The 57,671-nt window shown below is 55.3% G+C and carries 49 protein-coding genes and 1 riboswitch (2 of these 50 cut by a window edge); of the genes, 19 read left to right on the top strand and 30 right to left on the bottom strand.

All coding sequences use genetic code 11. The features are described 5' to 3' along the window. The 8 genes from C7H08_RS06005 to C7H08_RS05970 all read right to left on the bottom strand — a co-directional run. On the bottom strand, nucleotides 1-1,023 hold the 5' portion of the coding sequence (locus C7H08_RS06005; RefSeq protein ID WP_106670838.1) for an AAA family ATPase. The gene continues 405 nt to the left of window position 1, outside the view; only the first 1,023 of its 1,428 coding nucleotides appear in the window; its start codon is at nucleotides 1,021-1,023; its stop codon lies off the left edge, out of view. A 40-nt stretch (nucleotides 1,024-1,063) separates the two neighbouring features. Continuing rightward, a complete protein-coding gene (gene aroB / locus C7H08_RS06000) occupies nucleotides 1,064-2,155 on the bottom strand; it encodes a 3-dehydroquinate synthase (protein WP_106670837.1) in 1,092 nt (363 codons plus the stop codon). Continuing rightward, on the bottom strand, nucleotides 2,124-2,714 hold the full coding sequence (aroK, locus tag C7H08_RS05995) for a shikimate kinase AroK (protein ID WP_106670836.1): 591 nt from the start codon (nucleotides 2,712-2,714) through the stop codon (nucleotides 2,124-2,126). Before aroK ends, aroB begins: the two co-directional genes overlap by 32 nt. 126 nt (nucleotides 2,715-2,840) lie before the next feature. Continuing rightward, a complete protein-coding gene (locus C7H08_RS05990) occupies nucleotides 2,841-4,955 on the bottom strand; it encodes a type IV pilus secretin PilQ (protein ID WP_106670835.1) in 2,115 nt (704 codons plus the stop codon). A gap of 17 nt (nucleotides 4,956-4,972) precedes the next feature. Beyond that, complete coding sequence (locus C7H08_RS05985; RefSeq protein WP_106670834.1) at nucleotides 4,973-5,515, bottom strand: pilus assembly protein PilP; 543 nt, start codon at nucleotides 5,513-5,515, stop codon at nucleotides 4,973-4,975. A 2-nt stretch (nucleotides 5,516-5,517) separates the two neighbouring features. After that, a complete protein-coding gene (locus tag C7H08_RS05980) occupies nucleotides 5,518-6,129 on the bottom strand; it encodes a type IV pilus inner membrane component PilO (protein ID WP_106670833.1) in 612 nt (203 codons plus the stop codon). After that, the gene (locus tag C7H08_RS05975; protein ID WP_106670832.1) at nucleotides 6,129-6,692 is read right to left on the bottom strand and encodes a PilN domain-containing protein; all 564 of its coding nucleotides are present in this window, start codon (nucleotides 6,690-6,692) and stop codon (nucleotides 6,129-6,131) included. Before C7H08_RS05975 ends, C7H08_RS05980 begins: the two co-directional genes overlap by 1 nt. Beyond that, complete coding sequence (locus tag C7H08_RS05970) at nucleotides 6,692-7,756, bottom strand: pilus assembly protein PilM (RefSeq protein ID WP_106670831.1); 1,065 nt, start codon at nucleotides 7,754-7,756, stop codon at nucleotides 6,692-6,694. Before C7H08_RS05970 ends, C7H08_RS05975 begins: the two co-directional genes overlap by 1 nt. 236 nt (nucleotides 7,757-7,992) lie before the next feature. On the opposite strand from C7H08_RS05970, the gene C7H08_RS05965 reads away from it, so the two are divergent. Beyond that, nucleotides 7,993-10,530 (top strand): penicillin-binding protein 1A, encoded by a 2,538-nt coding sequence (locus tag C7H08_RS05965; protein WP_106670830.1) that lies wholly within the window; start codon nucleotides 7,993-7,995, stop codon nucleotides 10,528-10,530. 88 nt (nucleotides 10,531-10,618) lie between these two features. Here C7H08_RS05965 and C7H08_RS05960 read toward each other — a convergent pair whose 3' ends face one another. Next, complete coding sequence (locus tag C7H08_RS05960; protein ID WP_106670829.1) at nucleotides 10,619-11,884, bottom strand: malic enzyme-like NAD(P)-binding protein; 1,266 nt, start codon at nucleotides 11,882-11,884, stop codon at nucleotides 10,619-10,621. A gap of 214 nt (nucleotides 11,885-12,098) precedes the next feature. After that, nucleotides 12,099-12,320, bottom strand: a complete 222-nt coding sequence (rpmE, locus tag C7H08_RS05955) for a 50S ribosomal protein L31 (RefSeq protein WP_106670828.1) — start codon at nucleotides 12,318-12,320, stop codon at nucleotides 12,099-12,101. Between the two features lie 234 nt (nucleotides 12,321-12,554). On the opposite strand from rpmE, the gene C7H08_RS05950 reads away from it, so the two are divergent. The 6 genes from C7H08_RS05950 to hslU all read left to right on the top strand — a co-directional run bounded on the left by C7H08_RS05950 (nucleotide 12,555) and on the right by hslU (nucleotide 21,364). Further along, nucleotides 12,555-14,726: a primosomal protein N' gene (locus C7H08_RS05950; RefSeq protein ID WP_106670827.1), complete on the top strand. Its 2,172-nt coding sequence runs from the start codon at nucleotides 12,555-12,557 to the stop codon at nucleotides 14,724-14,726. Beyond that, nucleotides 14,701-16,872: an Ig-like domain-containing protein gene (locus C7H08_RS05945; protein ID WP_107524641.1), complete on the top strand. Its 2,172-nt coding sequence runs from the start codon at nucleotides 14,701-14,703 to the stop codon at nucleotides 16,870-16,872. The genes C7H08_RS05950 and C7H08_RS05945 overlap by 26 nt, the downstream gene beginning before the upstream one ends. Before the next feature lie 138 nt (nucleotides 16,873-17,010). Beyond that, the gene (gene argS, locus C7H08_RS05940; protein WP_106670825.1) at nucleotides 17,011-18,696 is read left to right on the top strand and encodes an arginine--tRNA ligase; all 1,686 of its coding nucleotides are present in this window, start codon (nucleotides 17,011-17,013) and stop codon (nucleotides 18,694-18,696) included. A 7-nt stretch (nucleotides 18,697-18,703) separates the two neighbouring features. After that, entirely contained in the window at nucleotides 18,704-19,339 is a 636-nt protein-coding gene (locus tag C7H08_RS05935) for an SPOR domain-containing protein (RefSeq protein WP_106670824.1), read from the top strand. Between the two features lie 154 nt (nucleotides 19,340-19,493). Then, on the top strand, nucleotides 19,494-20,024 hold the full coding sequence (gene hslV / locus C7H08_RS05930) for an ATP-dependent protease subunit HslV (protein WP_106670823.1): 531 nt from the start codon (nucleotides 19,494-19,496) through the stop codon (nucleotides 20,022-20,024). A gap of 11 nt (nucleotides 20,025-20,035) precedes the next feature. Beyond that, complete coding sequence (hslU, locus tag C7H08_RS05925) at nucleotides 20,036-21,364, top strand: ATP-dependent protease ATPase subunit HslU (RefSeq protein ID WP_106670822.1); 1,329 nt, start codon at nucleotides 20,036-20,038, stop codon at nucleotides 21,362-21,364. A gap of 72 nt (nucleotides 21,365-21,436) precedes the next feature. Here hslU and C7H08_RS05920 read toward each other — a convergent pair whose 3' ends face one another. The 3 genes from C7H08_RS05920 to C7H08_RS05910 form a co-directional block, all read right to left on the bottom strand. Next, a complete protein-coding gene (locus tag C7H08_RS05920) occupies nucleotides 21,437-22,678 on the bottom strand; it encodes a patatin-like phospholipase family protein (protein ID WP_106670821.1) in 1,242 nt (413 codons plus the stop codon). A gap of 87 nt (nucleotides 22,679-22,765) precedes the next feature. Then, the gene (gene ptsP / locus C7H08_RS05915; protein WP_106670820.1) at nucleotides 22,766-25,072 is read right to left on the bottom strand and encodes a phosphoenolpyruvate--protein phosphotransferase; all 2,307 of its coding nucleotides are present in this window, start codon (nucleotides 25,070-25,072) and stop codon (nucleotides 22,766-22,768) included. A 29-nt stretch (nucleotides 25,073-25,101) separates the two neighbouring features. Then, nucleotides 25,102-25,614, bottom strand: coding sequence for an RNA pyrophosphohydrolase (locus C7H08_RS05910; RefSeq protein ID WP_106670819.1), 513 nt, complete (start codon nucleotides 25,612-25,614; stop codon nucleotides 25,102-25,104). 182 nt (nucleotides 25,615-25,796) lie between these two features. Here C7H08_RS05910 and C7H08_RS05905 point away from each other — a divergent pair, with 182 nt between their 5' ends. Beyond that, nucleotides 25,797-26,453 (top strand): histidinol-phosphatase, encoded by a 657-nt coding sequence (locus C7H08_RS05905; protein ID WP_106670818.1) that lies wholly within the window; start codon nucleotides 25,797-25,799, stop codon nucleotides 26,451-26,453. A 35-nt stretch (nucleotides 26,454-26,488) separates the two neighbouring features. Here C7H08_RS05905 and C7H08_RS05900 read toward each other — a convergent pair whose 3' ends face one another. The 3 genes from C7H08_RS05900 to C7H08_RS05885 all read right to left on the bottom strand — a co-directional run bounded on the left by C7H08_RS05900 (nucleotide 26,489) and on the right by C7H08_RS05885 (nucleotide 29,208). Then, nucleotides 26,489-27,685, bottom strand: coding sequence for a class I SAM-dependent rRNA methyltransferase (locus C7H08_RS05900; protein ID WP_106670817.1), 1,197 nt, complete (start codon nucleotides 27,683-27,685; stop codon nucleotides 26,489-26,491). A 192-nt stretch (nucleotides 27,686-27,877) separates the two neighbouring features. Further along, nucleotides 27,878-28,270 (bottom strand): glycine cleavage system protein GcvH, encoded by a 393-nt coding sequence (gene gcvH / locus C7H08_RS05890; RefSeq protein ID WP_106670815.1) that lies wholly within the window; start codon nucleotides 28,268-28,270, stop codon nucleotides 27,878-27,880. A 47-nt stretch (nucleotides 28,271-28,317) separates the two neighbouring features. Further along, on the bottom strand, nucleotides 28,318-29,208 hold the full coding sequence (locus tag C7H08_RS05885; RefSeq protein WP_106670814.1) for a LysR family transcriptional regulator: 891 nt from the start codon (nucleotides 29,206-29,208) through the stop codon (nucleotides 28,318-28,320). 114 nt (nucleotides 29,209-29,322) lie between these two features. On the opposite strand from C7H08_RS05885, the gene metE reads away from it, so the two are divergent. Beyond that, nucleotides 29,323-31,593: a 5-methyltetrahydropteroyltriglutamate--homocysteine S-methyltransferase gene (gene metE, locus C7H08_RS05880; RefSeq protein WP_106670813.1), complete on the top strand. Its 2,271-nt coding sequence runs from the start codon at nucleotides 29,323-29,325 to the stop codon at nucleotides 31,591-31,593. 69 nt (nucleotides 31,594-31,662) lie between these two features. Here the strand turns inward: metE and C7H08_RS05875 are convergent, their stop codons facing one another. The 6 genes from C7H08_RS05875 to thiC all read right to left on the bottom strand — a co-directional run bounded on the left by C7H08_RS05875 (nucleotide 31,663) and on the right by thiC (nucleotide 38,647). Continuing rightward, complete coding sequence (locus C7H08_RS05875) at nucleotides 31,663-32,262, bottom strand: DUF2931 family protein (RefSeq protein ID WP_106670812.1); 600 nt, start codon at nucleotides 32,260-32,262, stop codon at nucleotides 31,663-31,665. Between the two features lie 9 nt (nucleotides 32,263-32,271). Next, nucleotides 32,272-34,341: a T6SS phospholipase effector Tle1-like catalytic domain-containing protein gene (locus C7H08_RS05870; RefSeq protein WP_106670811.1), complete on the bottom strand. Its 2,070-nt coding sequence runs from the start codon at nucleotides 34,339-34,341 to the stop codon at nucleotides 32,272-32,274. Nucleotides 34,342-34,494: 153 nt separating this feature from the next. Then, a complete protein-coding gene (cpdA, locus tag C7H08_RS05865) occupies nucleotides 34,495-35,301 on the bottom strand; it encodes a 3',5'-cyclic-AMP phosphodiesterase (protein ID WP_106670896.1) in 807 nt (268 codons plus the stop codon). A 180-nt stretch (nucleotides 35,302-35,481) separates the two neighbouring features. Further along, nucleotides 35,482-35,967, bottom strand: coding sequence for a DUF1249 domain-containing protein (locus tag C7H08_RS05860; RefSeq protein WP_106670810.1), 486 nt, complete (start codon nucleotides 35,965-35,967; stop codon nucleotides 35,482-35,484). Continuing rightward, on the bottom strand, nucleotides 35,964-36,584 hold the full coding sequence (locus tag C7H08_RS05855) for an NUDIX domain-containing protein (protein WP_106670809.1): 621 nt from the start codon (nucleotides 36,582-36,584) through the stop codon (nucleotides 35,964-35,966). Before C7H08_RS05855 ends, C7H08_RS05860 begins: the two co-directional genes overlap by 4 nt. Nucleotides 36,585-36,769: 185 nt before the next feature. Next, a complete protein-coding gene (gene thiC, locus C7H08_RS05850; RefSeq protein WP_106670808.1) occupies nucleotides 36,770-38,647 on the bottom strand; it encodes a phosphomethylpyrimidine synthase ThiC in 1,878 nt (625 codons plus the stop codon). 83 nt (nucleotides 38,648-38,730) lie between these two features. Beyond that, nucleotides 38,731-38,844: riboswitch (TPP riboswitch) on the bottom strand. Nucleotides 38,845-39,029: 185 nt separating this feature from the next. Here thiC and C7H08_RS05845 point away from each other — a divergent pair. After that, nucleotides 39,030-40,391: a TolC family outer membrane protein gene (locus tag C7H08_RS05845; RefSeq protein WP_106670807.1), complete on the top strand. Its 1,362-nt coding sequence runs from the start codon at nucleotides 39,030-39,032 to the stop codon at nucleotides 40,389-40,391. A 46-nt stretch (nucleotides 40,392-40,437) separates the two neighbouring features. On the opposite strand, the gene waaA is transcribed toward C7H08_RS05845, so the two are convergent. Next, nucleotides 40,438-41,691 carry a lipid IV(A) 3-deoxy-D-manno-octulosonic acid transferase gene (gene waaA, locus C7H08_RS05840; protein WP_106670806.1) on the bottom strand — a complete coding sequence of 418 codons (1,254 nt, stop codon included), beginning with the start codon at nucleotides 41,689-41,691 and terminating at the stop codon, nucleotides 40,438-40,440. 101 nt (nucleotides 41,692-41,792) lie between these two features. Between waaA and lpxL the strand changes: the two genes are divergently transcribed. Genes lpxL through C7H08_RS05820 form a run of 4 tightly spaced genes read left to right on the top strand, consistent with a single transcriptional unit; the run spans nucleotide 41,793 to nucleotide 45,831 of the window. Beyond that, nucleotides 41,793-42,755, top strand: coding sequence for an LpxL/LpxP family Kdo(2)-lipid IV(A) lauroyl/palmitoleoyl acyltransferase (gene lpxL, locus C7H08_RS05835; RefSeq protein ID WP_227663427.1), 963 nt, complete (start codon nucleotides 41,793-41,795; stop codon nucleotides 42,753-42,755). A 3-nt stretch (nucleotides 42,756-42,758) separates the two neighbouring features. After that, a complete protein-coding gene (locus C7H08_RS05830; RefSeq protein WP_106670805.1) occupies nucleotides 42,759-43,721 on the top strand; it encodes a mitochondrial fission ELM1 family protein in 963 nt (320 codons plus the stop codon). Continuing rightward, nucleotides 43,718-44,836, top strand: coding sequence for a glycosyltransferase family 4 protein (locus tag C7H08_RS05825; RefSeq protein WP_106670804.1), 1,119 nt, complete (start codon nucleotides 43,718-43,720; stop codon nucleotides 44,834-44,836). Before C7H08_RS05830 ends, C7H08_RS05825 begins: the two co-directional genes overlap by 4 nt. Next, on the top strand, nucleotides 44,833-45,831 hold the full coding sequence (locus C7H08_RS05820) for a glycosyltransferase (RefSeq protein WP_106670803.1): 999 nt from the start codon (nucleotides 44,833-44,835) through the stop codon (nucleotides 45,829-45,831). The genes C7H08_RS05825 and C7H08_RS05820 overlap by 4 nt, the downstream gene beginning before the upstream one ends. Here C7H08_RS05820 and C7H08_RS05815 read toward each other — a convergent pair. Further along, on the bottom strand, nucleotides 45,807-46,643 hold the full coding sequence (locus tag C7H08_RS05815) for a glycosyltransferase family 2 protein (protein WP_227663428.1): 837 nt from the start codon (nucleotides 46,641-46,643) through the stop codon (nucleotides 45,807-45,809). The genes C7H08_RS05820 and C7H08_RS05815 overlap by 25 nt on opposite strands. 95 nt (nucleotides 46,644-46,738) lie before the next feature. On the opposite strand from C7H08_RS05815, the gene C7H08_RS05810 reads away from it, so the two are divergent. The 5 genes from C7H08_RS05810 to C7H08_RS05790 all read left to right on the top strand — a co-directional run bounded on the left by C7H08_RS05810 (nucleotide 46,739) and on the right by C7H08_RS05790 (nucleotide 52,182). Continuing rightward, nucleotides 46,739-48,160 carry a mannose-1-phosphate guanylyltransferase/mannose-6-phosphate isomerase gene (locus C7H08_RS05810; protein ID WP_106670801.1) on the top strand — a complete coding sequence of 474 codons (1,422 nt, stop codon included), beginning with the start codon at nucleotides 46,739-46,741 and terminating at the stop codon, nucleotides 48,158-48,160. A 40-nt stretch (nucleotides 48,161-48,200) separates the two neighbouring features. Then, nucleotides 48,201-49,043, top strand: coding sequence for a glycosyltransferase family 2 protein (locus tag C7H08_RS05805; RefSeq protein WP_106670800.1), 843 nt, complete (start codon nucleotides 48,201-48,203; stop codon nucleotides 49,041-49,043). Further along, nucleotides 49,040-49,960 (top strand): glycosyltransferase family A protein, encoded by a 921-nt coding sequence (locus tag C7H08_RS05800; RefSeq protein WP_106670799.1) that lies wholly within the window; start codon nucleotides 49,040-49,042, stop codon nucleotides 49,958-49,960. The genes C7H08_RS05805 and C7H08_RS05800 overlap by 4 nt, the downstream gene beginning before the upstream one ends. 30 nt (nucleotides 49,961-49,990) lie before the next feature. Next, nucleotides 49,991-50,905 carry a glycosyltransferase family 2 protein gene (locus C7H08_RS05795; protein WP_106670798.1) on the top strand — a complete coding sequence of 305 codons (915 nt, stop codon included), beginning with the start codon at nucleotides 49,991-49,993 and terminating at the stop codon, nucleotides 50,903-50,905. A gap of 62 nt (nucleotides 50,906-50,967) precedes the next feature. Beyond that, entirely contained in the window at nucleotides 50,968-52,182 is a 1,215-nt protein-coding gene (locus C7H08_RS05790) for a hypothetical protein (protein ID WP_133169821.1), read from the top strand. A gap of 49 nt (nucleotides 52,183-52,231) precedes the next feature. Here C7H08_RS05790 and C7H08_RS05785 read toward each other — a convergent pair whose 3' ends face one another. The 6 genes in view from C7H08_RS05785 to C7H08_RS05760 are tightly spaced (at most 37 nt apart) and all read right to left on the bottom strand, a layout consistent with a single transcriptional unit that may run on beyond the window. Next, a complete protein-coding gene (locus C7H08_RS05785; protein WP_106670796.1) occupies nucleotides 52,232-53,077 on the bottom strand; it encodes an FkbM family methyltransferase in 846 nt (281 codons plus the stop codon). A 17-nt stretch (nucleotides 53,078-53,094) separates the two neighbouring features. Then, a complete protein-coding gene (locus C7H08_RS05780) occupies nucleotides 53,095-53,928 on the bottom strand; it encodes a glycosyltransferase family 2 protein (protein WP_106670795.1) in 834 nt (277 codons plus the stop codon). Nucleotides 53,929-53,965: 37 nt separating this feature from the next. After that, on the bottom strand, nucleotides 53,966-54,874 hold the full coding sequence (locus tag C7H08_RS05775; RefSeq protein ID WP_106670794.1) for a glycosyltransferase family 2 protein: 909 nt from the start codon (nucleotides 54,872-54,874) through the stop codon (nucleotides 53,966-53,968). After that, a complete protein-coding gene (locus C7H08_RS05770) occupies nucleotides 54,874-56,154 on the bottom strand; it encodes an O-antigen ligase family protein (protein WP_106670793.1) in 1,281 nt (426 codons plus the stop codon). Before C7H08_RS05770 ends, C7H08_RS05775 begins: the two co-directional genes overlap by 1 nt. Nucleotides 56,155-56,157: 3 nt before the next feature. Then, nucleotides 56,158-57,111, bottom strand: coding sequence for a DUF6492 family protein (locus C7H08_RS05765; RefSeq protein WP_106670792.1), 954 nt, complete (start codon nucleotides 57,109-57,111; stop codon nucleotides 56,158-56,160). After that, nucleotides 57,108-57,671, bottom strand: partial view of a glycosyltransferase family 2 protein gene (locus tag C7H08_RS05760; protein ID WP_106670894.1) — the 3' portion only. Its footprint extends 348 nt past the window's final position; only the last 564 of its 912 coding nucleotides appear in the window; the start codon falls outside the window, past its right edge; it ends in the stop codon at nucleotides 57,108-57,110. The genes C7H08_RS05765 and C7H08_RS05760 overlap by 4 nt, the downstream gene beginning before the upstream one ends.

Genomic DNA, 57,671 nt, shown 5'->3' with positions numbered 1-57,671 from the left:
GATGGGCTGAACAGGCTCAGTCAAGTCTGGCTGCACCGGCTCTGCCTCACTATTTGCGACCTCAGGACCAATAGTAATGCTTCGTCGAATCGGCTCCGGCTGGAATTCTTCTGTGCCTGCATCCGCCATGGATTCATCATATTGCCGGGACACGAACCACCAGGACGTCGCAAGCAGAATAAGCGCCAACGCCGGCCAGCGAAAGGTGACCAGTGGCGGCCATTTGCGAGCGGGGCCCGCTACCCGCTGCCCTGAAACCATATCCAGCCATATACCAGGCGCGACACGCTTCAGCCGCCCGAAGCTGCCCTGGCTCAGGGCATGCAGCTGTTTGAGCCGGGCCGCCGACAACAGTTCCTCCTTTCGCCCTCCGGCGCGGTGAATACGGGGCTCGAGATAGGCCGCAATGTCATCACGGCTCAAAGGGGGCAGACTGATATGATGAACGTGGGCAGAAAGATCTTCAGGACGAAACTCGCTTTGCAGCCCTTCGGCACCAGCGAACACCAATGTCGCCGCCAGCGAACGGTCTGCAGCCAGATAACCAGACAACAGCAGGTTCAGCAGTTCTGGGGCCACCCGTTCGGCATCATCCAGAATCAGAACCAGGCGTTGTCCACGCTGAGCGCGCGTCTCCGACCAACGAAAGAAACGGTATACCAGTTCTCGAGGCTCCGCATCGGCTGGCACACCTGAGCGGGCGATCTTTCCGAGATCTCGGGCCAGAGCCTGACTACTGGTCAGAGCCGCTGAGGGAATTCGATGAAAATCCAGACGCGACGACTCACTGCGAACCAGCTCTGCGAGAATTCGGGTTTTACCCGCGCCAGGAGCTCCGGTGATTAGTAACGCCATGTCACCAAAGCCACAGAGGTGGCGGAGAGACTCCAGCGCATGATGACGCATCGCGTCCGGATAGAACGGGGTTTCGAGGTCCAGCGGATTTTCCCGCAAGCCATAGCGTTGCTGGAGACGAGGGAAAAGCCCGCCATCCTCTACTGTGTTCAGGTTATCCTCAATCACTACTCGTCCCTGCCTGCTGCTGGCTTACCAACCGTCACCGTTACGAACGGGTAAATTCCAACAAGGTATCCTTGAGATTTTGCGGTGCTGCATCGGCGGTGACAAAGGCATCACCCAACGAGCGCATCAGCACCAGTCTTAGCCTGCCATCGACATTTTTCTTATCCACCGCCATCCGAGACATGAAGTCTTCAGGGCTCATTCCCTTAGGTGGCCGCTCCGGCAAGCCAGCCCGATGAATCAGCGCTGCTGCCCGTTCGTGTTCCTTCTGACCGATCATCCCCTCCCTTAAAGAAAGGTCGGAGGCCATCAGCATGCCCGTGCCGACCGCCTCGCCATGCAGCCAGTTGCCGTAACCTGCATAGGTTTCTATGGCGTGACCGAAAGTATGACCAAGATTCAGGATCGCTCTAAGCCCGCCTTCCCGCTCGTCCACCGCAACCACCTCTGCCTTGCACAGGCACGAACGGTATATGGCTTCACCCAATGCATCTGGCTCCAGACGCCTTAGCGCATCGATGTTGCCCTCAAGCCAGCCGAGAAACGATTCATCGCGGATCAGGCCATACTTGATAACTTCCGCCAGCCCTGCAGACACTTCGCGCGCCGGCAAAGTGGACAATGAATCGGTATCAATCAGCACAATGTTGGGCTGATGAAAAGCGCCCACCATATTCTTGCCCAGCGGATGATTAATCCCGGTCTTGCCACCCACCGAAGAGTCGACCTGTGATAACAGCGTGGTCGGAATTTGAATGAACGGCACGCTCCGCTGATAACACGCGGCAGCAAACCCTGCCATATCTCCAACCACGCCACCGCCCAGCGCAACCAGGGTGGTTTGCCTGGAATGCTGCCGCTCGAGCAACCGGTCAAAGATAAGATTGAGGGTTTGCCAGTCTTTGTATTTCTCACCGTCTGGCAAAGTGACCACATCCACGCATTTTCCGGGAAAGCAGGCAACAGCTTGTTCAAGATACCGAGGGCCAACCGTCTCGTTGGTCACAATCATCACCTGATTACCGGCAACCCACGGCGTCAAATCGTAGTTACCGAGAAGCCCCTGACCAATGATGATCGGATAGCTTCGCTCACCCAACTCAACCTTCAGCTCTTTGAGGACCTTGTACATGTTCACGACCTTCTTTTCGTCTTTGCCGTTTGTGTCTGGGGGTTTTTGGATTAATACGGTTGACCAGTTGACGCACCACCAACCGAGGACTCTTGCGATCGGTAAACATCACAATATCAGCTAGCTTGGTGTACAGGGGATCTCGAATGGCGAACAGACTCCGCAGCACACCCTCCGGATCTTCATTCTGGAGTAACGGTCTATTGCGGTCTTTACGGGTACGCTCCACCTGCTGCTCGATAGAGGTTTTCAAATACACTACGACGGCGTTCTTCTTAAGCAACGGATGATTTTCAGCGCGCATTACTGCACCGCCTCCGGTTGCAAGCACCGTTGCGGTTGTCCCCGAAAGCTCATCCAGCATTGCCGTCTCTCTTAACCGGAACCCACCCTCTCCTTCAACGTCAAAAATCCACGGAATATTTGCCCCACAACGTTCCTCGATGATCCGGTCCGAATCCAGAAAGCGATAACCCAGCTCTTTCGCGAGCATACGGCCAATCGTACTTTTCCCAGCCCCCATGGGGCCGACCAAGACAACGCGTTCGGGCAAAGACATAATTTCCGCTCAACAGGGTTCAGGCGGGTGAGAATAGCACAGGGCAGGCCTTTCCATAAGTCGCGGCTGCTGATCCAAACAAAAAAGCCGCCGGTGTTAGCGGCGGCTTTTTTGAGACTGAACCGGTTACTGGATCAGGTCATTTTTAATGATCTTCGGCGTAATGAAGATCAGTAACTCACTGCGCTCATCAATGTTCTCGGTCCGCTTGAACAACCGCCCAAGATAAGGAATGTCACCGAGGAATGGCGTTTTGGTTGTCTGTGTCGCCACCTCTGACTGGAAGATACCACCCAGAACGACGGTTTCGCCATTGGCAACCAATACCTGAGTTGTCACAGAGTTGGTATTGATGGACGGAATACCGGCAGTCACCTCACCCCGTGAATCCTGATTGACCACCAGATCCATAATGATCTTGTCATCCGGTGTGATCTGTGGGGTAACCTCCAGAGACAGTACCGCCTCTTTGAACTCTACGTTGGTTGCACCGCTGGAGGTGGCTTCCTGGTATGGAATTTCTTCACCTGACTTGATCGACGCGCTCTGGCGGTCGGCCGTTACCACCCGCGGCTGAGAAACCACTTCAGCACGACCATCGGTCTCCAGAGCAGAGAGCTCCAGATCGATCAGGAAGTCATCGCTACCCCAGCCGATGGCAAAGGAAGAGGCGCCGTCACCGGTGACACCCAAATCAACACCCAGCGCGCCCGGGAAAGAAATTGCACCGCTGCCGCCTGCGGCCGCATCTCTCGATTCCTGAAGCGTACCCAAAGACCCGCCGATGCTGACAACGTCATTGCCGCTTACGTCGTAGGCAGCACCACCCCAACGGACACCCAGATTTTCGGCAACGTTGGTCTGCGCTCGAACAATGCGGGCCTCGATGGACACCTGGCGCACGGGAACATCCCAGGTGCCGACCAGACGACGGATCTCTTCGAGCTTCTGAGCCGTTTCACGAACGCTAATGGTGTTGGTGCGCACGTCTGAAGAAATGAAGCCGCGGGAAGATATCAGCTCTTCATCGGCCCTGATCAACTCAACAATGTCAGCAGCCTTGGCGTAGTTGACCTGAACGATATCCAGGCGAACCGGCGCCAGCTCGGCAATTTGCTTGCTGGTTTCCAGTTCGAGCTTCTCGCGAGCCGCAATTTCCTCGGCCGGTGCAACCAGCAGAACATTACCAATCTGGCGCTGATCGAGCCCTTTGGTTTTCAAAATCAGATCAAGCGCCTGATCCCACGGAACGTTCTGCAGCCGCAAGGTAATGCTACCACCCACGGTATCGCTGGCCACCAGGTTTAATCCGGTAAAGTCGGCAATCAACTGAAGGACTGAACGCACTTCAATATCCTGAAAGTTCAGAGACAGCTTCTCTCCCGTGTACGGGAATCGCTCTTCGCGACGGGAATCCGCCTCTTCTTCAGACAGCCTTTCCACGCTAACAGTAAATTCACGACCTGACTGATAAGCGATGTAGTCATAGTCACCCTCTGGGCGAATTTCAATGATCGCACTGCCATCTTCAACGAAGGTATCGATGCGAGTTACCGGCGTCGCGAAATCTGTGACATCCAGTCTCCGACGAAGATCCGCCGGAACTTGCAACCCGGGCATGGTCAGCCGGATCCGGCCAGCCTGCTCAGACAGGTTAACCGCGGCGGTGGCGCTTCCCAAATCCACAATCACGCGACCTTCCCCGTCCTGGCTACGGCGGAAATCAACGCCAGCCAAGGCATTTTGCCCAGACTGACCCGAAGATGCGGGCTGGCCCTGCGGCGACTGTGCCGCCACGGCAGGCGCGCTGCTTGCACCGCCAATTGTCATTACCAGAGAGTTGTTCTGCCTGATCGTTTCATGAGGAACCAACTCAACCAGGTTGAAAATCAAACGGGTACGGTCTCTGGTTTCCACCACGGTAACGCTCTGAGCGTTACCTGAACCCAGTGGAATACTCCGCTGATTCAGCCCACTGGTGGTGTCCTGTAAATCAACGGCAATCCTCGCAGGACGCTCGATCGTGTAGCCAGTCGGCTCGGGCGGCGGGCCGTCAAACTTCATGGTTACTTCCAGTCGCTCACCTGGCAGCGACGAAAACGATACGTCTTCCAGCGTGACCGCGCTGGCCAGGCTGCTCCATAACCCGATGGCGATTACGCCCACGCAGACATTGAGTTTTTTGAACATCGCTAGCCTCGACCTTGAACCATTTTGTTCGTGCATGTTTTTTTCAATCATTTTTATCGCTCCTGGCCCTATCCTTCATCCAAAGACAGGGAGCGTGGGCGTTCAACCCACCCACCGCGGCCGTTTGGAACGATTTCAATCAATTCAATCCGGGTTTCACTAACGCCGACGATACGGCCGTAGCTCTGACCCATGTAATTGCCCGTTCGTACCCGATGTATGCCACCGCTGGCGTCGCGAATCAGGGCAAACAGGCCGCCTTCAAGGCCTTGTAGTGTGCCAACCATGACCAGGGACTTGAGATCGAAGTTCTCAAGCACCTCTCTCGGTCGGTCCAGGTCGGGCTCCACGTCGCTGACCGGCTGCTCATCAACCATCGTCAGCTGAACATCGACCGGCGCTTCGAACGGTGCTCTGCGATCCGCCGCCGAATAACTGAAAGCCTCATAAGCCTTGAACTCGGGCAAGGGCTCTACGTGACCCCGAGGCTTGGCCCGGGTATCCGACATGAACTTATCCAGATCAGAGAAACCGTTGCCCTGGGAACAAGCCGTCAACAAAGATGTCAGGCACACAGCCAACAAGGCTTTACCGGCATGCTTTACTGTCATGCTCACTCTCCAGCCCGGTAGCGGTAGGTACGGGCAACAACCTGCATATCAAGTTGTTCACCATCTCCGCCAAGTGGTTTGATGGTTAAGTCATGCAGCGTCACAATCCGTGGCAGGCTGGCTACACTGCTGACAAACGAGGCCAGTTCGTGGTACGCACCTGACACCCGTATATTGATCGGCAATTCAGAATAAAAGTCGCGACGTTGCTCAGGCTGCAGCTTGACCTCCTGAAGCGCCAGACCATTCCCCAAAGCTGTATTGGTAATGTCCTCAAGCAAGCCGGGAACCTCGGTTTCACTGGGCAGCTGTCTGACCAGGGCGCCGAATGTCTCTTCCATCTCCGCCATCTGAGCTTTGAACACATCCAGGTTTGCTACCTGATAGGCTTTTTGCTCGTAACGCTGCTTCAGCTCCTGCTCGGTGCGCTCAACTCGCTCCAACTGGCCATACTGGTCCTTAATAAAGAACCAGTAACCACCTCCAAGAATCAGACCAAAGACGATCAACACCACAATGGCTTTGACCGGTGCTGGCCAGATGCCTGCATTGTTGATATCCAGGTCATTGATATCGAAATCGTTCAAGCTCTTAAGTGAGTCCGCGAGGCTCATTAATTATCCTCCGCTTCGGGCTCAGGCGTCTGCTGCTGGACCGCAAGATTAAACTGACTGTATCCGGCCCGACGGGCATCGGCAGCAGCCACATTTGAAAGATTGGGATTGGCAAACCAGTCAGATTCTTCAAACTGGCGCATAAGGTTGGAGATCCTGCTGTTGGACTCTGCCATGCCGACAATATCGATGCGCTCACCCGTTCGTTTCAGGTCGGTATAGAAAAGACCATCTGGCAGGGTTCTTACCAGCTCATCAAAGACCCGCACAATAACCGGACGAGTACCCTGAAGATCCTGAATCACCTGCATCCGCGCCAACAACTCATCGCGCTGCCGTTTCAGATTCTCGATTTCGGTGATCTGCTGATCCAGCTGCTTGGTTGCAGTTTCGATGTAGGCGTTTCGGGATTGCTGGTAGGCAAGCCGGCTGTCCATATCGGATTTCCAGAGAAAGGTCAGTCCCCCGGCAATGATTACTGAACCGAGAATCATGACGATGAACTGCTTCTGCTTCTCAGCGCGCAGCTCCTCTCGCCATGGTCTGAGGTTAATTTTTGCCATCAGTCGAAACTCCTCATTGCCAGGCCGCAGGCAATCATCAACGATGGAGCATCATTGCTCAGAGCTGATGCGTTCACTCTGGAACCAATCGCCATTTCTGCAAACGGGTTCGCCACCAGGGTCGGCGTGCCGGTCTTTTCCTCAACCATTTCGGTCAGCCCCTGAATTGAAGCTGTGCCGCCGGCCAGAACTACGTAATCGACCGCGTTGTATTGACTGGCGCCAAAGAAGAACTGGAGTGCGCGCGCAACTTGTTGCACAACCGCCTCCCGGAATGGGGTAAGCACTTCGGGTTCGTAGTCGTCTGGAAGCCCGCCCTGCTTCTTGGCAAGGCCAGCCTCTTCAAGCGAAAGCCCGTAGCGACGCTGGATCTCTTCGGTCAACTGTTTGCCGCCGAAGATCTGCTCACGGGTATAAACTGTTTTACCCTCAGCCAACACACTCAACGTGGTCATGGTCGCGCCAACATCCACGATAGCAACGACCAGCTCTTCACCCTGGGAGTCGAGTTGTGATTCGATCAGCTTGTAGGCGCGTTCAAGGGCATAGGCCTCAACATCGACAATTTTGGTGGTGAGGCCAGCAATCTCCAGCGCATCTTCCCGAATATCGACGTTTTCTTTCCGGCACGCTGCCAGCAAAACGTCGACCTGATCCGGGTTCGCTTCCGATGGACCCTGAACCTCAAAATCAATGGCGACTTCGTCCAATGGATACGGAATGTATTGATCCGCCTCGAGCGCGATCTGATCTTCCATTTCAAATTCGTTAAGGCCACCGTCCATCTGAATCACTTTCGTGATTACCGCAGAGCCGGAAACCGCAACCGCCACATGTTTTACGCCAGTGCGGGATTTGGAAGCCACTCGCTTGAGCACTTCACCCACTGCCTCGACGTCTGTAATGTTCTTCTCGACCACTGCGTTGGCCGGCAAAGGCTCAACCGCATAGCTTTCCACTTTGTAGCGGTCGCCATGCCTTGACAGTTCCAGAAGTTTGACCGAGCTGGAGCTGACGTCCAAGCCCAGCACCGCACTGGATTTTTTTCCTAACAATCCGAACACGCGCTCACCCTTTACCTGGTTTAATGCACCCGGCTTAAGAGTCCCTGAACCAATCCCTGATACGGCATCTATTACAGAGACACTATGTGTTTTTTATGTAAGAGAATTCTTCGAGTTTTCCGTCTACAATGCAGGCTCTTTATTGCTCAAGAGGTATTGCATTCAGCGAAGTGACTCATCCTTCCTAAAGCAATTTCTCAAATAATAGACCTATATCCAACTGTTGTCAGAAAAAAATGTCTCAATTGCTGCGTACATCTCGTGTTTTCGCCTGGTTCCTGCTCACTGGCCTGAGTGTCGCTATTATTATCGCCTCAGCCTTCTACCTCTACCTTCGGCCAAGCCTGCCGCCCGTCCAACAATTACTGGACGTTAAACTGCAGACGCCACTTCGGGTGTATAGTCAAGACAACAGATTAATAGCAGAATTCGGAGAAAAGAGAAGGGCACCGATCACAATCGAACAGATCCCTACAATTCAGTTACAAGCCTTCCTGGCCGCGGAAGACTCACGATTTTACGAGCACTTCGGCGTCGACATCAAAGGCCTGACGCGGGCTGTGGTCGAGCTCGTGTCCACCGGAAGCATCCAGTCCGGGGGCAGCACCATCACTATGCAGGTTGCAAAAAATTACTTTTTGTCACGCGACAGGACCTTTATCCGCAAGTTCAACGAGATACTTCTGGCTCTTCAGATTGAACGCGAACTTGATAAGGACAGGATACTGGAGCTGTACCTCAACAAGATCTATCTCGGTAACCGGGCCTACGGTATCGCTGCCGCCGCTCAAGTCTATTACGACAAGCCGGTCAATGAACTGTCGCTGGCTCAGATGGCGATGCTGGCGGGACTGCCGAAAGCTCCATCTGCCTTTAACCCATTAGCAAACCCTGAAAGAGCAATGATCCGCCGTAACTGGATACTCGGCCGCATGCGAGACCTTGGCCACATAAACCAGGATGCCTGGTCACTGGCTGTCGAGGCACCGCTCACCGCGAGTTACAATACCCGTGAGACCGAGGTCGACGCCGATTACGTGGCCGAAATGGCGCGAACAGAAATGGTGCGCCGGTTCGGCGATGCTGCCTACACGGACGGTTACAGCGTCACCCTCACCGTTAATAGCGAAAAGCAGAATGCGGCCACTGAAGCGCTTCGGGCCGGACTCGAAGATTACGACCGTCGTCACGGCTTTCGGGGTGCCGTCGGCCAGTTTGACGTGAACGGCATGGCCGCCATCGCGCTGTCCGATCAGATGCTCAACTACCCGCGCGTTGAAGGCTTGATTCCCGCCGTGGTGACGGCCGTCGATGACGACCAGGGCGAGGCTCGTGTTCATACGCGCCACCTTGGCTCCGGCAAAATGGCCTTCGATACCATGAGCTGGGCCAAGCGCTATCGCACCGAAAGCCTGACCGGCCCGGCCCCGAGCAAAGTCTCTGACGTCGTGTCTGCCGGCGACGTGGTCTACGTTAAGGTTCTGCAGCTGCCCCAAATTCAGGAGCAGGGCGACGACAACTCTGAGAATGCCGAAGACATCCTGAAAAACGAACTTCAGGTCGCCTTGTCACAAGCGCCACGAGTTGAAGGCGCAGTTATTTCGATCGATGCCCAGAATGGCGCGATCGAAGCCCTCGCGGGCGGTTACAGCTTCAGCCAGAGCAAATACAACCGGGCAACGCAAGCCAACCGCCAGCCAGGCTCAACTTTCAAGCCGTTTCTCTATCTGGCAGCCCTGGAGAACGGAAGAACACCCGCTACCATCTACAACGATGCGCCGATTGTGTTCGAAGATTCGGAGCTGGGAGGCGCCTGGCGCCCGCAGAACTCCTCAGGTCAGTTTTATGGCCCAACCACCCTTCGGGAAGGCCTCTATCGGTCACGCAACCTGGTATCTATTCGCCTGCTCAGGGATCTTGGAATTCGCCAGACACTGGACTACCTCGGACAACTGAAGATTCCGACTGACAAAATGCCGGCGAACTTGTCATTGTCGCTGGGCGCCGGCCAGCTGACACCCATGGATCTGGCACGAGGTTTCGCGGTGATCGCCAATGGCGGCTACGATGTTGAGCCCTATCTAATCCAGCGCATTCAGGAGCCTGACGGCACCGTCGTGTATGAGGCGCCGGAAACCATTCTGTGTGACACCAACTGCAAAGAAGAACCTGAAGCCGTCGCCAATGAGGGGCCCGTGATGGCCAATCAGCCTGACACAGTCCAGACTGACGGCATGCAACTATTGGCTTCAGCTGAAGCCGCTCCCGAACGCAGGGTGATGCAGCGACTTGCAGATGAACGCTCCGTCTACATCCTTCACAGCATCATGCAGGACGTGGTGCGCAGAGGTACCGGTCGGCGGGCACTGGCCCTAAACCGGAACGACATCGCCGGCAAGACAGGCACAACCAACGACCAGATAGACACCTGGTTTGCCGGGTTCAATCACAAGGTTGCCACAACCGTATGGGTTGGCTTCGATCAACCTGCCCCGCTGGGCCGGGGAGAATTCGGCGCAAGCACGGCTCTGCCGATCTGGGTTGATTACATGAAAACCGCCATGCAAGGGGCGCCCTCAGCCACCATGCCCCGACCCAACGGCATTGCCAATATTCGCATCAACCCGAATACGGGAGAGCGGGCCCGGCCTGGCGAAGACGGCAATTTTGAACTATTCAAGGAAGAAGAAGCACCGGCACCACTGCGCCAGGACTCCAATGACAACGGCTCCGGCAATGGTGGCACCGAGCAACTGCCTGGTCATATTTTCTGATCCGTTCGGGCAGCGCCCTGACAACCAACGCACAAAAAAACCGGCGGGATCACCGCCGGTTTTTTTGTGAAGCTGAACTACATCGAAATCAGATGATGTCGTCCATAGACTTCAGCGGGTAGTGCGCAGGGTAAGGGAGGCGCGCCACACCGGAATCCACAGCAGCACGGGCAACTGCCGCCGGCACCACATCTAACAGGCGAACGTCCATTGGCTTGGGAATAATGTATTCCTTGCCGAACTCCAGGCTATCTACATTGTAAGCCGCACAAATTTCCTGAGGCACCGGCTCTTTGGCCAGTTCACGAATTGCGTTTACGGCAGCTACCTTCATCTCTTCATTGATGGCGGTTGCACGAACGTCCAGCGCGCCACGGAAGATGAACGGGAAGCCCAGCACATTATTCACCTGGTTCGGATAGTCCGAGCGACCGGTCGCCATGATCAAATCATCACGGGCAGCCAGGGCCACTGCCGGGCTGATTTCCGGATCAGGGTTCGAGCAAGCGAACACTACCGGGTTTGGAGCCATCTTCTTCAGCTGATCGGCCGACAGGAGGTCCGGGCCAGACAGGCCGACGAACACGTCCGCGCCATCGATGGCGTCGTCCAGTGTGCGCTTATCGGTATCGTTGGCGAACATGGCTTTGTACTGGTTCAAGTCATCACGACCAGAGTGGATCACACCCTTACGGTCGAGCATGAAGATGTTTTCAGAGCGCATACCGCAGCTGATCAGCAACTTCATACAAGCGATCGCAGCTGCACCGGCACCCAGGCAGACCACTGTCGCATCTTCAATTTTCTTACCCTGCAGCTCAAGGGCATTGATCATGCCAGCTGCAGTGACGATTGCAGTGCCGTGCTGGTCATCGTGGAAAACAGGCACGTTGCACTTTTCGATCAGAGCACGCTCAATCTCAAAGCATTCGGGTGCCTTGATGTCTTCCAGGTTGATACCACCAAAGGTATCGGCAATGCGCTCTACAGTTTCAATAAACGCTTGCGGGCTTTCGGAATTGACTTCGATATCGAACACGTCGATCCCGGCAAAGCGCTTGAACAGTACGCCTTTGCCTTCCATGACCGGCTTGCTCGCCAGAGGGCCGAGATTTCCCAAGCCCAGGATAGCAGTGCCGTCTGTAATAACGGCTACCAGGTTGCCCTTACCTGTGTACTTGTAAGCATTCTCGGGGTCCTTCGCGATCTCGCGGACCGGCTCGGCAACCCCGGGGCTGTACGCCAGGGATAGGTCGCGGGAAGTCTGGGTTGGCTTGGTGATTTCAACACTCAGCTTACCCGGCCGCGGTTTGGCGTGATATTCAAGGGCTGCTTCTTTCAGATCTTGAGACATTGCCACTGTTCCGTTTGTCACGTTTAAAGGTAATAGCCGCCGGGCGCTTGCCTGACGGAGCGCGACATTATGGCGCGCCCATTTCGAAACGACAAGCCGAACCAGAATATTTTATGCCCAGTCAATAGTGCATTTTGCGTATAACCGGCCCCGAATCCAAATCGCGCGCACAAAAAAAGCGCCCGCAGGCGCTTTTTTTACATCTTGGTGCAGATCAGTCTTTCTTAGCGCCGATACGACCACCAAAACGCTTGTTGAACTTGTCGATACGACCGCCGGTGTCCATAACCTTCTGCTTGCCAGTGTAAAACGGGTGGCACTGGGAGCAAACGTCTAGCTGCAGATCGTGACCAACAGTAGAACGGGTCTTGATAACGTTACCGCAGGAACAGGTAGCGCTGATTTCTTCGTACTTGGGGTGAATACCTTCTTTCATGGCGAACCTCTATCGGTCATGCCGCTACCTGATCAACTGCCGAATCACGGCATTAACGCCAGGCACCGCATGTTTGAATCAATTGGAAAGACCGTGCACAATCAAGCCCGGCCAGAAACAGACCGCGAATCTTACTGACAAACCCGGCCGCAGGCAAGTACCTTGCTCCCGCGTAATACCCCGGACCACAGCAGCCAGCGACGTAACAGCCCACACTCAGGATACGCAGATACCGTGACACGGCCAGCCACCGCCCGCATCGCCCTCAACCGCCCGCTTCGGCGGCTGTTTGATTATCTGATTCCCGACCACCTTGAACTGACTCCCGGGCAACGGGTAGAAGTGCCCTTCGGACGCCAGACACTGACCGGCCTGGTGGTCGAGACCGGCGTGCAGCCGCCCGCGGGCATCACGCTCAAACCCGTTCGCAACATTCTGGAAACCTGGCCAGCGCTGCCTGAACACACCTTTCGCCTGCTCACCTGGGCCAGTGATTACTATCAACACCCACTCGGGGAGTGCCTGTTTACAGCTCTGCCGCCAGCACTGCGAAAAGGCCGGCCAGCACGGGAAAAACCGGACGAGCGCTGGCAGACCGTCACAGCAGAAGCTGCCCTGCCGGCCAACGCCCATCGCCAGGTAGCACTCTTTAACACCATCAAAACCGCCCCCGGCATTACCTCAAGCGCCCTGGCCCAGTCCGGCTTTAGCCGAGCACAGATCCGCAACCTGCAGCAGAAAGAGCTGATCACAGAAGTCACGACTCAACAAACGCCGCCAATAACACCGGAAGCCGAGCTGCCAGCCCCGATGTTATCCGAGGCCCAACAACAGGCCGCGGCGGATTTTCCGGTGGACACACAGAGCTTCTCCGCCACCCTGCTCTACGGCATTACCGGCAGCGGAAAGACCGAACTCTATCTTCATTATTTAAAAACACACCTGAAAGCCGACGAACAAGCCCTGGTACTGGTCCCGGAAATCAACCTGACCCCACAAACCCTTGCCCGCTTTCGCCGTTACTTTGGCAACCGCATCCAGGTATGGCACTCCGCCCTGAACGACGGCGAGCGCCTGAGCACCTGGCTGAAAATCCGCAACGGCGATCCGGTGATCCTGATCGGCACCCGCTCGGCCGTGCTGCTGCCTTTTAACCATCTACGCACTATTATCGTCGACGAGGAGCACGACAGCTCGTATAAACAGGGCGAAGGCTTCCGTTACTCCGGTCGCGACGTTGCGGTTTACCGTGCCCACCTGAACCAATGCCCGGTGATTCTCGGCTCAGCCACGCCGTCACTGGAATCCTGGCACAACGCCAACCAGGGCAAGTACACGCTGATTCGCCTGGAGCAACGTGCTGGCGGCGCCACACTGCCTCAGCTGGAACTGTTGGACATCCGCAGCCGGCCTTTAGAGGCAGGCTTGTCCCGCCCTGCCCTGAACGCCATCAAAGAGACCCTTGCCAAAGGTGAGCAGGCCTTGGTGTTCGTCAACCGCCGAGGCTTCGCCCCGGTGGTGATGTGCTTTGATTGCGGCTACCTGGAAGAGTGCCCCCGCTGCGACACCCGGCTGACCTTTCACCGACGGGACCGGGCCATGCGCTGCCATCACTGCGACTTCCAGATGGCCGCCAGTCACACCTGCCCGAAATGCCAGAGCGAAAACTTCAAACCGGTTGGCCAGGGCACCGAACGCACCGAAGACACCCTGGCCGAGCAGTTCCCGGAGGTGCCGGTGATTCGGGTAGACCGGGACAGCACCCAGCGCAAGGGCAGCATCCAGGCCATCCTGAAGAAAGTGAACAGTGGCGAACCCTGCATACTGGTGGGCACCCAGATGCTGGCCAAAGGACACGACTTCCCCAATGTCACGCTAGTCATCGCGGTGAATGCCGACGGCGGCCTGTTCAGCGTCGATTTCCGCGCTCCGGAACAAATGATCCAGACCCTGCTGCAAGTCAGCGGCCGCGCCGGCCGCGGCGACAAGCCCGGCAAGGTGCTGATCCAGACCTGCCACAGCGACCACCCGCTGCTAAATGCTCTGTGCCACGGCAACTACGCCACCATCGCCGACCAGCTTCTGGCCGAACGTGAGAGCGGCCAACTGCCTCCGTTCCGGGCCATGGCGATCCTGCGGGCAGAAGCCGACACCATGCAAAACAGCCTGCAATTGCTGGACACACTCAAACCCATGGCGACGTCACCCGGCGTTGAAATCTGGGGGCCCCTGCCAGCTGTCATCGCCCGCAAAGCCGACCGGCACCGGGCACAACTGGTCCTGATCACAGACAACCGCAAACACCTAAACCGGCTATTGACCCACCTCTGCCAATACCTGGACCAGACCAAACTTCCAGGTAGCACCAGATGGATGGTGGATGTCGACCCCCAGGAAACCAGCTGAAGACAGGCTGCAAAATGCGACACAGTGCACAACCTGCAAACGGTTACAATCTTTTGCAGAAATCCGCACCGGCAAGCATTGCGTTTGCGCCGACTGTGCTATGATTTTCAGCAATCTACCCAAGAAATCTGTAACAACACCTGAGGTTGTGCTTCTCGTGCGGAGAATGCTCAACAAAAAGGCTTTTGCTGTAACGAAAACTGGAGATATTAAAATGTCAGGGAAATTCCTTGCGCGTGCGTCAGCGTTGTCGCTGGCTTTTATTTTGGCGGCTTGCGGGGGTGACGATAACTCAACCCCTCTTGCTGGCGGACAAAATCAACAGGGTGACAATGGCTCTCCCGGCTCTGGTGATAACACCAACGGAGGCGTAGATACAGACGGTGATGGCACGGCCGATACCACAATAGGCTCCCTGAGAATAAGCGCCTCACCCGTCCAAATGGGCACCAGCAACACATCTGCATCCGAAATACTGGTCTTTGCCCGAGACGCGGACAACATTTTGGCAGAGAATATCCCAGTTAAGTTTAGTGTCGATTCTGACGCGACACTGCAAGTTGCCCGCAGCACCACCGATGAGACCGGAACTGCAAAGGCACTGCTGAGCACCCGCCAAAACCCGAAAAACAGACCTGCAACAGTAAAGGCCACAGTTGGCGGAATTGAAGCATCTATTACAGTCAACATTACCGGAACAACACTAGCCTTAGATGGCCCAACCAACATTTCGGTTGGTAGTTCAGGAACTTACACTGCGACCCTCCTTGATTCTGAAGGTAACGGAGTTCCACTGGAAATAATCTCAATAGATAGCCCGCTGCCGAACATCACTACGTTGAATACTGATGATGAGGGAGAAGCTTCTTTCGCTTTGGAACCATCTGCTGCCGGCACATACCCAGTCGAGATTTTAGCTTTCTCAGGCGAAAGTGTGCTTAGTGCAAGCCTTGAAATTAGTGTATCGGACAGCAATTTCCAATTCACCAGTCCAGGGCCTGGTTCGGAAGTTCCCATAGACTCAGCCTCAAACCTGACTTTTGCCTGGAGCGAAAACAACCTCGGCGTGAGCAACGAACCAATTACCATTAGCCTAACTCGCGGCTTAATCGACAATAGCCTTTCATACCAAGCTAACACTGACGCAAACGGAGAGATTGCGACTACGATTTCATCAGATTCGGCCGGCCCCGCTACCATTGTCGCCCGCAGCGAGACCTCTGGCCTCGAAACCAGCATGATTTTTGAATTTGTCGCTATAACCCCTGACAGCCTAGTGGTTCAAGCGAGTCAAACCCAAGTGAAACCACAAGAGCAAAGCAAAATCACTGCGGTTGTGAGAGACGCGAATAACAACCTTGTTAAGGGACAGAGAGTACAGTTCAACATCCAACAAGGTTATGGTGAACTCTCTACACCAGATGCCATTACGAGTTCGCTTGGCCGAGCGTCAACTGTCTTTACTGCAGGCAATAGTGGTAGCGGTGCAGAACAAACAATCATTACAGCAACACTTGCAAGCGACAACACCATTCAAGACCAAGCCCTGCTGACGGTTACGGATGGTGCACTCCGTTTGTCAATTGGTACTGGAAACACCTTGGCGGAAGAAAACAGCGCTACTTACCTTAAAGAATGGGTAGTATTCGTGTCAGACGCAAACGGCCAGCCAGTCGAAAATGCCGAGGTCGAACTGACTGTTTTGCCTTCCCGCTATTTTAAAGGGTTTTGGCAACCCGGCATTTGTGGCACCGGTACGGAACCCAATTGCTGGGTTGCCAATGAAACTGCCTCGTGCCCCGCAGAGGACGTAAACCGTAACGGTAAATTAGACTCAGGTGAAGACGTAAATGCCAGTGGTGAATTAGAGCCAACCAATGAAGCAGTTGCCGTTGCGAATAGCAGCGCTTCGACAGAAGATGGCTCTTATGGATTCGCGCTCAAGTACCCTCAAAGCGCATGTCGCTGGACCGAAGTTACTGTGCAAGCTAAGGTGAATGTCCCCGGCGGTTCCGAGTACAGCGAGACAGCTACGACCACTCTGTCATGCCTTGCTAGCGACCTTTCAAACTTGGATGTAACACCTCCCGCAATCAACGGCGGGAGCCGCTACGGACAGTCAACAAGCTGTTTGGATGCTGATTAACCTGTGACGTACAAAAAGCCCGGCCTCAGCGCCGGGCTTTTTGCTTACACTCAAACTTTCCGCGATAATGCACCTCTTCTGATTTAACGGGCACCCTGCCCCGACACCCATTCTCCTGAACACCGAGTCACTTGACGCATGAAAGAGACCGTATCCGAGCTTCTCCAGTCTGCACTGGCCACTTTGCAATCTGACGGCACTCTGCCCGCAGACCAGACTTTTACTCCACAGATTGGCAACACCAAGGACAAGTCCCACGGTGATTACGCCTGCAACATTGCCCTGATGGCGTCTAAAGCCGCCGGTTGCCCGCCGCGAAAACTGGCGGAGGCTCTGGTGGCCGCGTTGCCGGAAAGTGCCGCGGTGGAGAAAGTGGAAATTGCCGGGCCGGGCTTTATCAACTTTTTCATGAGCACCGCCAGCGCGTTCGAGGTGGTGAATACCATTCTGGATGAGGCGGAACTGTTTGGCCGTAACCAAAGCGGCCAGGGCGAGAAGGTTCAGGTCGAGTTTGTTTCTGCCAACCCTACCGGCCCGCTGCACGTGGGTCATGGCCGAGGTGCGGCGATTGGCGATTGCCTGTGCCGGTTGCTGGAAGCCAACGGCTACGACGTTACCCGGGAATTCTACTACAACGATGCCGGCGCCCAGATCAACAACCTGGCGTTGTCGGTTCAGGCCCGGGTAAAAGGCCTGACACCAGAACACGAAAGCTGGCCGGAAGACGGTTATCGGGGCGATTACATCACCGACGTTGCCAACGCCTATCTGGCCGGCGACACGGTGACGGCAGACGATCGGGCCGTAACCGCCAAAACCGACCCGGAAGACCAGAACGCCATTCGCGAATTTGCGGTGGCCTACCTGCGCCGGGAACAGGATCTGGACCTAAAAGCCTTTGGCGTTCAGTTTGACGTCTACTTTCTGGAATCCTCCCTTTACCAGGAAGGCAAAGTTGAAGCCACCGTTGAGCGCCTGAACGCGAATGGTTACACCTACGAGCAAGACGGCGCCCTCTGGCTGAAAACCACCGAGTTCGGCGACGACAAAGACCGCGTGATGCGCAAGCAGGACGGCGGCTACACCTACTTCCTGCCGGATGTGGCCTACCACCTCGATAAGTGGCAGCGCGGCTTTACCACCGTGATCAACGAGCAGGGTGCCGACCACCACTCCACCGTTACCCGGGTGCGCGCCGGCCTGCAGGCGCTGAACGCCGGCATTCCCCGGGGCTGGCCAGACTATGTCCTGCACCAGATGGTAATGGTGACCCGTTCCGGCCAGGAGGTGAAAATCTCCAAGCGCGCCGGCAGTTACGTCACCATACGAGACCTGATCGACGAAGTCGGCCGCGATGCCACCCGTTTCTTCCTGGCGGCACGCCGTGTTGATTCCCAGTTGACCTTCGATATCGATCTGGCCCGCTCCCAGACCAATGAAAACCCGGTGTATTACATTCAGTATGCCCATGCCCGTATCTGTAGCGTATTGCGCAAACTGGCGGAAGAAGGCGTGCAGCGTGGCCTGAACGAGTGCGTGGGCGACCTGAGCCTACTGACCCTGGATGAAGAAAAGGAACTGGCCAACCAGCTGGCGAAATATCCGGAGCTGATTGCCAACTCCGCCGTACAACGGGAACCGCACCAGCTCGCCCATTACTTGCGTGAACTGGCCGGGTTGTTCCACACCTATTACAACGCCCACAAGGTGTTGATCGAAGACACCGCCCTGCGTGATGCCCGGGTGAGCCTGTATTTGGCCGTACGCCAGGTAATCGCCAACGGCCTGGGGCTGCTGGGCGTGAGCGCACCGGAGGAGATGTAAACCGACCATGGCCAGAGACTACGCCAAAAAACACCGCCCCTCGGGCAAAGGCGCTGCCGCCCCCAAAAAACCAGCGGCCCGGCCCCGTAAGACCGAAACGCCAAAGCGGACGGCACCCTCGCACTCCCAGCATGGAGCTCTGTCTTTGAAGTGGATTCTGTCTCTGGCCGCGGTAGGCGGCTTTATTGGCTTTATTGTGTACCTGAACACCCTCCCCGACGGGCAAGGCCCAACGCCGGTCACGCCAGCAGCTACGCAAACCACTCAACCACAGAAGCCGGCAGCGAGCCCCTCCAAACAGGAAAGAGAACGAAATTTCCGATTCTATGACATGTTGCCGGAATCTGAGGTACTGCCCCCGAAGGTGCAGGAATACGCCCCAAACCCGACACTTCAGGATTTCAACTACGTTGTTCAGTCTGGCTCTTTCCGCAGCCAGGAAGATGCCGAGCGGCAACGGGCGCAGATTGCCTTTCAGGGTTTGCGCGCCAGCGTTCAGCGCATTGATCTGGAAAGCGGCAGTGTCTGGTACCGGGTAAATGTGGGGCCATTCGAGTCCCGCAGTCAGATGAATGCCGCGGTGGACAAGCTGGTATCCATTAGCATTCAGCCTTTGGTTCGCAAGATTCCTAAGGAAGGTTAAGCCCTCTGGGAATGGGGTCTGACCCCGAGGGGTCAGACCCCTAACACGCAACCCCCACAAACCTGACCTTTCCCGCAGTTCAGACCTCTTGAATTCCCGCCAGAAGCCTCCATAACAATCGGATACGAATTTTAATCAGGCAACTGGAGCCAAAATGACTACGATTGTTTCCGTCCGCCGTGACAACGAAGTTGCCATGGGGGGTGATGGCCAGGTTTCTCTGGGTAACACCGTCATGAAAGGCAACGCCCGCAAAGTACGCCGCCTCTACAATGGCCAGGTGATTGCCGGGTTTGCCGGTGGTACCGCAGACGCTTTCACCCTGTTTGAGCGTTTCGAAGCCCAGTTGGAAAAACATCAGGGCAACCTTACCCGTGCTGCTGTGGAGCTGGCCAAAGACTGGCGCACCGATCGAGCTCTCAGAAAGCTTGAGGCCCTGCTGGCCGTGGCCGACAAAACCGCCTCTTTGATCATCACCGGTAACGGTGACGTCATCGAACCGGAACAGGGCCTGATTGCCATCGGCTCTGGCGGCCCGTTTGCCCAGGCTTCCGCACGTGCACTGCTTGAAAACACCAACCTGAGCGCGCATGAGATTGCTGAGAAGGCCCTGCAGATTGCCGGCGACATCTGCATTTACACCAATCAGAACCGCACTCTGGAAGTGCTGTCCTTCAAAGACTGACCGGAGCGACCATGTCTGCAATGACTCCCCGTGAGATCGTCCACGAACTCGACAAACACATCGTGGGCCAGCAAGAAGCCAAGCGCGCCGTCGCGATTGCCCTGCGTAACCGCTGGCGTCGCATGCAGCTGGACAGCAACCTGCGTGACGAAATCACCCCCAAGAACATCCTGATGATTGGCCCCACCGGCGTCGGTAAAACCGAAATTGCCCGTCGTCTGGCCAAGTTGGCCGACGCCCCGTTCCTGAAAGTAGAGGCCACCAAGTTTACCGAGGTGGGCTACGTAGGCCGGGACGTGGAATCCATTATCCGTGATCTGGCGGACATGGCCGTGAAAATGCTTCGTGAAAAAGAGATGAAGCGCCACGAGCACCGGGCCATGGATGCCGCCGAAGACCGCATTCTGGATGCCCTGTTGCCACCTGCCCGGGACTTCAAGGAAGGCGACCAGCGCAACAACGATTCCACCACTCGCCAGATGTTCCGCAAAAAACTGCGGGAAGGCGAGCTGGACGACAAGGAAATCGAAATTGACCTGCGCAGTGGCGGTGGCGGCGTGGAAATCATGGCGCCTCCCGGCATGGAGGAGATGACCAACCAGCTGCAGAGTATGTTCTCCAACCTGTCATCTGATAAACGCAAGACCCGTAAGATGAAAGTGTCGGACGCCATCAAACAGGTCAGAGACGAGGAAGCCGCCAAGCTGGTTAACGAAGATGAAATCAAGCAGAAGGCGATTCACGCGGTTGAGCAGAACGGCATTGTCTTCCTCGATGAGATCGACAAGGTTGCCAAACGCTCTGAGAACACCTCCTCTGACGTGTCTCGTGAGGGCGTTCAGCGCGACCTGCTGCCCTTGATCGAGGGGAGTACCGTCAGCACCAAATACGGCGCCATACGGACCGACCACATTCTGTTCATTGCCTCCGGCGCCTTTCATCTGTCCAAGCCGTCTGACCTGATTCCGGAACTGCAGGGGCGCTTGCCGATCCGGGTTGAACTGCAGGCGCTGACACCGGACGATTTCAAACGCATTCTGACCGAGCCGGATGCGTCTCTGGTACAGCAGTATGAAGCGCTGATGGGCACCGAAGGGCTCAAGCTGACCTTCAAAGAAGAGGCTATTGCCCGCATCGCGGAAGTCGCGTTCAAGGTGAACGAAACCACCGAAAACATCGGCGCCCGCCGTCTGCACACGGTATTGGAGCGGCTGCTGGAAAGCCTGTCGTTCGACGCAGGCGACAAAGTGACCGACGGTTTTGAAATCACCGCAGAGTACGTGGATGAAAAGCTGGGCGAACTGGCAGAAGACGAAGATCTGAGCCGGTATATCCTGTAACGGGAGCCGACCCAAAGAAAAAGGCCGGATGGCAACACGCCATCCGGCCTTTTTTGTGCCTGTCCGTCTGGCTTACTGAGCCTTGGAAAACAGGTGCGTAACGTTGTTGATGCCAGCGGCCAGCTTGCTCTTTTCGGCCTGCTTTTTCCGGCCTTTGGCCACGTAGAGCGGCAGCATTTCTCCGTACAGACTGGTACTGATGGTTCGCTGCTCGTCTTCCAGGCGGTCCCGGCGCAGTTTGATGCCGTATTTTAGTAGCTTTGGCTCCAGCTCATCGGCCCGCTCCAACAGATCGCGGCGCGTCATCTGGTAGGCGTGTTCACACACCATGCGCCGGCTCTGGAAGCTGAACACGTTGGAAAAGAACAGCTTGGCGTCATCCCGGGTGGGCTCGAACAACAGAATGTCTTTATCCGGATAATCCCGGCCGTACTGGGCAATGCCGGACTGCATCCGGGAATAGACCATGGTGCGGTACATCTGGGACAGCAGGTTCGGCATGCCCGCGCGGGTCAACTCGCCCGGTTTCATGGTGCCAGCGCGGACCGCCGCACTGGCGTCGATCGGTACCTGGGGGTTCACCGCCAGCACCAGATCGGCGCCGTCTTCAAACGCCACGGAGGCGTGCAGGCCTTTGCGCAGAGTGCCATCCACATAATACCGACCGTCTATATCGACCGGCACATACAAACCAGGCGAGGCCGTGCTAGCCTGAACCGCTCTGGAAATGGGGACGTGATCAAAGCCGGGCGCACCGAAACAGACCGCCTCCGTGCTCTCTACATCGGCGGCAACCACATACAGACTGCGTTTGAGCTGCCGGAAATCGTTGGTACGCCCGAGCATGGTAAAGGCATGGCGCAAGTAGTCATGCAGGCCTTCGTTATCAAACAGACCCGCCGGGGCCGCCTGGGCCAGAATGGTCATGGCCTCCATCAGGCTTTGATCGTAAGGGTTATTAACGAAGCGGCTGATGGCCGTCGACAGCAGGCCGGGCACCGACAGCAAACGGCTGCCGATTTCCCTGAACGCGGGGCGGTAAAACACTTCCGGGTGAAATGGATGAACTTCTGCCTCGTTGCGCACAAAAATCCGGCATAACTGGGCCGTGGTCATCTGGTTCGCCAGATTGGCCGCCACGAACGAGCCGGCATTCACACCGACATACACATCAATGTTGTTGAAATCCAAGCCATCCAGGGCTTCATCCAGCGCCCTCAATGCGCCGATCTCATAAATGCCGCCCAATGGCCCACCGCCACCCAGGGCGAGGCCGATACGTGGTGCTGGCTTGAGTTCGGTCGCTTTCGTCATAGCCTGTCCTTTGTAGGTACTGCAAGAAATACGTTACCAACCTACCAATGGATTTTAGAGTAAGCACACTATAAAAATAGCCAACCCTCAGGAAACCGCCTGTTCTGCCATCGCAGCGCTGGAGGATTTGCCCGGGCGCAGATAGCGGCCGAAGCCGGCGTTCCTGAGCGCCAGGTCAACACAACTTTTGATCACGTGGGGAGAATCCAGCAGCAGGACGTCTTCCAGCAACTGGATCGCCCATTCCCGGTCAATACTGCGTATGACCGACTTGACCTTTGGCAGGCTGGCGGCGTTCATCGACAGCGAATCATAGCCCATGGCCATCAGCAGCAGTGCGCCACCGGGATCGCCTGCCAGCTCGCCGCAGATACCGACTGGTTTGCCCACCGAGCGGGCATCCTGGGCGATGCGCACCAGCGCCTGCAGCACCGCCGGGTGATACGAATGGTACAGCTGAGCCACCCGGGGATTGTTGCGGTCTACCGCCAACAGGTATTGGGTAAGGTCGTTGGAACCCACCGACAAGAAGTCCACCCGCTCGGCCAGTTCGCGAATCTGGTACACCGCCGCCGGCACTTCCACCATCACACCCACCTTGGGCATGTGGATGTCGTAACCTTCTTCCCGCACTTCGTGATAGACACGGTAAATCAGGTGAAGAGACTCCTCCACCTCGGAAATATTGCTGATCATGGGCAGCATGATCTGCAGATTGTTCAGGCCTTCACTGGCCTTGAGCATGGCCCGCACCTGAACCAGAAAGATCTCAGGGTGATCAAGAGTAACCCGGATGCCGCGCCAGCCCAGAAAAGGGTTTTCTTCCTCGATCGGGAAGTAGGTCAGCGATTTGTCGCCACCGATATCGAGGGTACGCATGGTGACCGGGTTGGGCGCAAAGGCTTCGAGTTGTTCCCGATAATACTCCCGCTGCTCCTGTTCGGACGGGAATCGATCCTTGATCATGAACGGCACTTCGGTGCGATACAGGCCTATGCCCTCAGCGCCGTGCGACAGCGAGCGCACCACATCGGTCATCAGACCGGTGTTAACCAACAGCGCCACCCGGTGCCCATCAGTGGTTTCACAAGGCTTGTCCCGCAATACTTCCAGGCCACGGAACAGCTCGTCCTCTTCTTCACAGATAGCCTGATAGAAGGCGCGAAGATCCGCCGAAGGCGACGCAAAGATCTGCCCTTCAAAGCCATCCACCACCAGCTCCCGGCCGTCCAGCTGGTTAACCGGAATGTCGACCAGGCCCATTACCGTTGGCACACCCATGGCCCGGGCCAGAATGGCCACGTGGGAGTTGCTGGAACCTTTGACCGAGACCAGACCAACGAGCTGCCCTTTAGGCACCTCACCCAACATCGCGGGGGTCAACTCTTCACTGACCAGCACGGTTCGTTCCGGGTATTCCTGGTGCTTTTGCTCACCTTCCTGCATGTGAGACAGCAACCGGCGGCCAAGATCACGGATATCGACCACACGTTCCTGCAGGTAATGATCGTCCATCATTTCAAAGTGACGAATGTACTGCTGAACCACCTGTTTCAGAGCACCCTGAGCCCAAACGCCCTCACGAATCCTGATGGCGACTTCGCCGGGCAGAGCTTCGTCATCCAGCATGCGCAAGTAAACATCAAACAGCGCTTGCTCTTCCGGCCGGAGCTGAGACGCCAAACGGTTGGCGACCCGTTCAATATCCTCTCTGACCGCCTGCACCGCAGAGCGGAACAGTTCCAGCTCCTGCTCTATATTTTCGGTGGGTTTCTCCGGCACCACGTCCAGATCGGCCGATGGATACACCACCATGCCGGTGCCGATTGCCACACCGGGCGCACCCGGCACACCGCTGAAACTGATATCTTTGGTTTCTTCGCCAGTCAACGACAAACCACTGATGGCACCGGTGGCCTCGCTGTGGGCGATCACGCCCGCCAGCTGAGCGGATACGGTAACCAGAAACGCCTCTTCACCCTCATCAAAACAGCGGGAACTTTCCCGTTGCTGCACCACCAGCACACCAAGCACCCGACGATGGTGAATGATGGGCACACCCAGAAACGAACGGAAACGCTCTTCACCGGTCTCCGGGAAGTAGCGATAACGGGGGTGGGAAGGGGCATCTTCGAGGTTGATGGGCTCTTCGCGAGCACCGACCAGGCCGACCAGTCCTTCGGAATAAGCCAGGCTGACCTTGCCAACCGAATCTTTGTACAGACCTTCGGTGGCCATCAAGATGTAACGATTGGTGGCTGGATCAAGCAGGTAGACGGAGCAGACTTCGGTCGTCATCGCTTTTTGTACCCGCGATACAATGATCTCCATCGCCTCTTTCAGGTCGCGGGCACTGTTTACCTCTTGTACTAGGCTTCGCAGGATACTCAACATGGAGTCAGTCCGTCATATCTGATGTTCCTTCAACGCCGGTTCTCGTCGCCCTTCTGCAACTGCTCCATGTTATGGAACAGCCTGGGCGCCAATTCCCTCAGCGCACGTCTGTAAACTTCTCTCTTGAACGAGACTACCTGCCCCAAAGGGTACCAATAGCTCACCCATTGCCAGCCATCGAATTCCGGTGAATCGGTGCCATCCACGCGCACGTGGGCGTCTGGCGACAGCATCCTCAGCAGGAACCATTTCTGTTTTTGCCCCACACAAACGGGGTGCGAGTTATGGCGAACCATCCTTCTCGGAAGACGGTAACGCAGCCAGCCCCGAGTGCAACTGATGATTTCAACATCCGCTGCACTCAGGCCGATTTCCTCTCCAAGCTCCCGGTACAGTGCGTCTTCCGCTGATTCGGTATGTTTGATGCCACCTTGCGGAAACTGCCAGGAGTCCTGCCCAATTCGCCTTGCCCAGAGAACTTCTCCCCTGTGGTTGGCCAGAATGATTCCGACGTTGGGTCTGAAACCGTCTGAGTCAATCACGGCACAGTCCTTATAAAAGTCGGTTGCCGATTAATTTTTAACCGGCGGAAATTGTCCAAGTTGCTCTCATTCTTACAGAATCCCAAGGCTTCGGCAAACGGAGCTGTAAGCGGCACACCATCACGGAGCCGTGATAGACTAGCGGCTTCGCTATAGGGCCTGTGACAATGGGAGGAAGCGGCTTGACGCTCGCAATTTTTGATCTGGACAATACCTTGCTGGCTGGCGACAGTGACCATGCCTGGGGTGAGTTTCTGGTGGAAGAAGGCATGGTGGATGCAGAAGAGTATCGCCAGGCCAACGACCGTTTCTATCAGGAGTACCTGAATGGCGAACTGGACATCTTCCATTACCAGCGCTTTGTGCTCAAACCCTTGTCCAGCCACAGCATGGATGAGCTGGAATCCTGGCGTGAAGCTTTCATGGCAAAGAAAGTGCAACCGATGATGCAGAACAAGGCGGTAAAGCTGCTGGCCGAGCACCGGGACCAGGGCCATACCCTGATGATCATCACCGCCACCAACCGCTTTATCACCGAACCGATCGCCGAACTGTTGGGCGTGGACCACCTGATTGCCACCGAGCCGGAGCTGGTCAATGGCCGGTTTACCGGTGAAGTCGCCGGCACCCCGAGCTTTCAGGGCGGCAAAGTGGAGCGGCTGAATGACTGGCTCGCAGCCCATAACCAAAACCTGGAAGGCGCCTGGTTTTACAGCGACTCACATAATGATGTGCCACTGCTGAAGCAGGTGCAGAACCCGGTAGCGGTTGACCCGGACCCGACGCTGGAGAAGCTGGCTGTGGAGAATGGCTGGAAGGTGATGTCACTCAGGGTCTGACCCCAAGGGGTCAGCCCCCTTTGTAGCCTGCGACCTTACATGAACCCGGTCAGCGAGCGCACAAAGCAGGATTTGATGTAATCCGTTTCCGGAATACCCGGCACAATCGGATGATCCGGCGCCTGATGGCCTTGCTCCAGCAGCTGCACAAAGCGGTCAATCTTGCGGCCGCTGCCGCGAATAATGTCGATCAGTTTTTCCTGAGACAGATGCATGGAGCAAGACGCCGACACCAGCAGCCCGTCACGCTCAAGTAGCCGCAAACCCAACTGGTTCAAACGCGCATAAGCCTGCTCTCCGGCTTTCTGATCGCGACGGCGCGGAATCAGCGCGGGCGGGTCCAGCACCACGATGTCGAATTTTTCTTTCTCATCCGCCAGCGCTTTCAGGGCATCAAAGGCATCGCCTTCGAGGGTTTCCACGTTCTCCAGACCGTTCAGCCTGGCGTTGTGGTGCACCGCATCCACCGCCGCCGATGACGCATCCACACAGGTTACCTGAGACGCTCCGGCACACGCCGCCTGAATACCCCAGCCACCGACATAACTGAAGACATCTAGCACCCGCTTACCGGGCGCGTAGGCCTGCAGGCGCTGACGGTTCATCCGGTGATCATAAAACCACCCGGTCTTCTGCCCGCCCGCCAGCGGCACCTCGAACTGCGCGCCGTTCTCCTCAACCCGCAGAATATCGGTCTCCGGCCCATGGGCAAACTCCACGTAATCGGACAGCCCTTCCACCTTGCGCATCTTGCCGTCGTTCTTCAACACCACCACCCGAGGATGCGCCAACCGCTGCACCGCCCGGACAATCGCGTCTTTCATCTGCTCCATGCCGGCGGTGGAAATCTGCACCACCACCACATCGTCAAACCGATCCACCACAAGGCCCGACAAACCATCGCCGTCACCGAACACCCAGCGGTAAAACGGCTTGTGGAACAACCGCTCCCGAAGACTCAGTGCGGCCTCCATCCGATCCGTCAACCGCTTCGGCGTCATGCCATGATCAGCATCACGGCTAATCAGACGCCCGCAGATCAGCGCATGCGGATTAACAAACGCCACACCCATCGGTTTGTCGTTCGATGCCCTGACCTGCACCTGCGCGCCAGGCTCAAACCTTGGCAGCGGGCTACGGTGGGCATCCACTTCATTACTGTAAACCCACAAATGGCCAGCACGAAGGCGGCGTTCTGCGCCTTTGCGCAAATAGAGAATCGGAAAATCCATTAATTTGTCACCTGAGGAAAGTTTGGAGCCAGAGGCTTTAAGGCGGCCAGCAACATGTTCAGAGCGTGGCACCGGGGAAGGTTTCCAAAACCTTGCGGAGCCATGGATGGCGGAGCAGAGCGTACAGGGAAGTATTCACAGCGTGTTTTGGAAACCTTCCCCGGTGCCATGCCCGCACCACAAGGCAAAATACTAAGCCTCGGCAGCGACATGCTCACCGTAAGCCGCAGCATCCATCAGGCCGTCGAGCTCACCGGCATCCGCCAGCTTCACCCGGAACATCCAACCATCGCCATAAGGATCTTCATTCACAATCTCCGGCTCATCCTCCAGCTTCTCATTCACCTCGATGACCTCACCGGTCACCGGGCTGAACACATCCGAAGCGGACTTCACCGACTCGGCCACACCCGCTTCCTCACCACCGTTAACGGTAACGCCCACCTCAGGCACCCCGATGTACACCACATCGCCCAACTGCTCCTGGGCAAAGTCAGTAATGCCCACCGTGGCCGTGCCATCGGCATCCACTCGAACCCACTGGTGAGTTTCAAGGTACTTCAGATCCGCCGGAATTTCGCTCATGTCTTGTGTGTCCTGTGAAAACTTTTCGCGCAGTTTAACCGAACAGATTAGTTCCAGCGAATGCTTCGAGCCAGCTTCATGAACGCGACCAGATAATCCACCTCCGAATCACGCTCCCGAAAGCCCAGAAAGATCTGTTTAGGCATGCCCTGCCTGCCCAGCCGCAACGCCGTCACCGGCATTTTCTGGGCGTACTCATCCACCAACCAGCGCGGCAACGCCGACACACCGCGACCCGCCGCCACCATCTGCAGCATGATATCCGTAGTCTCAATGGTTTTATGGCGGGCCGGGGCCGCGTGAGCCGGCAAGAAAAACCGGGTGAAGATATCCAGCCGCTCCGGCGCCACCGGATAGGTGATCAGGGTTTCTTTTTCCAACTGACCCGGTTCCACCCAGGCTTCCCCCGCCAGCGGATGCCCCTGCGCCACCACCAGCACCTGCTCATAATCAAACACCGGCTCAAAGCGCACACCGGGGCGATGCAACGGATCCGGCGTGACCAGCAAATCAATGTCGTGGCCAAACAAGGCACCCATGCCACCGAACTGGAACTCCTGTTTTACGTCCACATCCACATCCGGCCATTGCTGCAAATACGGCCCCACCACTTTCAGCAGCCATTGATAACAGGGGTGGCACTCCATGCCCACTCGCAGGCTGCCGCGCTGGCCTTTGGCCACCTGTCCGACCAGCATTTCCGCATGCTCGAACTGAGGCAGCAGCCGATTGGCCAGATTCAGCAACTGCTCGCCCGCCTGAGTGAACCGCAACTGCCGCCCCTCTCTGAGCCATACCGGCGTACCCAGCTGTTGCTCCAGCTTGCGAATGGCGTGGCTCAGGGCGGATTGGGTCAGATGCAGCTGCTCTGCGGCGGCCGTCAGCGAACCCTGGCGCTCGACCGCCCGAAAGATTTCGAGATGACTTCGCTCAATCATGGAACACCTGTGAATATTTCTCATGGTTAGTTGAGATAATACCATTTTTATTCATTCAGTCACCGGAATAACCTTGTCCGCCTACCCACACCGACAACACCGAAGGGCATACTCATGGTGACCACACACAACCTTGGCTTTCCGCGCATCGGCGGCCAACGGGAACTGAAATTTGCATTGGAAGACTACTGGGCTGGCCGGCAAACCGAGCAGGAGCTGGCAATTACCGCCGCCGATCTGCGTCGCCGCCACTGGCAACAGCAGGCCAAGCTGGATTTTGCACCGGTTGGCGAGTTCTCCTTGTACGACCAGGTGCTGGACATGTCGGTCACTCTGGGCAACTTGCCCGCGCGAGTCGCAGACAAAGAAGGTTCGGAACTGGACGCTTACTTTCGCGCCGCCCGCGGCCGTGGTGCCAACGACAGCCCTTGCTGCGCCACCGCCGCCGGTGAGATGACCAAATGGTTCGATACCAACTACCACTACATCGTGCCGGAGTTCAGCGCCGATACCCGGTTTGAACTCAATCCCGAGCGCTTGTTGAACCAACTGGCCGAAGCCCGGGCACAGGGCGTGCAAGCCAAGCCGGTGATCATCGGCCCGGTCACCTATTTATGGTTGGGCAAAACCTCCGATGGCAGCAATCGCCTGGATCTGCTGGAACGGTTGCTGCCCGCGTACGCCCAACTGCTGGACATCCTGGCCGATGCCGGCGCCGACTGGGTGCAGATAGATGAGCCCGCGCTGGTAACAGAACTGGACGCCAACTGGCGCTATGCATTCAATCTGGCCTACCACCAGCTCAAGAGCAACCGCCCCAAGCTGTTGCTCGCCTCCTACTTCGGCGAACTCCGGGGCAACCTACAGCTGGCGTGCGAGCTGCCGGTAGCTGGCATTCATCTGGACGCGGTGAGCGCCCCGGATGAAGTCAATCGCATTGCGGATTGGCTACCCAGCCATAAAGTGCTGTCATTAGGGGTGATCAATGGCCGCAACATCTGGAAATCCGATCTCACCAAAATTCTGGATTGGCTTGAACCGGTACATGACAAACTTGGCGATCGCCTGTGGCTGGCACCTTCTTGCTCGTTACTGCATGTGCCGGTGGACGTAACACCGGAAACCGAACTGGACGTTGAAATCCGCAACTGGCTGGCTTTCGCCGTGCAAAAACTGGACGAACTGCAGGTGCTGGCGCAAGCCCTGAACGAAGGCCGCAAAGCCGTGCAGCAACCACTGGCGGCCAACCAACAAGCCATCGAGAGCCGGCGCCGTTCGGCCCGGGTAATCAATCCGGCGGTTCGGGCGGCGGTAGCTGAGATCACCACGGAAATGGGCAATCGTCAAAACCCCTACCCGCAACGCATTGCCCTGCAGCAACAAAAACTGCGATTGCCGGCCTTTCCGACCACCACCATCGGTTCCTTCCCGCAAACTCCGGAAATCCGCCAGGCGAGACTGCGTTTCCGGAAAGGTGAATTAGCCGCAAAGGACTACCTGGCGCAAATGCAGTCGGAGATTGCGCGCTGTATCCGCGAGCAGGAACGGCTCGGTTTGGATGTACTGGTGCATGGCGAGCCTGAACGCAACGACATGGTGGAATACTTCGGCGAACAACTGGACGGCTACGCCTTTACCCGCTTTGGCTGGGTGCAGTCTTATGGATCACGCTGCGTGAAGCCGCCCATCCTGTTTGGCGATATCCACCGGCCCAAGGCCATGACAGTGGCGTGGACTCGCTATGCCCAATCACTCACCGACAAGCCGGTAAAGGGCATGCTGACCGGCCCGGTAACAATTCTGAACTGGTCCTTCGTGCGGGATGACCAGCCCCGCAAGGATTCCTGCCTGCAACTGGCCCTGGCCATTCGGGAAGAAGTTCAGGACCTGGAAAAGGCGGGCGTGGACATCATCCAGATCGACGAAGCCGCCCTGCGCGAAGGCTTGCCTTTGCGCCAGTCCGACTGGGATACCTATCTGGACTGGACGATCAACAGTTTCCGCATTGCGGCAAACGGCGTACAGGACACCACCCAGATTCACACTCACATGTGCTATTCGGAGTTCAACGACATCATCAAAGCGATCGCCCACATGGACGCCGACGTGATCACCATCGAAACCTCACGATCGGACATGGAGCTGTTGGATGCGTTCAAAAACTTCGAATACCCGAACGACATCGGGCCTGGGGTGTACGACATTCACTCGCCCAATGTGCCGGGACAGCAACAGATCATCAAGCTGATGAAGCTGGCAGCTGAGCGAATTCCGGCGGCGCGGCTGTGGGTCAACCCGGACTGCGGCCTGAAAACCCGCAAATGGGAGGAAGTAACCCCGGCTCTGGAGGCCATGGTGGCGGCAGCGCAGGTATTGAGGGCCTGACACCAAGGAAATGGAGGGTGCGGCATTCGGGCCCACCCTTGATTACTCACTCATTCAGCTTGCGAGTACTTACCAGCCCTCCAGCGGCACTCCGTGCTCTTCCAAGTAGTCGCCATGGTCTTCGAGATAACTTTCCGTCAACACTGCAAAATCTTCAGGATCGCCCGGAACCTCAAGAGCAGGAACCCGCATCACTTCCACAGCATTCGATCGCTGGCTCATCATCCACATCACCACCTCGCCCCCTGGCGCCAACCCCAGAACTAAGGTGCTTCTTGGCTCAAAGCCTGAGGTTCCGTTCTGATAAGAGTGGTTTGTCGGCTCTCGCATGCGTTTCTGCAAATCCTGCGGCACCCGGATCATCGCTGAATAGTATTTTTGTTCTGACAACGAAAACCAATGTAATGCAATCAGGTTGGGAAAGGGGTCCATTTCCCCACCACCTCCTCGCGGTCCAAAAGGGCCACGCCAACAACAGGAAACACTCCCTACAGGAACACGCCAGCTACGTTCACCAGATTTTTCCAGGTGCATGTTAAGCACCCACATATCATAGTGCTGTGGCGCAGCAACGCCTACATACCAGGGAATATCCTCTTGTTTGAGAGTGCTGCAGCCAACAAACGCCAGGCACACAACAATTAAAATCAGTTTTCGAAAGACAGACATACCCATTCCTCAAGCATTGGGGTGAATAACGCGTTCGCCCGAAGCAGTTGGTGCGTTTGGACTGAAATTACGGCCAAAACGGAACGCAGTAAGCGCATCCCCTAACATGAACTTGAAGGGGTTATAGTTGGCGGAATAATGGGTATAGCGCTGCCGAATCAGGTTCTGCTGATTCTGGGTCAACGATGGACTATCAGCACCCGCAGCGATTTGCTCCAGAATTTGGCTCGTTACGGGCCCTAAATCATCGGGAACGCGGGCTGCATCACCGGCTGAGTCCACCTCCGTGAATGGCACGCCCACTTTTGTGGCCAGTTCATGCATGACTCTTAGCCCCACTCGGGAGTATTCGCCACGAACTTGACGAACCATTTTCAGCACCAACTCCACCCTCCCATCAGGGGCCGGATGAGCAGAGATGTTCTTAACAATGCTCAGGCTGGCACCTCCCCCCACACCAAGATCATGGTGAGTTGGATCGTATTCGTCCATCGATCCTACAGGCAAGCTAAAAGAGCCAATCCAGCCATCCGCTACCTTATGCCGTTTAAGGGCATTCAAGTTGTCCCATTGAATCGTTTGTTCCGGCCATCTAATCCGGTTAGCCGGGACTAAGTGGAAAGGGCTTACTAGCACCTCTTCAAGCTGGGTGGCCGGGTAGCCACCACCGATATCAGAATGGACGCCGGGCAAGGCTATTTCCCGAAAGTTTTCCGGAATACTCCCATCAGCGTTTCTAAGACTGCTCAGGGCAAAGTTTTCCCGATGCTCATCCGCCGCCATTATCTGTGCCGCGTATTTTACCTTTGAGGGATCAAGATAGACTCTTACTGGCTCATTTCGCCCATTACCCGGTCGCAAATCCAATGCCATGGGATTTATAACTGCTGCCACCGTATCGAAAAGCCCTACAAAACGAATAAGAACCTGGCCCGGCCAATCAATTCGCTGGCTTGCTAAGGCCCCGCCAAGCGCGCCGCCGTCACCTAAGAGAATTTCATGTGCTGCATGGCGGGCCGCAGCAGCGCCTCGACTGAAGCCAAACAAATCAAAAGTCAAAGTTTTTATCGAGCCAGCAAGTTCCAACTCATCGATCCGAACAGCTACCCTGGAGAAGGTTTTCTCCACCTGGCTGATAATTCCAGTTTCTCCCATCCCGGTCGCTGCACCTATCAGAGAATCACCTTCACCCGTCTTTGTTCCTACTCCGGCGGTATACACCCAAAGTCGATGAATAATTTTACTTCCAATAACCTCGCTCGACTCAACGTACATATCTGCCAGTTTCGCCACGTTACTCGGAGCATTGCCATAACTCCCGCCCATCATTAAGCCCAACTGATAGGAACACTCTTCTTTTGAGATAGTCCCTTGCCGATAGGATTCAACACATTGATCGGCCGCACGCTCTTCCAGCTCCCGGGAGTTATCCGCATTATTGAGGGTACCATCGGTAAACAGTCCGATTTCCAAGTGGATTTCAGGAAGAGAATCACTGGTTCGTGGTTCGACCACAGAAAGGGTCAAAGGCATCAGATTTTGATGAGACATGCTTTTTGACCGAGCGGCCTGACCGTGTTGCTGGGGATCCTCTTCACGCTGCCTTAGCCGATACTCCACATCAAACCGGGTTGCCCCCAGGTGGCCCACGCCGCCTATGCGCTGCGCAGTCAATTGTTGGGGCGTAATGCCGTGCCGGTTCAGTTCGTCCACACTGCGGCGTAACTCGGAGCTGGCTCCACTCTGACCTGCTACCCAGCGCCCGGCCCCTTCACCAGACTCTTGCCAGCAAACCACCGGATCAGAGGGCTCACCGTCACAGGCTTCGAAGACGAGCCATAATGCTCGATCGTCAATCCGGCGCACCACTTCATCAATCAGCGCAGCCTGGTTATATCTGGAGGCGCGACCACCCCCTTGAAGCGCAACGCTTCGCCCGAGCAGGCGCTCAAGATCAACTTTATTGGCATTGTGACTGTTGTCGAGAATCAGGCTTCGGGCTTTCGAAGCGGCAAAGAAAGGGGATTCCAGCCTGGGCAGGTCTGCGGCAAGCAGGTCCCAGCTTCGTACAATTTTCATGGCTCGTCATCCGTTGACTGAGGCTAATCATCCTTGTGAAACCACATTCACAGCGAATCAATGGTAGCAAATCGGCCATCAAAAACAGTGACCTGCATTCCATTGGCAGACCAGAGATTCGCTGACGGTTTGTGTGTGGGGGGGGAGGCTGCGTCAGTACCCGGTACTTTTCTCGTCCAGATCGAATTCGAACTGATTCGCCCGACGGACCTCCGTGGTGAAGCTGCCAGAAGTGTCCAGCTCGAACCAGCGATAACCAGGCGCTAGCGGCTCTACCGCGAACTTGCGGGAATCCGTGGCGAACTGGATGCAGGTCGACGGCGTGGCCAGGAGTTGAACGCCGTTCCGTTGTTGTTGAAGCTCCTGATGGATATGCCCCCAAAGCACAACCTTCACTTGGGGGTGCTTATCGATAACTCCCCAGAATTCGTCGCGGTTGGTCAACCCGATGTTTTCCATCCAGTCCGCGCCAATATCCACGGGATGGTGATGCAGGCAGATCATGGCGGGGAGATCAGGCTGTTCTGAGAGCGCGCGATCGAGGAAGTCGAGTTCACCCGAGGCCAACTCACCGAACACTTTGCCATGTACTGAAGAATCGAGCATCAAAAAATGCCAGCCGCCCTGCACCCTTTGGCGCTGGCGTGACTGAAACTCTTCGGCAATCGCACTCATCAGGGCAGAGTCGTCATGATTTCCCGCGATCCAGAGGGCGGGACAATCAAAAGCCGCCAGTTGTTGGCCGAGATATCGATAGGCTTCAGCGGACGCGTCCTGAGCAAGATCACCGGTCGCCAGAATCAGATCCGGCTGACCGTGGGCCCGAAGCACCTCATCGATCACGGCGGCCAGGCTGTCACGGGTGTTCACGCCCAGCAACGCGCCATCTGCCGACGCCATCAGGTGTGGGTCGGTCAACTGCAGCACCCGTAATGGGCGTTGGAATTCAGAGTTGGTCATGCAGGCCCTGTTGTTGTCCATTGCAACCAGTTGAAATAACTGACAAGTGTACGACGGCTGAGTTCAGTTTAATCATTCCTGAATGGAAGATAAGTCACATTCTGACCAGCTTCACCAAATATTTTGCAGTATTTGACAACCAAGGTGCAGGGAACCCGCGCCCGCCAGGTAAATCGCAGCTCAGTCGACACCCTGTCCGGCAGTCCAGGCGGCGTGCTCCATGGGCAGGTGACCAAAGCGCAGACAATAGTCCAGCCAATCGGCGAGAAAGCCATTTACCTGAACCTTCTCATCCGGATGGTGCATGAACCGGTTCGGGTAATCGTTCACCGGCGCGATTTGTCGGTGCCGGTAGCAACTGATGACTTCCGCCATGGCGGCATCATGGTAAACGCGAACGGTCATGCGAGGGTTGTTGAGCCAGCGGCCGCTGTTATGGACCTGCTCCAACAACAGGGTTTCGGTGAACCTGGCCGTTTGCAGCACTTCAATTCGCACCCGACCCAGGTACTGATGTTCCCGGTGCAGCTCAATTTCACACACCGGCTGACCATCCACTTCCAACTTGCGCAGCTTACGCAAGCGCTGGTAATTGCCATCGCACAATGCCCCTAACTGGCGCAGGTCCGGCACGTAGGACTTTGGCCGCTTCACCCACTCGGTCATGCCCGCCACTCCCGGCGCAACCTGTCCCGGTTCAGTTGCAGCCACTGGATGGCGATGATGGCGGCGGCGTTGTTGATGCGGCCGTCGGCAATCATCGCGAAGGTATCGTCGGCGGAGACCACGTGAGACAGGATGTCTTCGTGCTCGTGCTCCACACCAAACACACCGCCTGCATCGGCAGTGCTGACCTGGCCGCAATAGAGATGGATCATTTCAGTGGTGCCACCGGGGGATACCAGGTAATCACAGATTTTATCGAGACGACTGAAGCTCAGACCCGCTTCTTCCTGGCCCTCGCGTTGGGCAACTTCTTCCGGGCTTTCGCCGTCTTCGTTCATGCCGGCCACAAGTTCGAGCAGCCAGGGCGACTGGTTGCGGCCAAGCGCACCGAGCCGGAACTGTTCCAGCAACACCACCTGGTCCCGCTCCGGGTCATAGGGGAGCACGCAGGTGGCGTCGCCGCGAATGAATAGCTCACGGGTAAAGGTGGGCATGTCTCCGCCATCAAAGCGCGGGTGGGTCAGCCAGAGCTTGTCCATGCGGAAGAAGCCCTGGAACACGGTTTCGCGCTTTTCGATGTTGACGTCGCTGGCATTGAACTGGAACGGTTTCGGCATTGATGCTTCCGGTTTTGATTTCGGTTTTGAACGATAGCCGGAACCACGGCAGGGGTGCAAGTTACAGCCCCAAGCCTTCTGCGCTAGGTGCTATGCAGCCATTGGGGGTGGCCTTGTTCAGAAAACGGCCACCACCCCGGCTCTGAGCACCCAGTCAGAAGGCTAGGTGATCGAAAACACCCAACTCAAACCTTGTCGTAAAGCTTCGAGCCGGACGTCACGAACTCCCGCGATTTGGCCTGCATGCCAGCATCAATCGCCGACACCTCGTCGATGCCGTGCTCCGCTGCGTAATCCCGCACTTCCTGCGAGATCTTCATGGAGCAGAACTTGGGGCCGCACATGGAGCAGAAGTGCGCCACCTTGGCGGAATCCTTGGGCAAGGTTTCGTCGTGGTAGGCACGGGCCGTGTCCGGGTCCAGGGCAAGGTTGAACTGGTCTTCCCAGCGGAACTCGAAACGGGCCTTAGACAACGCATTGTCGCGGATCTGGGCGCCGGGATGGCCCTTTGCGAGATCCGCAGCGTGCGCGGCGATCTTGTAGGTGATGATCCCGGTTTTGACATCGTCCTTGTTGGGCAGGCCCAGATGCTCTTTTGGCGTCACATAACAGAGCATGGCGCAACCAAACCAGCCGATCATCGCCGCACCAATGCCCGACGTGATGTGATCGTAGCCCGGAGCGATGTCGGTGGTCAGCGGGCCAAGGGTGTAGAACGGCGCTTCGTCACAGCATTCCAGCTGCTTGTCCATGTTCTCTTTGATCAGATGCATGGGCACATGGCCCGGGCCTTCGATCATGCACTGGACATCGTGCTTCCAGGCAATCTTGGTGAGCTCACCCAGGGTTTCCAGTTCACCGAACTGGGCGGCATCGTTGGCATCGGCGATGGAGCCGGGGCGCAGGCCGTCGCCGAGGCTGAACGATACATCGTAGGCCTTCATGATTTCGCAGATGTCTTCAAAGTGCTCGTACAGAAAGCTCTCTTGATGGTGCGCCAGGCACCACTTGGCCATGATCGAGCCACCGCGGGAGACAATCCCGGTGGTGCGTTTGGCGGTCATGGGCACATGGTGCAAGCGTACGCCGGCGTGGATGGTGAAGTAATCCACGCCCTGCTCCGCTTGTTCGATCAGGGTGTCGCGAAAGATTTCCCAGGTCAGGTCTTCGGCCACACCGCCGACTTTTTCCAAGGCCTGATAGATGGGCACGGTGCCGATGGGTACCGGCGAGTTACGGATGATCCACTCACGGGTCTCGTGAATGTTCTTGCCGGTGGACAAGTCCATCACGGTGTCTGAGCCCCAACGGATACCCCAGGTGAGCTTCTCCACTTCTTCTTCGATGGACGAGGTCACCGCCGAGTTGCCGATGTTGCCGTTGATCTTCACCAGGAAGTTGCGACCGATGATCATCGGTTCAATTTCCGGGTGGTTGATGTTGGCCGGAATGATGGCGCGGCCGCGAGCAACTTCGTCCCGAACAAATTCCGGGGTGATTTCGTTCGGCAGACTGGCTCCGAACGACTGGCCCGGATGTTGATCATCCACCAGGCCCTGTTCGCGGGCTTCTTGTAGCTTCATATTTTCCCGGATGGCGATGTATTCCATTTCCGGGGTCACGATGCCCTGGCGGGCATAGTGCATCTGGCTGACGTTCTTGCCTGGCTTGGCCCTCAGCGGTTTGCGCTCGTCTATAAACCGGAGCGGGTCCAGCTGCGGGTCTTTCATGCGACGGCGGGTGAATTCGGAGGTGTAGCCGTCCAGATGCTCCACATCACCACGCTCGGCAATCCAGGCCACTCGGACCGGCGGCAAGCCTTTACGCAGGTCGATGGTTGCGTCCGGGTCGGAATAAGGACCGGAGGTGTCGTAAACCACCACCGGGGCGTTCTTTTCACCACCCAGTTCCGTGGGGGTGTCGCCCACAGTAATTTCCCGCATTGGCACGCGCAGATCGGCTCGGCTACCCTGCACGTAGATTTTTCGTGAGCTTGGTAATGGTTTGATTGCTGCTGAATCCACTGTCGCGGAATCGCTGAGGTAGGCTGGCAAGTCCGTCATGTTCTGCTCCCGGTGAGGTCTGATGTGTCGGGTCGCGTATGACGGAGCGGCGCCGGAGTAACCCATTTCGGGCCTTCTGGCACTGTTCATGTGGTCTTAATCCCTACGCCGGTATTATCCGGATCAGGTCGCGGGTTCTGCGATGCAATCTCAGCCAATCGCCGTTTTCTGGCGTATCAGCACCCCGTCAAGACGCGAAACTGTCTTGTCATGCTCATAAAATGAGAGACATTTGCAAGTGTAGAGGTGGGGGCGATTATTGTCCATAATGTCTAAACACTACCTTTTGGTCACGGCCGAAGCGCACCTTGCTGTGCACGCTGGCTTTTCGATTCCTGTGTCCAGATCACGGATGCCCGGAGATAGCTCGTCAGGAGAAACAATGAAAAAACGTTTACTTCCAGGGTTGATCACCCTGCTCGCAGCCCAGCCTGCCTTTTCTCTGGATCTGATGGAAACCTATGAAAAGGCGCTGTCTTACGACTCCGGCATCGCCTCGGCCATGGCCCAGTTCCAGGCTCAGCAGGCCGCCAGCGATGTCAGCAGAAGTTCTCTATTGCCGCAAATTGGCGCGTTTGCCGAGGCAAACCATACGGATTTTGACGCCAAAAACGGCCCGGGAGATAGCTATAAGTCTCTGAATTATGGCGTTCAGCTCACGCAGCCGATCTTTCGTGCTGACAATTGGTTTCGCTACGATGCCAGCCAGTTTCAGACCGAATCCGCACAGGCCCAATACAACCTGGCCCAACAGCAGCTGATTTTGGATGTGGCGACCGCCTACTTTAACGTGTTGCGCGCCCAGGATACCGTCACCACGGCCGGTGCCACCGAAGCGGCTATTCAGCGCCAGTATGAGCAGGCCCTGGAGCGCTTTGATGTGGGACTGATCGCCATTACCGAAGTGTATGAAGCCCGCGCAAGCTATGACGACAGCAAGAGCCAGCGTATTGCCGCCGAAAACCAGCTGAACGTAGCACGTGAGCAACTGGCCCGCCTGACCGGAGAATACGCGGAAGACCTTGAAAATCTTCGCGAAAACTTCCCATTAGGTCGCCCGGAACCGATGAATCCGAATGCCTGGGAAGCCACCGCTTTAGAACAGAACTGGTCTATTCTGTCTGCGATGTCACAATTGAATGTCAGCGAAGCGAACCTGAAAGTGGCCAAATCCGGGCACATGCCGACACTCGACTTAACCGCATCCTACGGTGAGTCAGAGCTTGATGGCTCAAAAACGCCCCAACAGGAAGGCACTCAAGGGGTCATCGGCCTGCAACTAAACGTGCCCCTTTACATGGGTGGTGGCACCCAGGCCGGTGTGCGCCAGCAACGGTCATTGGTTAACGTCGCAGAACAGGATCTAAACACCGTTCGTCGTGACGTGCGAGTGAACACCCGCAGCCTGTACCTGACCGTGAACAACAACGTGGAAACCGCCTCGGCCCTGGAGCAGACCATCATATCCCGCCGCAGCGCGCTGGACGCCACTCGCGCCGGTTATGATGTGGGTACCCGGAACATCGTGGAAGTGCTGGATGCGGAGCGAGCCTACTACGTCGCACTGCGGGATTACGCCAACGCCCGCTACGACTACGTCATCAATACCCTGCAACTGAAGCAGGCGGCCGGCACGTTAAGCCCGCAGGACCTGATCGATCTGAACAACTGGCTCAGCGCCAATGCCCGTGGCATTGAAGCCCTGGCAGAGCAGGAGCGCACGCTGGACTACCCGGCGCAATAAGCCGGGCACCGATCAGACGATACCGGGTGCCATCCGGCACCCGGTATTACAACCTTTCGATAATCCCGTCGACCACCCGGTCCAGCGCGCCGCGGTTTTTGTTAACTACCGCCAGCGCACGCTCGCCGTAGGCCTTGCACTCACCCGGATCAGCAAACAACCGACTCACCTCACGCACCACATCCTCTTTGCCTCTAACCAATTGAACACCGCCATCGGCCAGCAGGCGTTCGAAAATGGTTTCAAAATTGAATATATGCGGACCAGAAAACACCGGTATACCCCAGGCCGCCGGCTCCAACGGATTGTGCCCGCCCCGCTCGATCAGCGAGCCCCCCACAAAAGCCAGATCACTGACACCGTACAACATCATCAACTCGCCCATGGTGTCGCCCAGATAAACCTGGGCAGCGGCTGGGTCTTGCCCAAGTGACCGTCGAGCCAGCACAAAGCCCTGATCCTCTGCCATAGCGGCAACCGCATCGAAGCGGTCCGGGTGTCTTGGCACCACGATCAGCAGCGCCCTGGGATGGCTCTCAAGAATGCCTTGATGGGCCAGCAGCAACTGTTCATCTTCACCTGCGTGGGTACTGCCCGCTATCCAGACCGGCCGGGCACTGAGCGTCTGGCGGAAAGCGTCTGATGCGACCTGCACATCTTCCGGGATATCCACGTCAAACTTCACACTGCCAGTTACCTCTACATGGCTGGCTGCCACACCGATACGGCGGAACCGCTCAGCATCCCGTTCGGCCTGGGCAGCCACCCAACTAATACTATTCATGACCGGGCCCGCCAGCCCCCTTACCCGTTCATAACCCCGGGCCGAACGCTCCGACAGCCGGGCGTTGATTAAAAACACCGGCACTCGCCTGCGGCGACACTGGCGGATCATATTGGGCCAGATTTCAGTTTCCAGGATGACCAGAATGCGGGGATTGATGCGACCGAGAAAGCGGCGAATGCTCCCGGGTGTATCGTATGGGGCGTAGGCATAGGTTACTCTGTCACCAAACATCTTCCGGGCCTGGGCCAGGCCGGTGTCGGTCATGGCCGTCATCAGAATGGTGGCACCGAGATCACGAGCCAGCAGCCGGCGCACCAGAGGGCCGGCTGCGATGGTTTCGCCCACAGACACAGCGTGCACCCAGATCACCGGACCGGAAATTTCTGGAATAATGCCAAGGCGGTGCTGCCAGTCCTGCCGCAGCGCCGGAGCTTTGCGGCCCTGCCACCAGAGTCGGATCAGAATGAACGGCAGGGCCAGGCGGATAAGCTGGGAATAGATAAACTGTAACACGCAGGACTCCCGGCAAAACAGTGCGTTATCATAGTGCGAAATTTGACGAGGGCTGCATCTTGCCCCCGGGTTACATGTTTGTCGATGCAGGATTCACGATTTTGAAAAAGAAGTACCGCAAACAGCCAAGAAATACCGACTTCTCAGCTTACCGCCATCCACGCTGGTGGCCAACCTGGCTGGGCATTGCTCTGATGTGGCTGGCAGCCCAGTTGCCCATCCGCGGACAGTGGTGGCTGGGCAAGATGATCGGGCTGCTGGCCTGGAAACTGGCCAAAAGCCGGCGGCACATCACCGAAGTCAACATCCGGCTGTGCTTTCCGGAATTGAACCAACAACAGCAGGCGGCTCTGGTGCGTAACAGCTTTATTGCCAATGGCATCGGCCTTATGGAAATTGGCATCGCCTGGTTTCGGGACCCGGCCAAACTGAACAGTATCACCCGGGTTCATGGCCTCGAGCATTACCACAAAGCGCTGGAGGCCGGTCAGGGTGTATTGTTGCTGGGTGGTCACTACAGCACGCTGGACCTGGGAGGCAGTTTAGTAACGGAGCACATTGAGGCGGATGTGATGCAGCGGGATCACAACAACCCTCTGATGAACGCCGTAATGACCCGGGCCCGGGGCCGTCGATACGGTAACGTGCTCGGATCAAAAGACCTTCGCGGTCTGTTCCGAAGCCTGAAAAAGAACCGGGCCGTATGGTACGCCACCGACCAGGATTACGGCCGCAAAGACATCGTGTTTGCACCATTTTTCGGGATCCCGACAGGCACCATTACTGCCACCTCCCGCATTGTAGAGCGCAGCGGTTGCAAAGTGGTGCCTTTCAGCCACTTCCGACGCGACGACCAACCCGGCTACGACATCTACTTTCAACCAGCGCTGGAGGACTTCCCGAGCGGTGACGACCTGCAAGATGCCACCCGCATCAATGCTGCAATTGAGCAGGAAGTCCGAAAGGCACCGGACCAGTACCTGTGGATGCACCGCCGCTTCAAAACCCGGCCTGACCACGATGACCCCGGATTTTACGGACGCAAGAAACAGGATAAAGGATAGACTGTGGGCAGAGACACGCAGGCGCCGGTTATCTGGCTGATCACCGATAACAAACCGGGCCACAAAAACCAGCTCAAGGGACTGAGCAACCGCTTGCGTGTGCTCACCGGGGCGAGCCAGTACTGGATTGATGCTGCCGGATATTCTGTGCCTGTGTGGCGCGCGCTGCTGGGCATCGCCCCGGCGATGGACACCACCCTGCCCCGGCCAGATCTGATTATCGCCGCCGGGACTGGTACTCATCGCCTGCTATTGGCGTTAAGACGGTTCCGTAAAGCCAAAACGCTGGTTCTGATGAAGCCCGCCTTCCCGCTTGGCTGGGTGGATGGCGCCATCATTCCCGCCCACGATGGCGTAAAACCCGGCCGCAGCGTTCTGCTGACCGAGGGTGTGATCAACGCCGTCACCCCCCTGGCAAGACTGACCAGCAAACCGGAAGCCCTGATCCTGGTGGGTGGCCCCTCCGAGCACTTCGACTGGGACGACGACGCCATTCTCTCTCAAGTCAGTGACCTGATTGCACGCTATCCCCAATGGCGCTGGACCATCAGCGACTCCCGGCGTACGCCAGCAACCACCACTGATCGGTTAGCCGAACTGCAAGGTCTGAAGATCTCGGTTGAGCAGCATAACCGAACACACGAAGACTGGCTCAACCACCAGCTGGCCGCCTCCCGGGCCGCTTGGGTAACCCCCGACAGCATGGCCATGGTGTGCGAAGCCGCCACCTCCGGTGTGCCCACCGGCCTACTGGAATTGCCCGCCCGCTCCGGCAGCCGGGTGGCCAAGGGCGTGCAGCGCCTGGCCGAACGAGGCCTGATTGCCCACTGGAGCGATCATGCCGCGGTCATGGCCGAGCAAAGTGACCGACACGAACGGCTGTGGGAGGCTGACCGGGCAGCGCGCTGGGTTGCGGGGCTTTGGCTCGGGAAAGATATGAAAAGCACAAAGGAGCCCCACCGTTGAAGATCCTTCAGGCCTTGCCCGCGCTTTACAGTGGCGGTGTGGAACGGGGTACCGTGGAATTCGCCGCCGAACTGGTCAAGCGTGGCCACGAATCTTTTGTGGTCTCCAACGGCGGCCCCATGGCCGAACAAGTTCGCGGCCAGGGTTCGACCCATATTCACATGCCCATCCACCGCAAAACACCGGCCTCTTTCGGGCAGATCCTGCCCATGCGCAAGCTGTTGCAGGAACTCAAGCCAGACATCGTTCATGTGCGTTCGCGCATGCCGGCATGGATTATCAACCTGGCCCTGAAAACCCTGCCGGCAGACCAGCAACCCGGCATTGTGTCGACCTTTCACGGCATGTACTCGGTGAACCCCTACAGCGCCATCATGGCCAAAGCCGACCATGTGATCGCGGTGTCCAATTGCGTTCGGGACTACGTGCTGAAAAATTTTATCCTGCCGGAAGACAAACTGACTGTGATCCAGCGTGGCGTCGACATTGACGCCTTCCGACACCGAGTTATCAACGACCAGTGGCTGGACATCCTGCTGTCCCGCTTCCCGCAGCTGGCCGGCAAAAAGATCATCATGATGCCCGGCCGCATTTCCCGCTGGAAAGGCCAACTGGACTACCTAGAAGTCATGGCACGCATCGTCTGCCAGCGCCCGGATTGCCACGGCATCATCGTCGGGGGCGCCGAGCCCGGCAAAGAGCGTTTCTTGCAGGAACTGGAGCGCGAACGCAGCCGGCTGGGGCTGACCGACACGGTTACCTTTTTGGGCCAGCGCAATGACATGACCAACCTGTACCTGTTCGCCGATGTGGTGTGCCACATGTCCACCAAACCGGAGCCTTTCGGGCGCACGGTCACCGAGGCGCTGGCGTCTGGCGCCCCGGTAGTGGCCTACAACCGGGGCGGCGCAGCGGAGACCTTGCAGGCCTGTTTCAAGGATGGGCTAGTGGCGCCGGATGATTCCGGGGCGTTTGCCAGTACCGTGCTGGCATTGCTGGACAAACCCCGGCCGGTCATTGAACTGCCGGATCGGTTTTTGTTGAAAGCACAGACGGAGGCGACATTGGCGATTTATGAAAGGGTACTCGCCCGAAAAGGCGCTCGACCCGCATGAAGATTCTCATGTTGATGCTTTCGGACAACCTCGGCGTCGGGGGTCTGGAGAAGCACACACGGGAACTGACCAAGGCGATGATCGCCCTGGACCACCAGGTGGAGGTAGCCGCGGCACCACAGCACCTGGAAGACCTTAAGGGCGTTACCTTCTATCCGGTAAATACCCGCCGCTCCCGCAACTCTCCGGCCCTGCTGCTAGCCATCCTGCGTATCATCCGGGCGGGAAACTACGACGTCTTGCACGCTCAAGGCACCAAAGCCGCCTTCGTTCTTCAGCGGCTTGCCCCTTTTACAAAGCGCCAGGTACGAGTGGCGACCATTCACGGCTTCAAGTCACGCTACCCAAAAGCGGACGCCTTTCATCAACTGATCGCAGTCAGTCAGGCGCTCGCCAACGACATAGCCCAGCCCGGCGTCACCGTCATCTACAACGGCGTATCGGTTACGCCTCAGGCGCCCGCCCGGCTTCCCGCTGGAACAAGGAGACCAGTTTGGTTGGCCGTTGGCAGATTGGCGCCGGTAAAGGGCTTCGACTTTCTCATCAACGCCTTCCAGTATTGCCCGGGAACACTGCTCATTGCCGGTGACGGGCCAGAGCAGCAGCGACTTGAAGAACTCATCAACTCAACCGGTCAATCGGACGCAGTCAAGCTGCTCGGCTTCCGTACAGACGTGCCCGCACTGATGGCGGCGGTAGATGGGGTGGTGATCAGCTCCGAAAGAGAGGGCTTTTCCTACGTATGCGCTGAAGCGCTTTTACTCGGCAAACCCGTCATTTCCACCGACGTACCCATTGCCAACGAATTTCTTCCAGAAAATCACATAATTCCAGCCGGCGCACCCCCAGAGGTATTTGCACGCCACCTCAACATCAACCTTGAAAACGCCTTCGCAGCTCAGGCAACTGCCCGGAAACGAGCCCAAACCGAGCTGACCATAGATGCCATGACAAAAACCACTATCCAGATCTATCGTGAGTGCTCAGAACGCTGAGATTTACCTTCCAAGCGCTCGATCATCTGCAACTCCTTGGCCTTCGCCAGTCGCATGAAGTTGCGATTTGCTGCCGTGATGGCGACACTGAAACCAAACCAGCCGTTCAATATCTGGCGGTGCACCAAGTAATACTTCAGGAATTTCAAAGGGAACTCCACCATCAAACGCGGCGTCGATATTCTTCTGCCCTTCTGCATCAGAAATCGAGCCTGTTCCGAAGATAGCTGACAGTATTTCTTCTCCATCTGCTCCAGAGAAATCAGCGTTCGATGCAACACATCGCCCTTAAGATCAAGCACTTTGCCTCGATGGACCCTGGGGCGATCGTCATTGCTGTTCGTTTCGGAATGAATCGCTGCTCGACTGCGATTGTATAACCTCAGAATCTTCTTGGTTTTGTCATGACGAAAGGGATGATCCGGATTCGGCTGTGACAGCACCCATCGCATACGAAATCCGGCTACATCCACCGGAGCCGGCTGGGAAAACAACGCCTGAATGTTCGTTACCAACTCATCTGAAAGCACTTCGTCAGCATCAAGATCCAACACCCAGTCATTGGCGCACAGACTGGCAGCATAAGCTTTCTGGCTAGCAAATCCCTCCCAGTCCCTATGCACCACACGAGCACCCGCAGATTCAGCTATTCTGCGGGTGCTGTCAGTACTACCCGAATCAACAACAATAATTTCATCCGCCCAGTCCTTAACTTTCTCGAGGGACTCCGGCAGCCGGTCTTCCTCGTTAAGCGTGATGTAGTAAACAGATAACGGTAATTTCATCGATAATGCCCGTAGCGCGGGTTCCACTCAGCCTGAGACGCTACAGAGTGGAATTTCCTGTGGTAAAATTCTGTAACTTAATAACGTCAATGCTGACCGAAAGCCACGTTTGGAGCAATTACATGATTCATCCCGTCATTATGGCCGGAGGCACCGGCTCCCGGCTTTGGCCGTTGTCCAGGCAACTGAACCCGAAACAGTTCCTGAAGCTGACGGATGATCACCTGTCTATGCTGCAGCTCACGGTTGCCCGGCTGGACGGCATGGAGTCTGCTGACCCGCTGCTGATTTGTAACGAAGAGCATCGTTTTCTGGCTGCAGAACAAATGCGCCAGGCGGGCTACAACGATGCGCGGATTATCCTAGAACCTTGCGGTCGTAATACCGCGCCAGCGATTGCGCTTGCGGCCCTGCAACTGGCCAAGGCTACCGGTGATGATTGTGACGACCCTCTGATGCTAGTGCTCGCAGCAGACCACCTGATTCAGAATGTAACCGCCTTCCAGCAAGGTATACAGAAAGCCGTTCCGCTGGCTCATCAAGGCAAGTTGGTCACTTTCGGAATTGTGCCGAGCCATGCGGAAACCGGCTATGGTTATATTCAACGCGGACAGGAACTCGAACAAGACAGTTACGGCGTTGATCGCTTCGTTGAAAAGCCGGATTTGGCCACGGCGCAGGACTATCTGGCCTCCGGCGACTACCTCTGGAACAGCGGTATGTTCATGTTCGGCGCGCGTCAGTACCTCGCGGAGCTCCAGAAGCATCGCCCGGAGATTCTGGCCATCTGCCAGGCGGCAGTGGATGACGCCGATGAAGATCTCCACTTCACCCGCATCAATGAAAGCATCTTTGCCGAATGCCCGGAGGATTCCATTGATTACGCCGTTATGGAGAAAACCAGCAACGCGGCGGTGGTAGCGCTAGATGCGGGCTGGAGCGACATTGGCTCCTGGTCTGCGCTTTGGGAAGTGTCAGAGAAAGACACGAACGGCAACAGCTTCGGCGGCGACGTCATCGCTCACGATACCGAGAGCACTCTGGTACGGGCTGAAAGCCGGCTGGTTGCCACCGTCGGAGTGAAGGACCTAATTATCATCGAAACCAAAGATGCCCTGCTGGTCGCCCACAAAGACAAGGTTCAGGACGTAAAAAAGGTCGTCGAGCGCATCAAAGGCGATGGCCGGCACGAGCACATGAATCACCGGGAGGTATACCGCCCCTGGGGTGTTTACGATTCCATCGACAATGGCAAGCGCTACCAGGTTAAACGCATTACTGTTAAACCCGGTGCCAAGTTATCGGTACAGATGCACCACCACCGGGCCGAGCACTGGGTTGTCGTAAGTGGCACCGCCAAGGTAACCAATGGGGAAAAAACCTATCTGGTAACCGAAAACCAGTCCACCTATATTCCCGTTGGCCAGGTTCACTCACTGGAGAATCCCGGTGTTATTGACCTTGAGCTGATTGAGGTACAATCCGGATCTTATCTTGGTGAAGATGACATTGTCCGGTTAGAGGACGTTTACGGCAGAAAATAGCCCATACAGACCTAAGCCATAAAGCACGCGAACCTTATCTATGAAGCTTTCCGTAATCATCAGCACCTACAACTCGCCGGAGTGGTTGGAAAAAGTCCTTTGGGGATACAGCATACAAACCCACAAGGATTTTGAAATCATCCTGGCTGACGATGGTTCAAAGGATGATACCCGACAGCTTATTGACCGAATGAGGGATGAGACCGACCTCAGCATTACACACGTGTGGCAGGAAGACGACGGGTTTCAGAAGTGCCGTATTCTTAACAAAGCCGTATTGGAAACGAAAACAGACTACCTGGTATTTACCGATGGAGACTGCATTCCGCGCCAGGATTTTCTGGAAGTGCACGCAACCGAAGCCAGGCCAGGGCGATACCTGTCTGGCAGCTATCACAAGCTACCGATGGCTACCAGCAAGGCTGTTACAAAGGATGACATTCTGTCCGGCCGCTGCTTTGAGTTATCTTGGCTCAAAGCGCATGGACTGAAACCCTCTTATAAAAACAGCAAGCTGACGGCCAACCGTTGGCAGGCACACCTGTTTAATGCTCTGACCCCGACACGATGCAGATTCAAAGGGTCTAATGGATCTGCCTGGAAGCGAGACGTTCTGGCGGTGAATGGTTTTGACGAAACTATGGCCTACGGTGGGGAAGATCGTGAGTTTGGCGTACGCCTGGTGAACCTTGGAATCAAACCCAAGCATGTGCGTTACAACGCGATTGTCATTCACCTGGACCACAAGCGAGGATATGTGGACCCAGCAACTGTAGAAGCCAACAAGCAACACAGAATTCAGGTTGATCAGCGGGGCATCACCCAAACCGCGCATGGGATAAGCTCACACATCGAAACTGACCCAGCTGGAGTCCACTCGTGATTTTTTTCGTCTTCTCATACAATCGAGGCCCCCACCTCAGAAACTGTATCGAATCCATCGAAACCTGCGCGCCGGGGCACAAGATTTTTGTTTACGACGATGCCAGTAATGATCCCGAAACCCAGCAGGTACTTAAGTACATCGCCCAGCGGCATGAAGTAAGAACCAGGGATGACAAAAAATCCGGAGACCAGCATGGTGCCCTCTATACCAACATGCAGAGAGCGATTGAGTCTGTAGAAGAAAAAACTCTGATCTGCTTCTTGCAAGACGACACGCAGCTGGTTCGCAAAATCGATGACCAGGACCTTGATTTCCTCGAGAGCCATTTTGAGAAGTTCCCCAATGCCGGTTTTCTGGCCCCCGTTTTTCAGAAACAAATCACGCGCCAGCGTACACTCGATCGCTTTGTTTACTGCGAAGATCGCGGCGTGTATGTGTGTGAACATAGAAGTAAAAAGCAGGTCGCCGGTGTCTACTACTCCGACATTTCCATAACCCGAAGCGACCGCCTTCGTTCAGTCAACTGGAAATTCGTACCGGGAGAATTTGAAAACGAACAGCAGGCAAAACAAAACTTTCTGGAAATGGGTTATCTTTTTGTACCCTTTGCGATGTGGCTACCGAACCCACCAGCCTACCGCAACAAGAAAAAAAGCTTCTCCTTTCAGCTTGCGGAATTTGTGAATAAGGCGGGGTTTTATCCGTTCCGGATTATGGAAAACAAGAATGTCGAAAAGCTCAGAAGCCGGCCGAAAAATCAGGTTCCAATCGCCGAGGATTATCTTACCGTTGCAGTTGATGGGCTGAGATCACCCTGGATTTACGATCCGCTCCGGCGTTACCGTCTTCTCCGAAAACTGGCAAAGCTTGAGACTTTCCTGAAACGTATAAAGACTCGAAAAGCCTCTAGTTAACTTATCAACCAACTGATCGCCAGACTTCATATGAACACCCGACTTCTATTTTGTATTTTCTCCTTCAACCGTGGTCGCTTCCTCGATCATTGCGTCAGTACCATCGAGAAAAGTGTGCCTAATGCAGATATTGCAATATTTGATGATGGCAGCAACGACGGCTATACCCAAGAGGTGCTTTCCCGACTGGCCGAAAAACATCAGATACTGCAGCCCGGAAACCAATCTACCCACAAGCTGGGTGGGCTCTACGGCAATATGCAATCAGCGTTGGAGTTTGCGGCAGACCGAAGTCTTGTTTGTTTTCTCCAGGATGACATGCAGGTTGTTCGTCCACTGGCTCCTGATGAGATTGCAAATTTTGCGCGTACGTTTGATGAGAATCCGAAACTAGCGTTTCTTCATCCATGTTTTTTGAAAGGGGTGAATCGCAGCAGAGATGAGGCCACCCTTAAGTTTGATCAGGGCAACCGGGTCTATCATCGTAAAGAAGATACTGGACAAAGCGCTGGTCATTACTTTTCTGCGGTTTTGATTACCCGCCCTTCCAGATTGATTGGTGCGGACTGGCAGTTTCGCAGAAACGAGCCAGAGAACGACCAGCAGGCAAGAGAACATTTCGAAAGGATAGGTCACCTTTTTGCCCCGTTCGCTATGTGGCTTCCTGAGGTGCCTGCGTATCGGGGCAAGCGAAAGACTTTGGCCTTGAGATTGGCTGAAAAAGCACGCGGATGCGGTCTTTTCCCCTATGGCATCATGACCGATAAGGACACCGAGGTATTACATGACAGAGCGCCAGACGTGCTTCCGTTTGCTGAAGATTTTCTGGAGTGTACAAATGGCGGCCTGAAAAAACCGTGGGGGTACTACCCTATGCAAGGGAGTCGTTGGCTCAAAAAACTGAATAGCCTGGAGTTGGCGCTCAGGCGCTTATTCAAGCTATAAGTTATTGGCGTTTACTCTTTGCAATGGATGTCAATAATTAGGTCTTTATGAGTCAGTTCGCTGTGGGTGACAATGACAAACCGATAATTCACCTCGTCGTGGTCGAGTTGCACCACCATAGTGAGTTAATTCGCAATATTGTAGATGTTTTGGGTAATGGCGCTTTCAGAATCTCAATTGTGACACTGCCGGGAATCTATAAAGATACCGGATTAACCGGAGCCGATGATAAAGCTTTCACGGCACATCTGAAGCCGCCGAAAGAGTCGGTAGGTTCATTTATCCTCCGAATGGCATCGGTGTTTGAATCTGCGGATATCCTATATTTCAATACGATTCGTCATTTTTGGGATGAACTGGCTCAAATTAAATCCTCAGCACCCTCCATTGTAAGAGTCCATAACGCACATTGTGACCTTGCTCCTTTCGAACATTTTGACAAGCCGCTATTGAATGTTTTCGGGATTATCTCCCACTTGGTTCGAAAGGTTTGGATTGGTGGCGAGTGGCGCTCGAAAAAGAAGTTGCTCAGGAAAATTGACTACTTCATGTTTCCCAATTTAGCCGTCACTGATTACGTAAAGAATAACAAATGGTTGCTATCTCATCGAGTTCTACCTCCAGTACTGCCGTTCGGGTTTCTTGGTGAGGCGTGCCCCGCTATTGCAAAAGGTGACGGAGAGGTTCGTATTGCCATCACTGGAAAAGTAACTAATGCGAAGAAAGATTTTGATCTAGTGTATAGGGCGCTCAAAGAGTGCTTGGGGCAATTGAACAAACCGGTCAGGCTGGTTTTGCTTGGCAAAGCTGCCGATAAGCAAGCGCAATCAGTAATAGCTAAACTCAAATCGCTGGATGACACCAAATTCTCTCTGGACTATAGCGAGAGCTACGTGCCGGCTGAAGTTTTTGAAGAAAAAGTTCGAGGAGTCGACTTTTTAGTGGCGCCTATCCAGGTCGATACCCACTTTCGCAAGTATCATGAGGTATACGGCAAAAGCAAAGCGTCTGGAGTTGACGTCGATATTCTTCTTTATAGGAAACCATCCCTGGTCATTTCTGGCTACCAGATGAGGGGCGCTCTCGATAGCGTTGTAGAATACTTCGAGCCAACCCCGTCATCGCTGGCTCAAATGCTTACCCGCTGGGTGAATGAAAGAACCTTCGAGCAGCTAGCTGATAAGTTCCAATATCTTCATGGCTACCAGCGTGACGCGATATCTAATGATTTCTATCAGCTCTGCCAAGACCTTATTCAAAGCCGTAAATCTTCGTAACTTGGCGCAATCTATTGGTGGAAGCTTTTTGGCTTCCTATTATGCTGAATTAGTTATTTCTAACAAAAACCGAATTCATTCGATTTTTGATTTTTCTTGAATAACCCTTTTTGATGATTTCACTAAACAAATCTGATGACCATAGATGCTCAGAATTTTCTATAAAAATGGCATCTGGGAGCTGCGATGCTTTGCACTGATCAAGAAATGGGATTAGCGCTTTATCTTCAGCTCCTTCTATATCAATTTTCAAAGCTCTGATAGCATCAATTGCTTCTTGATCAAGTATGTCGATTAAGGGCAAGCATCTAATAGACACCGAATCTTTATCTTCTGTATTGCTTTTGGACCGATTACGGTCCGAAATGCTGCTAGCACCAAGGTTAGAGGTGTCAATGTAGAGATCAAAAGAGCCTTCACGGTCAGCGACGCCGATACTCAGAACCGTCACCCGATCCTTTGTTATTGGCAGGTTGAATAACAAGTTATCGTTGAGACGCTTCAAAGTTGGAGGGTTCGGCTCGATTGCGATAATGCGGCCTGGCTGTCCGATCATAGCTTTTGCAGCGGTTAATGTGTACAAGCCAACGTTTGCGCCAATATCGATAAAGTTACCGCCATTCGCTAGCAGACCAGACAGCAGTTTCCGCTCCTCGAGGTCGTATCGCCAAGGTGTAAAAACAAACTTCTTTTCAGAATAGTTGTCAGTAAATTGGCAGCGCAAGTTAATGCCATCGACTGAAATATCTATTGGTAGTCGTTGTTTGTTTTTTGTGACCAGCTTGCGAACAATCGGGGCAAGAATACGACTAAAAAAAGGTGCCGATGCGTTGTGGAAAATCTGAATGAGTCTAGCCAGAAAATTACTGGGCTTTCTGGAACCAAATGGCTGCATTGTGTTTCCTTGGATACTCAGCGATCGTCAATTGTGACTTGGATCTGTTCGATACCATGCGTGGTGCGTATTACCCTCTGCTTTTCCGAGTGCACACGCAAAGCCTTATTGGCCGCTACAAGCGCCGGGTCTTTATAGCCCCGTTTATGATCCAGATGGATAACAATGGCATTGTAGCGGACATGCTTTGGTTTGACGCCTGAGTTTACGAGTCTTACGCCAAACTCTCGATCAAGGCCTCCCCAGGGCATTCTCTCGTCAAAGCCGTTAACGGCCAGAATATCCTTGAGCCAGGCTGAGCCGTTGGAACCTTTGAAGTTGCAGGCTGTTGGCGTTAGGGCGTTGAATAGTTTCGCCTTCATCGGTGTTGCCGTGAGTTTGCTGTTCTTATGGCTGGATTTCAGGCCGTGCGCCTTTAACCACTTGAGGTCGAAACAACGCCCATCGGTAATGTCGTCTTTGGTGATTGCCTGGCTGGTGCTCATGGGAAGCTTGTGGTAGCCGCCAGAGAGGTATCGGCCCGGCTCCGCTTGCCGGGCATGTACTTCCAAGAAATCTTTGCGCGGTATGCAGTCGCCGTCAGTGAATACGACATAATCGGATTCTACTTCCAGGATGGCTTTATTCAGAATCCGGCATTTTCGAAAACCTTTGTCTTCTTGCCACACGTGCTTGATCAGCATGTCGGTTTCACTTCGAATCCGATCGATAACGTTTTGGGTTTCTTCTGAGGAGCCATCATCTCCGATAATCATTTCGAAGTCTTGATGAGACTGAACGCTGTACCCCCACAGAACTTTTTCAAGCCACTCGGGAGAGTTGTAGGTGGTCATAACGACAGAAAGCTTCATGGGGTCAGTCCTGTAAAAAAACGTCGAAGCTGCATGATTAGCGATTAAACCACCGGCGCAAAGCAACTTCCAGGTTATTCAGGTGCTTGAACGCATTGAGGCCCGTCAGAGGGTTATATGTCCAGGGTTTCTGTGGCGTGTCAGCAACACATTGCAGCAACGTTTCAGCAACAGGTAGTTGATAGTTGCCTTGGGCTCGGGCCTCAACAACGTCCTTTTGTGGCCAAATTCTGAAAGGATAAAACCCGACTTTTTTCTTGCGCTCAGCCAACTTGAGCCCAAGAGTTTTGTTCTTGCCTCGGTACGCGGGCACCTCAGGCAACCACATAGCAAAGGGCAACCACATATGGACCATCAAACCAAACAACGCCTTCGCTTGCTTGTCGTTTGCCGGTTCAGACTGCCGGAATTCCCAGCCCGCATCTATCAGGCGCTTCGGTTTAAAGATGACCAGATCGGAATAGTGAATGCCAGCACTCTGCCCTGTGTCTTGGCGCAAATAAAACTCTCTTCCGGGACCAGGTAGAGAGGTTACGGGGTGTCTATTCAAGTCTATCCCCCGAATAAAACAAGGATGAATAAAACCGACTTGGGAATGCTCTTCAAAGATTTGGTCAATTTCCCTGAATTCTGCCTCATACACTGGGCGAACTACTTGAGTGTCATCTTGAAGAAAACAAACCAGTTGACTGCCCTCGAACAATTCAAGCGCCGCGTTCATGTTATGGTAAAGACCACCATGTTTGATCGTCCCAACTTTTTGAGGAGCAATAATCTCGCAGTAATTGGAGGCTTCTTTCAAGTAACTGCGGGTGTCCGGGTCTGTACTATCATCATCAAAAATTGCGATATTTGCGGAAGGAATACAGGTTCGGACGGATTCTACGCAGTTACGAAGAAACCTTTCCCGGTTGAAGGAAAAAATGCAGATCGTTACGTCTATCATCAGAAGTTCTCCCCAATCTGGCCATGTTCTGCATGACCTTTTTTACAGGGTGGCTGACGAGACCATAGCCAGACAAAAACCAACGGGATCCAGCCAGAAATCCATACAGGATGCAGTGATATCAAAAGGGTGAATTCATCAGTAAACGTAAGCATTAAAAACAGCGTGAGCACTCCATAAAGATGCAGCTTGGTCGATAGCGCACCTGAACTTTTGGCGACAGCCCATGCCGGCAACACAAACAAGCCTAACTGCATCAGAACACCAATCAAGCCCGTTTCTACAAAAGCTCCTAGCCAAATATTATGTGGATGTGCGATTTCCAGTCCTATGGGCTTCAGGTACAAGCGAGAAGCTTCACTATCGCTAAAATCGAGACCCGCCCCGTTGCCAATCACTAACGATTCAGGAGGGTAAGATAAATAGGCTTTCCAAATATCCAACCGGTATGAATCGCCACGAGCGGTCAACTGATCAAACAATACTGGCAAATCCACTATCGAATGAATCACACCAAGCGTGATTAGCAAACCAAGAATCAATAACCCTAACGACGTTACGGGCCTATAGCGACTACCGAGAGTGATAAATAAGAAAACGAAATAGACCACCAGAGCGCCTATTGGAGCCCTGCTTTTGGTCATCACAACAAAAACACACGTTACAACCAGCACCATTACGATCAAGAAAGCGTCCGGCATCCCGGGACGATTAGGTTTATGCATAGAGAGAAACACACCCACAGCCATAAGAACAATGGCTATTGACGCCCCTTGTATGGGATGTCCCATAATCCCCAATCCTGCCGAACGCGCGCCCTCAAAGTCTCCAAGGGAAGACACCACCAAACTGGCGACAGAGCCGGTTAGTGCAACAGTCAGAAAAACCCTTCCCCAAAATTCAGGACGCTTTACAACAAACGTCATCCAAGCAAAAAACGACATCATGCCCAAAGCGGCTTCAAAGCCCCAGCGGGTGGCCTGGATATCTCCCGAAACAGGGCCGGAACCTACAAACCAAGTGGTCACCGCCATATATCCACAAAAAATCAAAAACAGCCGGAGAAAAGGATCCTTCCAGTTGGGAAGTGTTTTGGTGCAGATCAACAGGTGAAGCGTGAAAGGATAGATGATCAAGTGAAAATACGTTCGGTACACCACTTCCGGTGTTAGCACCGCAAGGAATAGCCATACAATAAACACGAGCGCCAGTTTTTCACCCGGGACGCTCTCCCGCCCAAGCCCTACAACGTCACCAACCTTCAACATCAGTTCTTTCATATCTTATCTGTCACAACCAATGGCCAAAGCTAAAGGATTCAAATACGCCGCAGCATCCCAATCCTCCCGCCCGCTAGCCTGCGAGTGGATGGTTATATAATGAACCTCGTGATCATCCAGCATCGCAGTAACCTCACTCACAACGGCTTCCGGACTGCTGGTGTCATACACATACCTGGAAAAATTCGGCTCACGCCAATCAATCTGATTGTCGCTTGTGTGGTACATCAAAAACGCTTTGTAATAACCAAACTCTGACCATCGTCTTGGTGGTCTGTCGAGTAGCACCTGCCACCATGGTTTAGATGCTGCGACTTCGAGGCGCTTCAATGCCAAGGACAGAATTCCGCGGTCAAAAACAAAAGGGGTGTCAAAATAGATGTTGGCCTTCTCTTGAAGGCGCCCGGCTCCCACAAGGGCTTCGGATTCAGCTACCCAATTCCTGACTTTACCTTTCAACGTCTGCCTAGCTTTCCATTCCGCAAAGCAAACTGTGGCAGCAGGGGCAGTAAAATCCGTGATAGCAGCTGAGCGAGTAACAACAACATCGGAATCAAGAATCACAGCCTGTTCAAATGGCAGTTCGCTGGCAAGCTTCAATTTACAGAGCTGTTGCGTGTGCCAGCCAGTGTAAGAGGGCCACTGAGGCCAACCGAATACGCGTTTGAGGCTGCCACAGATACGGGTAAAATTGCGACCAAACCTATCTGCAAGCTTCCTTGCAGCTGCACGCCTCCGCTCTACGACTTCGGGCAAAACCTCTTTTGTGGAGAGCAGCGTGAGGCCCGGTCTCGAGCGGAACTCCTCGAATAATGGGAGATCCTCGTCCTGAACCACCACGTAGTGCGGCAGCGCCACCAACATCGATTGCTCAATCGAACAGCGCATCAAACGAAAATGCTCAAGGTCTCCAGCCCAGGTAGGCGTGACGATCGCGACGCTGGGCAAAGGTTTCATGAAGCCCTCCCCTGTTTCTGTTTCTGTTTCCGATCCCGCCACCGAGACTGCCAAACCCGCAACCACGTCCGAAGCCTGCTCCGGGTTTCATTGCCGGAGTATCGACCTTTGGCAACGTGGCGAATTCGGTAAACACCGGGCACTTTCAGAGGCACGCCCTGGCTGCGCAGCAGCCACCGGAAGGCTCGGTCTTCATGGCATTTGGCAAAGCTTTCGACCGGCTGCTGATATAAACCAATGTTGCGACAGTAACCTACAGCCCGGCATACGTCACCGTGCGCGATCTGAAGTGGTCCGGTAGCCTTGGTAATTGTTCGGGTAGTGAAAGAACTGGCATCTATGTCCAGCACTTGCGGGCCCGCTGTGCCGGCTTCCAGCATCGGATTGTCTTCTGCCAGCAAGTCGGTGGTGTGCTCTTCCTGGGGGAACAACAGCGCTTCCTGGCAGCCTTGAAGGGCCTTTGACAAGGCGTCCAGGCAGCCGTCACGGAACATCAGGTCGCAATCGGTGAACCATACCCAGTCTGCCGTCGTTGCCAACGCGGCACGGTTGCGACCAAT

Source organism: Marinobacter halophilus (assembly GCF_003007685.1).
Lineage (GTDB): Bacteria > Pseudomonadota > Gammaproteobacteria > Pseudomonadales > Oleiphilaceae > Marinobacter > Marinobacter halophilus.
Note: the sequence above shows the minus strand (reverse complement) of the source record. Positions and strands in the feature narration are given on the sequence as shown.

Bases quoted from the DNA above. Each gene is read 5' to 3' on its own strand.
- hslV (WP_106670823.1), top strand. From the start codon at position 19,494: ATGACTACGATTGTTTCCGTCCGCCGTGACAACGAAGTTGCCATGGGG.
- C7H08_RS05795 (WP_106670798.1), top strand. From the start codon at position 49,991: ATGAACACCCGACTTCTATTTTGTATTTTCTCCTTCAACCGTGGTCGC.
- C7H08_RS05885 (WP_106670814.1), bottom strand. From the start codon at position 29,208: ATGATTGAGCGAAGTCATCTCGAAATCTTTCGGGCGGTCGAGCGCCAG.
- argS (WP_106670825.1), top strand. From the start codon at position 17,011: ATGAAAGAGACCGTATCCGAGCTTCTCCAGTCTGCACTGGCCACTTTG.
- C7H08_RS05985 (WP_106670834.1), bottom strand. From the start codon at position 5,515: ATGACAGTAAAGCATGCCGGTAAAGCCTTGTTGGCTGTGTGCCTGACA.
- cpdA (WP_106670896.1), bottom strand. From the start codon at position 35,301: ATGACCAACTCTGAATTCCAACGCCCATTACGGGTGCTGCAGTTGACC.
- gcvH (WP_106670815.1), bottom strand. From the start codon at position 28,270: ATGAGCGAAATTCCGGCGGATCTGAAGTACCTTGAAACTCACCAGTGG.
- C7H08_RS05855 (WP_106670809.1), bottom strand. From the start codon at position 36,584: ATGCCGAAACCGTTCCAGTTCAATGCCAGCGACGTCAACATCGAAAAG.
- C7H08_RS05945 (WP_107524641.1), top strand. From the start codon at position 14,701: ATGTCGACCCCCAGGAAACCAGCTGAAGACAGGCTGCAAAATGCGACA.
- C7H08_RS05775 (WP_106670794.1), bottom strand. From the start codon at position 54,874: ATGATAGACGTAACGATCTGCATTTTTTCCTTCAACCGGGAAAGGTTT.
- hslU (WP_106670822.1), top strand. From the start codon at position 20,036: ATGTCTGCAATGACTCCCCGTGAGATCGTCCACGAACTCGACAAACAC.
- C7H08_RS05935 (WP_106670824.1), top strand. From the start codon at position 18,704: ATGGCCAGAGACTACGCCAAAAAACACCGCCCCTCGGGCAAAGGCGCT.
- thiC (WP_106670808.1), bottom strand. From the start codon at position 38,647: ATGACGGACTTGCCAGCCTACCTCAGCGATTCCGCGACAGTGGATTCA.
- metE (WP_106670813.1), top strand. From the start codon at position 29,323: ATGGTGACCACACACAACCTTGGCTTTCCGCGCATCGGCGGCCAACGG.
- C7H08_RS05875 (WP_106670812.1), bottom strand. From the start codon at position 32,262: ATGTCTGTCTTTCGAAAACTGATTTTAATTGTTGTGTGCCTGGCGTTT.
- C7H08_RS05805 (WP_106670800.1), top strand. From the start codon at position 48,201: ATGAAGCTTTCCGTAATCATCAGCACCTACAACTCGCCGGAGTGGTTG.
- C7H08_RS05980 (WP_106670833.1), bottom strand. From the start codon at position 6,129: ATGAGCCTCGCGGACTCACTTAAGAGCTTGAACGATTTCGATATCAAT.
- C7H08_RS05845 (WP_106670807.1), top strand. From the start codon at position 39,030: ATGAAAAAACGTTTACTTCCAGGGTTGATCACCCTGCTCGCAGCCCAG.
- aroK (WP_106670836.1), bottom strand. From the start codon at position 2,714: ATGTCTTTGCCCGAACGCGTTGTCTTGGTCGGCCCCATGGGGGCTGGG.
- C7H08_RS05785 (WP_106670796.1), bottom strand. From the start codon at position 53,077: ATGCAGCCATTTGGTTCCAGAAAGCCCAGTAATTTTCTGGCTAGACTC.
- C7H08_RS05965 (WP_106670830.1), top strand. From the start codon at position 7,993: ATGTCTCAATTGCTGCGTACATCTCGTGTTTTCGCCTGGTTCCTGCTC.
- C7H08_RS05975 (WP_106670832.1), bottom strand. From the start codon at position 6,692: ATGGCAAAAATTAACCTCAGACCATGGCGAGAGGAGCTGCGCGCTGAG.
- C7H08_RS05990 (WP_106670835.1), bottom strand. From the start codon at position 4,955: ATGATTGAAAAAAACATGCACGAACAAAATGGTTCAAGGTCGAGGCTA.
- C7H08_RS05900 (WP_106670817.1), bottom strand. From the start codon at position 27,685: ATGGATTTTCCGATTCTCTATTTGCGCAAAGGCGCAGAACGCCGCCTT.
- C7H08_RS05920 (WP_106670821.1), bottom strand. From the start codon at position 22,678: ATGACGAAAGCGACCGAACTCAAGCCAGCACCACGTATCGGCCTCGCC.
- C7H08_RS05960 (WP_106670829.1), bottom strand. From the start codon at position 11,884: ATGTCTCAAGATCTGAAAGAAGCAGCCCTTGAATATCACGCCAAACCG.
- C7H08_RS05870 (WP_106670811.1), bottom strand. From the start codon at position 34,341: ATGAAAATTGTACGAAGCTGGGACCTGCTTGCCGCAGACCTGCCCAGG.
- C7H08_RS05860 (WP_106670810.1), bottom strand. From the start codon at position 35,967: ATGACCGAGTGGGTGAAGCGGCCAAAGTCCTACGTGCCGGACCTGCGC.
- aroB (WP_106670837.1), bottom strand. From the start codon at position 2,155: ATGTACAAGGTCCTCAAAGAGCTGAAGGTTGAGTTGGGTGAGCGAAGC.
- C7H08_RS05820 (WP_106670803.1), top strand. From the start codon at position 44,833: ATGAAGATTCTCATGTTGATGCTTTCGGACAACCTCGGCGTCGGGGGT.
- rpmE (WP_106670828.1), bottom strand. From the start codon at position 12,320: ATGAAAGAAGGTATTCACCCCAAGTACGAAGAAATCAGCGCTACCTGT.
- ptsP (WP_106670820.1), bottom strand. From the start codon at position 25,072: ATGTTGAGTATCCTGCGAAGCCTAGTACAAGAGGTAAACAGTGCCCGC.
- C7H08_RS05780 (WP_106670795.1), bottom strand. From the start codon at position 53,928: ATGAAGCTTTCTGTCGTTATGACCACCTACAACTCTCCCGAGTGGCTT.
- C7H08_RS05810 (WP_106670801.1), top strand. From the start codon at position 46,739: ATGATTCATCCCGTCATTATGGCCGGAGGCACCGGCTCCCGGCTTTGG.
- C7H08_RS05770 (WP_106670793.1), bottom strand. From the start codon at position 56,154: ATGAAAGAACTGATGTTGAAGGTTGGTGACGTTGTAGGGCTTGGGCGG.
- C7H08_RS05765 (WP_106670792.1), bottom strand. From the start codon at position 57,111: ATGAAACCTTTGCCCAGCGTCGCGATCGTCACGCCTACCTGGGCTGGA.